The sequence below is a fragment of the Pseudomonas sp. Q11 genome (assembly GCF_024494355.1).
GTDB lineage: Bacteria > Pseudomonadota > Gammaproteobacteria > Pseudomonadales > Pseudomonadaceae > Aquipseudomonas > Aquipseudomonas hefeiensis.
The window spans coordinates 115,344-173,014 of the sequence record NZ_JAKNQY010000001.1; the positions used below are offsets into that span (position 1 = coordinate 115,344).

Below are 57,671 nucleotides of genomic sequence, written 5' to 3' on the forward strand. Positions count from 1 at the left end.
AGGTTCTGCCCGGCGAACGCGCCCACCAACGCGCGAACCTTGTTCGGGTTCTTGATATTGAACGCCGGGTGTTCCATCAAGCCCTTGACCCGCGCCAGACCGCCCGGCAACGGGCTGCCGGCCTGGACACTGAACCATTGATCCATGACCAGCGGGTTGCCCTTGAAGTTTTCCGCGAACACTTCCAGGGCCTTGGCCTTCTCGGCTTCGAATGGTGAATTGATCAGCACCGCCAGGGCCGTAAGCCGTTCGGTCATGTTGTCGGCGGAGTCGAACTGCTCCAGGGTGGCACTGAGCACCTCGGGCTTGTCGGTGAGCATCAGGTACGACAGCGCGATGTTCTGCAAGGCGCGCCGGGCGAAATGCTCGGCCTCGGCCATATACGACGTGCGCTTGGACAGGTCGCGGTTGGCTTCATAGCGCAGCCACAAGGCTTCGAACAGATTGTCCGCCAGTTTCTGACGGGCGAATTCCCGTGCGGCATGGATCGCCTCCACGTCGGCCACTTCACTGATTTCCGTCAGATAAGCCTCGCTTGGCAGCGAGAGCATTTCCGCGACCATGGCCTGATCCAGGGATTCGTCCGACAGCACGCTACGCAACGCGCTGACCAGACGCGGGTCCAGCATCAGGTTTTCGCCTTTCTGATGCTGGGCGATCAGTTCCTGCAGCACCTGCACCGACAACTGCTGACCGGCATCCCAGCGGTTGAAGCCGTCGCTGTCGTGCTGCATCAGGAACATCAAGTGGTCCCGATCGTACGGGAAGCTCAGCTTCACCGGCGCCGAGAAGCCACGCAACAACGAAGGCAACGGCTTTTCGGCGATGTCGACAAAGGTGAAGGTCTGCTCGGCTTCGGTCACCGAGATCACCCGGGACGTGCCGTTTGCCGCTGCTTCGCCGGCCAGGCGCAGAGGGATTTCGTTGCCCTTGCTGTCCAGCAAACCCAGCTCCACGGGAATCACGAATGGCAGTTTTTCCATCTTGTCCGGGGTCGGCGGGCAGCTCTGCCTGAAGGTCAGGCTATAGGTCCGGGCCGCGCCGTCGTAGGACTCGCTCACCGCCAACCGTGGCGTGCCGGCCTGGCTGTACCAGCGCTTGAACTGGCTCAGATCGACGCCATTGGCATCCTCCATGGCCTTGATGAAATCATCGCAGGTCACCGCCTGGCCGTCGTGGCGCTCGAAATACAGGTCACTGCCCTTGCGAAAGCCCTCGGCCCCCAACAAGGTGTGGATCATGCCGACCACTTCCGACCCCTTCTCGTACACGGTCAGGGTGTAGAAGTTGGAAATCTCGATGAAGCTGTCCGGGCGCACCGGGTGTGCCATGGGGCCAGCGTCTTCGGCAAACTGGTGAGTGCGCAGGTACGCCACGTCCTGGATGCGTTTGACCGTGGCCGAGTTCATGTCGGCCGAAAAGCCGGCGTCGCGGAACACCGTGAAACCTTCCTTGAGCGACAGCTGGAACCAGTCGCGGCAGGTCACGCGGTTGCCCGACCAGTTATGGAAATACTCGTGGGCAACGATCGCCTCGACCCGCTGGTGCGCGGCATCGGTGGCGGTATCGGCGCGGGCCAGCACGGCGCTGGAGTTGAAGATATTGAGGCCCTTGTTTTCCATGGCGCCCATGTTGAAGTCGTTGACCGCGACAATCATGAAGATGTCCAGGTCATACTCACGCCCATAGACCTCTTCATCCCAGCGCATCGATTTCTTCAGGCTGGTCATGGCGTGCTGGCACTTGTCGATGTTTTCCGGCTCGACATAGATGCGCAGCGCGACGGTGCGTTCGGTCATGGTGGTGAAAGTGTCTTCGACGCACCACAGGTCACCGGCCACCAGGGCAAACAGGTAGGCGGGTTTCTTGAACGGATCTTCCCAGGTCGCCCAGTGCCGGCCATCTTCGCCGGGGCCGCTGGCGATCGGGTTGCCGTTGGACAGCAACACCGGATAGCTGTGTTGCTCGGCCACCACCGTGGTGGTGAACGTGCTCATCACATCCGGGCGGTCGAGGTAATAGGTGATCTTGCGGAAACCTTCGGCCTCGCACTGGGTGCAGAACATGCTGCCGGACTTGTACAAGCCTTCCAGGGCGGTGTTGGTTTCCGGGTGGATCCTGACAGTGGTGTCAACCGTGAAGGCCGGGGCCTTGGGTTGCAGGGTCAGGTGGCTGGCGTCCAACTGATAGTCGAGCGGATTGAGGTCGGTGTCATCGAGCTTGATCGAGAGCAGTTCGAGCTGCTGGCCATCGAGCACCAGGGGCGGCAAGCCGGCACCGCGCTCGGGGTTACGGCGCATCACCAGTTGCGCATGGACCAGGCTGTGGTCCTCGAACAACTCGAAGGTCAGGTGCGTCTCGTCGATCAGGTACTCGGGCGCCTGATAGTCCTTCAGGTAAATCATCTTCGGTTGTTCGGTGCGCATGGGGCAAATCCTTCTACTGATGCACGGCGAGCTGATAAGCCGTGTATTTACGAATATTGATCACGCCAGTGTCGAAAATCAGGTATTGGCCCTTGATCCCCAGCAGCGTGCCTTCGGCAATCGGGTTCTTGTCCAGGTTGAAGCTGACGATCTTGGCCGGGTATTGCTCCACCGGATAACGGATCTCGACGGGCTCGACGTCCGCTATGGTCTGGATCGCCTGCAGGCCGAATCGTTCCTGCAAGCCTTGCAGACCCTCGGCGCAGCTTTCGAACAGCGAATCGCGGATTTGCGGCAGGTTCACCGCCACGGTGTCACCCTTGAGCAACGCGCGCCAGTTGGTCTTGTCCGCCACCTGGCTGCGGAACAGGTCTTCGACAAACCCCGATTGCTGGCGAGTGGCGACCCGCAGGATCGGCAGCGCCTGACTGGCGCCCTGGTCCAGCCAGCGGGTCGGCAGTTGCGTGGCGCGGGTGATGCCAACTTTCACGCCCGAGGAATTGGCCAGGTACACCACATGATCGGTCATGCAGAACTGTTCGCCCCAGGCCGGATCGCGACAGGTGCCCGCGTCGAAATGGCAGCGCTCGGGGCTCATGATGCACAGGTCGCATTGGGCCAGCTTGGTCATGCAGGGGTAGCAATAACCCTGGCTGAAGCTGGTCTTGGTCCTGCGCCCGCAATGGCGGCAGTGGATCGCACCGAGAAACTCCAGGCGCACCGTGCTGCCGATCAACGGATTGACCGGCACCTCGACATCGCCCAGGCGAAAGGCGTATTGAACGGTCGGCCCGTCAAGGCGTGCCGACATTTTGCTGATTGCACCGCGGCCAATCTCGATCAATGGATGGCATCCGACTTGAACAGGATATTCGGCACTTCTGTAGCTTTCGACTGGCACTCCTGCGGGCCCATGTAGCCGGTGCGTTCTTCTTCGGGCAGGTTCTGCATCTCCCAGGCGATCATCGCCTGCAGCGACAACTCGCGCTGTTCGGCGGTGAGCTTGTTGCCGTCGGCCCATTTACCGATTTCCACCGCCAGTTTCAGGCTCTGGTAGATGTCAGGGGTGATGTTTTTGATCATTTCGTTGAACGAGGACATGGGTTCTCCGCGCAATCGCGCATATTCAAGCATTACAGGCGCCAGTCAAAGGGCCATTTTACGACGAGCGAACAGCCCGCCCAACAAACCTGTGAAGCAACCGATGAGCAGCCCGCCGACGTGGGCCGCATTGGCGATTTCGCCGAAACCGATCAGCGAGATCAGCCCGGACAGGCACAGCACCAACCACACCAGCATCATCACCAGCACCCCACGGGGCAGGCGATAGGTCGGGTTCGGTGCCAGTAGCTGATAGATCCAGCAATGCCCCAGCAGGCCATACAGCACGCCGGACAACCCACCGAACAAGGTCGGGCCGCTGAAGAAATATTGGGCGAAGTTGGACACGAGACTGAATAGCAGCGTCAGCCCCAGCAGGTTGATGCCGCCCTGGCGCGCTTCGATCCGTCGCCCTAGCTCCCAATACCACATGCCATTCATGGCGATGTGCAGGAAGCCGAAGTGGATCAGCATCGGCGTCACCAGGCGCCACCACTGCCCCGCCGCCAGGCTGTCGGCCAGGGGCGTGAAATGGATATAGTCGCCGACAACGCGAAATTCCAGGAAAGTCAGCCAGCGTAGGGTTTCAAGATTCTCCCCCAGCAGAGTCACGGCGCCAACGATCAGGCTCAGCAGCAACACCAGGGCGGTGACCGGACTGCGGGTCAATTGCTGGACGAAACCAGGCCGTCGCGACGTGCTGCCGGTAGCTGGCAACTCCAGCTGTTGCTCGGGATCGCCGGCCGGGAAGCGTGCGTACAACGAGCGCACATCTTCGCTGATTTCATCCGGCACCCAGAGCACCTGCTCGCCCGCCTCCTCGCTGACCCGATGGGGCACCTGCATGCGTTGCAACAATTTGACGAAGCCGCTCAAATCCTCGGCCAAGGGTAAGCGCAGGACCGCCACGACGCTCATCGCACTTCCTCCGGCCGCTCGACATCGACCCAGACAAATTTGTGCGGGTCCAGTCGGGTCTCCTCGTCGAGACGATAGGCCACCAGTTTTCCGTAAAGCACCGCGCTGTAATCCAGGCAGGCCAGGTTCGAGCGGATCGGCGCGGGTTTGCCGCTGCGCCAGTAATGACCGACGAACAGCAGTGGCTCATGAGCGCCATAGCGCAGCAGGTTGTTTTTTTCATCCCGCGACAGCGGCGTACGGGCCACCGGATCAGGCAAGGCATCAGGCTGGAACACAATGTCACCGTAGGTCTGTGGATCGTCTTCCCAGAACTTGGTGCGAAAAAACGAACGGGTCAGGCCATCGCCGCCGGTGAGGGTCAGGCCATGGGGCAAGCGCATGTCGGTACCACGCAGCAGACGATCGAACACCGTGCAGGCAAAACTGCCCGGCTCCGCCGAGGCCTGGAGGAAATGCTCGTCGATACAACCGTTCGGGAACAAGCCCCGCAGTGGCTCGATCAGACCGTTGTCCCAGCAGGCGTGTACCACCCGGAAGCGCTGGGCGTCGACAAACAATGGCAGCTCGTAAAACCATTTGAGAAAGTCATGCCAGTCGCCCGGATGCTGCTCGAACTGGGTCAGGGTTTCGTTGAGCAGACGGGCATGGCGCGGGGTGTGTTCGCGCACGTAGCGCTGGCCGCTGCCCGGCAGTGCCGGCGTGCTCCAGCCCAGGGCGTTGAACTCGTGGTTGCCCATGATGCACAGCGCCTGGCCGGCCACCACCATGTCGTGGACGATGTGCAGGGCTTCGCGGATCCGTGGACCACGGTCGATGATGTCCCCCAGGAACACGGCCATGCGCGACGGGTGCCGCCAGACGCCGCCCTGCTTGTGGTAACCGAGGCGGTCCAGCAGACGTTCCAGGGTCAGGGCGCATCCGTGCACGTCGCCGATCAGGTCGTAACTGCGCGCAGGATCGAGCATCAGTCGCCTCCACCCCCCAACCGACTGCCCCAGCCAAGCTTGGTCCGGCAGACTTCATAGTAATTGTGATCCAACGGGTGGATCAGGCGCAGCTTCTGCGCTTTTTTACTGACGGTGATGGTGTCACCCGGCGCGCAGGTGAAATGGTTCTGGCCGTCACAGGACACTTGCGGGTAGATCTGCATATCCTTGGACACGACGATTTTCAGCTCACTGTTGCCATCGACCACAATGGGTCGCCCGGACAAGGTATGGGGGTACATGGGCACAATCACAATAGCGTCGAGCTTGGGATGCATGATCGGGCCACCGGCGGAAAGCGCATAGGCCGTGGAGCCGGTGGGTGTAGCGACGATCAGGCCGTCGGCCTTCTGGCTGCAGACGAACTGGCCGTCGATGTACAGCTCGAATTCGATCATGCGCGTGGATTTGCCGGGGTGCAGCACCACATCGTTGAGGGCGTCGCCCTGGCCGATGGCCTCGGCGTGACGGCGCACCTCGGCTTGCAACAGGAAACGGTTCTCCACCAGATAGTGGCCATCCAGCACTTCGGCCACCTTGGTTTCCAGCTCGTCGGGGCGGATATCGGTCAGGAACCCCAGGCTGCCCCGGTTGATGCCCAGCACCGGAATGTTGTGGCGCGCCAAGGCTCGGGCGGCCCCCAGCAGACTGCCATCGCCGCCGACCACGATCACCATGTCACAGACTTCGCCGAGCATCTTGCGCGACGAAGTCTGCAGACCATGACCGGGTAAGACTTCGGCGATGGTATCTTCGAGGATCACGTGCAGGTGCCGCTCCAGGAGGAAACGTTTGAGCCGGCGAACGGTGTCCAGCACCTGCGAACTGCCCAGGCGACCGATGATGCCGATATTGCGAAATTGCTCCATGGGGCTCCTGCGAGGGTCTGCGTCGGGCGAAAAACACGATTATGGGCGAAAGCCGCCCATAGACAAAATTCTTTAAGCCTTCGACGCAGGCTATGCTCGCAAAATGATCCTGTTCCCCGAATTGCTCGACTTGCCCCGCCGCCTGCGCCATCCCGAAGTGCGTGACCTGGCGTGGGTGATCCTTGCGCCGCCGATGCTGATCGACACGCCCTGGCCCCAACGCCATCCCCTGACCGGCAGCGACTGGGTGCAACAGCCCCATCAACTGGAGCACTGGCTACGACAACTGGACCGCGACAGCTATCCGTTACTGCATTGCCTGTCCCAGGGCAGAACCCGGCGCCTGGGCCTGTATTACGAAAGGTTGTGGCAGTTTGCAGTGCAACACGCGCCGGGTATTGAACTGATCGCCGCAAACCTGCCAATCCGCCACCAAGGCCAGACCTTGGGTGAGCTGGACCTGCTGCTGCGCGATAGCGAGGGCATCCATCATCTGGAACTGGCGATCAAGTTGTATCTCGGCCCCCAAAACGGTCATGGTCAGGACGCCGCACAATGGCTCGGCCCGGGCTGCCATGACCGGCTCGACCGAAAGCTGGCGCATTTGCGCGAACACCAGCTGCCGATCTCCGCTCGCCCGGAAAGCCGAGAGGCCCTGGCGGCCCTGGGCATTGAACCCTCGGGCATCGAGCTGTTTCGATCGGAACTCTGGCTGGGCGGTTATCTGCTTTACCCCTGGCCCGGCCATGCCGAACCCCCAACCGGCGCCCATCCCAGGCATTTACGCGGCAGCTGGCTGCATCAGCGGGACTGGCCGGCGTTCATAGCCCAACGCCCACCGGGACGCTGGCAACCCCTGCCCCGCGCCGGCTGGCTGGCCCCGGCCCATTACCCGGCGGACCAGGCCTGGAGCGCCGAGCAACTGGAAGTATGGCGAACGACGCTCGACCCCATGGCGCCCGCGCAGTTGATGGTGCGCCTGAGCGAAAATTCCGAGGGTGAGTGGGAAGAAGCCGAGCGGGTGTTCCTGGTGGCGGATCTTTGGCCGGATGTGCCGGGAAATGGGTGAGATGGACGGCGTCTGTCCGGGCCTCATCGCGAGCAGGCTCGCTCCCACAGTGACCGCGGCGTTTGCAATCTCAATGGCAACAATGCATCCATGTGGGAGCGAGCCTGCTCGCGATGAAGTCAACTCGGTCTAAATGGACAATCGCAACGCTAATGCCGCCAACGTCACCAACAACACCGGCACGGTCAGCACAATCCCGACCTTGAAGTAATATCCCCAGCCGATCCGAATGTTCTTGCGTGCCAGCACATGCAACCAGAGCAAGGTCGCCAGACTGCCTATCGGGGTGATTTTCGGCCCCAGGTCGCTGCCGATGACGTTGGCATAGATCATTGCTTCTTTCACCACCCCGGTGGCCTGGCTGGCATCGATGGACAAGGCGCCGATCAGCACCGTCGGCAAGTTGTTCATGATCGACGAGAGCAACGCCGTCAACAGCCCAGTGCCCATGGCCGCGCCCCACACGCCATATTCGGCGAAACCGTCGAGCCACTGGGCCAGGTAGCCGGTCAATCCCGCATTACGCAGGCCAAAGACCACCAGATACATGCCCAGGGAGAAGATCACGATCTGCCACGGCGCCTCCTTCATGACCCTGCGGGTCGAGATTTGGTGACCGCGAGCCGCGACAGCCAGCAATAACGCGGCGCAGACCGCCGAAATAGCGCTGATGGGAATGCCCAGGGGCTCAAGGGCGAAGCAGCCGATCAGCAGAATGGCCAGCACCGCCCAGCCAGCGAAAAAAGTGGCCCTGTCGTGGATTGCACTCGCCGGGTCATCCAGTTGATGCGGGTCATAGTCGCGCGGGATATCGCGGCGAAAGAACCACAGCAATATCGCCAGGCTGGCCGCGACGCTGACCAGGTTCACCGGCACCATGACCGCCGCGTAACGGTTGAAGCCAATACCGAAGAAGTCGGCCGAGACAATGTTCACCAGGTTCGACACCACCAGCGGCAGGCTCGCGCTATCGGCAATGAAGCCGGCGCCCATCACGAATGCCAGGGTTGCCGCCGGAGAAAAACGCAAGGCCAGCAACATCGAAATCACGATGGGCGTCAGGATCAACGCCGCGCCGTCATTGGCGAACAACGCCGACACCAGTGCGCCCAACAGCACCATGAATGCAAACAGCTTGCGCCCGCTGCCTCGGCCCCAGCGGGCTACATGCAGGGCCGCCCAGGCGAAGAACCCGGCCTCGTCCAGCAACAGGCTGATGATGATCAACGCGATAAACGTACCGGTGGCGTTCCAGATGATCTGCCACACCAGGACAATGTCACCGACCTGCACCACCCCGCTCAACAGCGCCAGCAACGCACCGAGCGTCGCGCTCCAGCCGACGCCCAGGCCCTTGGGTTGCCAGATCACCAGCGTAATGGTCAGCAGGAAAATCAACGACGCGAGGAGCATGCGCAACAGCCTTGGAAGGAGGATTGAAAAGCGAAAATCAGCAGCAACGCGCTAACGGACAATCAGCCATGGCGCTCACACTGAGGGGACCGACGCGATAAGGCTTATCTCACTGTGGAGAAGGTTTATCTCATTGTGGAGAAGGCTTATCCCACTGTGGGAGCAAGGCTTGCCCGCGATAGCCGCGCCACGGTTTAACAGCTGAACCGCGATATCGTTCATCATGGGCAAGCCTTGCTCCCACAGAAAATCATTTCGCCACAAAGGTGATTGGCTTGAAGCTGCGCAAAGATATCAAGCCTTCTTGTGCTGCTCGACCCACTTGCCGTAAGCATCGATGAATTTCTGCAAAAACGGCCTCACCGACTCAGACAGCTCGCCCTGCTCGTCAAACGCGCTCCCCGCGCCGGCCAGATAAGCCTCCGGCTGCTGCATGCAAGGCACATCGAGGAAGACCAGGGACTGGCGCAAATGATGATTGGCGCCAAAACCACCCATGGCGCCCGGCGACGCGCTGATCACCGCACCCGGTTTGCCGCTCAGGCAACTCTTTCCGTAAGGCCGCGAGCCGACGTCGATGGCATTTTTCATCGGTGCCGGAACCGAGCGGTTGTATTCAGGAGTGACAAACAGCAATGCGTCGGCCGCGCCAACCTGCTGACGGAAACTGCTGTAGGCTGGTGGGGGTGTATCGTCAATATCTTCGTTGTAGAGCGGCAGGTCGCCTATTTCGATGATTTCCAGCTTCAGGTTGGCCGGCGCCAGATCCGCCAGTGCCAGTGCAAGCTTGCGATTGATCGAAGCCTTGCGCAGGCTTCCCACTAAAACGGCCACGGTGTAGACATTATTCATTGGACACTTCTCGACTATGGGCTCAATGGAGCGTCTATTTATAGATGATCGGGCGGACAATTGGACCAGCGGAGAGCCGAAAACCTTTCCATTGGACTATTTTTTTCATGTAGGAAAACTTACCGCGCTTGACCAAGGTCTACAGAACCGCAAATCGAGTGATTTATTTCCAGAGGTTCTAAGCAATGGCAGCAGTACTTGTCGGACAATTTCATGCGCGGGACGCCGAAGGCCGCGTCTATTCAGTGCATGAATTCCAGGAATCGACCCCGTCACCCGACGGTAACGGCAAGGAGCCTGTCACCACGTATCGGTTGGCCATCGGTGATCGCGTCAAAAAACTCGAAGACGAAGACGAGTTTGAGTTGGTGCAGTCCGGCGTCGTTCTAAAGCGTGAACCTGAAACGCAAATCGCTTCATAACCAGTTGTTATGAGCAGAAGTCATGCCCGGACTTGGGTTAGGATTCAGCCACTCAATGGCTCACCCGCCCAACATGGACTGCTTGCATGCGTTTACGCCACATCGAAGTGATCCAGGCGCTGTTGCAAACCGGCCACCTCGGCACGGCGGCCGAATGGTTGCAATTGCCGGTGGCAGCGGTCGAGGCGACGTTGCGCGACGCCGAATTGCAGCTGGGTTTCATGCTGTTTGCCAGTGTGCGCGGGCGATTGCAGGCGACTCGAGAAGCCCTTGAGTTGCGCGACGGCATCACGCGGGTGTATGACACCCTCGAACCGGTGCAACGCCTGGCCAGCAGCCTGAAACACTATCAGGCGCCGCCCCTGCGCATCATTTGCACGCCACCGCTGGCCCAACAGTTACTGCCCCAGGGTATCGCCGCCCTGCGTCGACGCCATCCGGACGCCCCTTGCACGCTGCTCAGCCAACCGACCCGAGACATTATCCAGAGCCTTCTGCTGCGCGAAAGTGACTTGGGCCTGAGCTTGCACGACCCCGAACACCCAGACATCCAGTGCCAGATGATCGCCCAGGGCAAACTGCAATTGCTCGCGCCCCACGGCTGGCTGCAACCGCGGCAAAAATACATTTCGATTCAGGATCTGGCCGGCCAGTCGCTGGTAGGCCTGGATGGCCACGACCCGCTGAGCCCTGCGTTCGATCATAAACTGGCGGCGCTACGCCCGGCGCCGGTCATCCAGATCCGCGTACAGACCCATCAGATGATGCGCGCCATGGTCGAGGCCGGTGAAGGGCTTGCCATCGTCGACCCCTTCACCGCGTCAGGTGCCAAGGACGGCGGGCTGGACGTATGCCCGGTGTCGCCCGCCATTCCCATCGGCCTTTATGCCCTGAGCCTGAAGGGCACGACGCCTTGCCCCACCCTCCAGTCACTGCTGGAACTGATTACGGAACAAGCCGAGGCGCTGTTGGGCCACTGATCTCCATGCCCAGCGGATCGTCGAACAACCGGTACCAGAACAACGCCACCTCGGCGGTATGACGATCAATGCCCCGATAACGCAGGTGATCGATCCCGCCCAGCACGTAACCGCAACGCTCGTAGAGCCGGCAAGCCCCCAGGTTGTTGTTCTGGGTCTCGAGCATGATTCCCGGTAGTTTTTTCTTGCGGCTCCAGAAGTGAGCGACGTCTAGCAAAGCCTTGGCCACACCGTGGCGACGAGCCGGGGCATGCACGGCGAGTTCATCGATGTGGGCAAAACCGTTCCAGTTGGTACTCACCACCAGATGCCCTACCGGCTGATCGTCGAGATAAGCCATGAATATCTCGCTGTCCGGAGCGTCTCGGAAGTTGCTGAATTCCTCTGGATCGATGCCATAGCATTTGCGATAAGGCGCAATCGGCGTCACTGGCCATTGGCTCACCGATCGACCCACCTGCGCGGCCCCGTAGGCACTGACTTCGAAACTGAAATCGCTGCCCCATATGTAGGCCGCAAAGCCGTCATCGACGACACGCACCGACAAGCCGGGGTGCTTGGGATTGATAACCGGCTGCATACTGGGAAAAGTCCTCATTCCTTGAGACAACCAAAGGCGCACTGCCATCCATTGCCCTTGCCTCTCGAAACTTCATACATCAAGCGGGTATCCGTAGCCTGCCCGTCACTTCAGGTTAGAAGGTACTGGCAATTGTGGCGAGAAATGAATGAGGACTGCCCTTGTGGGAGCGAGCCTGCTCGCGATGGGATCTCTTTGGTCCAACAGACATACCGAGCTGCCTGCATCGCGAGCAGGCTCGCTCCCACAAAGGGTACGACCGTGGCGCAAGATCAGTTCGCTGCGGCCTGGGATTCGGCCAATTGCGACCACAGTGCCGGAGCACCGGCAGATTTGGCGATGGCTTCCAGACGTGTGGCATGTTCGGCCAGGTCGTTTTCGCTGGCTCGAATGATCCGGCTTGGCTTGCGGTCGGCGGGTAAGCGTCGAATTTCCGTGGCCTGGTTACCCGAACCTTCACCCGTGCCATTGCCATCGGAGGCGTTGCCAGCCAGCGACAGACTGGTCTGGCCGCCTGTCATGGTCAGGTAGACGTCGGCAAGAATCTCCGAGTCAAGCAAGGCGCCGTGCAATTCACGGCCGGAGTTGTCGACCCCATAACGCTTGCACAAGGCATCGAGGCTGTTGCGCTGCCCCGGGTGCCGCTCCCGGGCCATCATCAGGGTATCGAGGATGGAGCAGTGCTGAGTGATATCGGCCCGGTCGTGCTGCCCCATCAGGGCAAATTCGTTGTTGATGAAACCAACGTCGAACGCCGCGTTATGGATGATCAGCTGCGCACCCTGGATGAACTCGAAGAATTCGTCGGCTACTTCGGCGAAGCGCGGCTTGCCCACCAGGAACTCATTGGTGATGCCATGCACGCCGATGGCGCCTTCGTCACTTTCGCGGTCCGGTTGCAGGTAGACATGAAAATGACGCCCGGTCAGGCGCCGGCCGATCAGTTCGACACAGCCGATTTCGATAATCCGGTGACCATCGGTCACCGGCATGCCGGTGGTTTCGGTATCCAGTACAACAGATCTGTTGGCCATCAGTGTTCAGCTCTCAACGGGCATGCTTGCAAAAGCGGTGATGTTAACACGCTCCGATAGCGAGGGGACTTACCTGAAACCTGGCTTATGGGAGCAAAGCTGTGGGAGCAAAGCTTGCTCGCGATGAAGATAATGCGGTCTTTCAGGAAAACCAGAGCGCCTGTGTCGCGAGCAAGCTTTGCTCCCACACAAGCTCCCTCGCCTCATCCTGTTCAGGCCCCGACAACACTCCTATCAAGCCTGCTTGAAACCCCGCACCTCATCCACCCCACGGTTGGCCAACTGGTCGGCCCGTTCGTTACCGTGATGGCCGATGTGGCCGCGCACCCATTTCCAGGTGACGTTGTGGCGGTTGACCTGCTCGTCGAGCTGCTTCCAGAGATCGGCGTTCTTCACCGGTTCTTTCGCAGCAGTTTTCCAGCCGCGCTTCTTCCAGTTGGCCATCCACTCATTGATGCCTTTCATCACATACTGCGAGTCGGTCACCAGCAATACGTCGCAGGAGCGCTTAAGTTCTTCCAGCCCTCGAATGGCGCCCATCAGCTCCATGCGGTTGTTGGTGGTATTGGTTTCACCGCCCCAGAGCTCCTTCTCAACACCCTTGCACACCAGCAACGCCCCCCAGCCACCCGGGCCGGGGTTGCCCTTGCAGGCGCCGTCAGTGAAGAGTTCTACGCTATCGCTCATGCCAATCCATCCAGAAAAAAATGCAAAAGCCTGCCGGACGGGAACGACAATACCCGAAACCGAAATACCGGCCAGACCATCAGAAAAAGTTTACAGCTCGATGTGGCGACGATTGACCTTGGCCATCGGCAAGGGAATCAGCTTGCCCATCGGCTCGCGTCGCGCCTGACGCACCGGACGCAGCCCGACTGCGATCTTGCGCGCCACCAATAAATAGAAGCCGCCGCCGGACAGTTGCCAGTCACCGGCCTTGCGCTCCCAGCCCGCCAGACGGGCCTGCCACTTGGGCGACGCAAGCGGCGGACGATAGCATCCGAAGCGGCGTTTCTCCAGCGCGAAGCCCAGCAGGTTGAGCCAGTCGCCGACCCTTGACGCCGAGATGCAGCGAGCCTGGCGCAAAGCATCGTGAGCAAAAACGTGGCGCAAGCCCCAACTGCTCCAGGGATTGATGCCGATGATCAGCAGATGCCCGCCAGGGCGCACGCTGCTGGCGGCTTCGCGCAGCAACCCGTGAGGCGAGAGGCAGAAATCCAGGCCATGCTGCATCACGACCACGTCGGCGGCATGCTCGCTCAACGGCCAGGCCTGCTCCTCGCAGACAATCTCCACACCAGGCAATGGCGCGCCCAGGCGCACATTACGCTGGACCTGCGGCGCCGACGGCGGCGTTTGCGCCGACGGGCCGTAGTGCACCAGATAGCCACCAAAGAACCGGCCCAGCTCGTCTTCGAGCATGCGCCGTTCTTCTTCCAGCAAAAACTGCCCGATAGGGCCGGACAGCCACTCACGGGCCGCGCTGATCAATGCCAGCCAGTCAGGATCAGCCTGAGCGAACGCTTCATCGGTCATTGCATTCTCCAACGCGTCAGGAAGTTCTAAGATGCGCCTTTGTTTTCAGCTTGGCGAATTCCGCGATGATACAGATCAGTGCCCTGCCCGCGTTCACCGATAACTACATCTGGTTGTTACAGGACCATGCCACTCAACGCTGCGCCGTAGTGGACCCCGGCGACGCCACGCCGGTGCAGGCCTGGCTCGACGCCCATCCGGGCTGGGTCTTGAGCGACATCCTGATCACCCACCATCATCACGACCATGTTGGCGGCGTCCAGGCGCTGAAAAACGCGACACACGCCACCGTCTACGGCCCGGCCAGTGAAAACATCCCGGCGCGGGACGTGGCGCTCCAGGACAACGACCAGTTCAGCGTGCTCGGCTGGGACTTCGATGTATACGCGGTGCCCGGCCACACCCTGGGCCATATCGCCTTCTACCATCACGGCCTGTTGTTCTGTGGCGACACCCTGTTCGCCGCCGGTTGTGGTCGGCTCTTCGAAGGCACGCCTGAACAAATGCATCAGTCCCTCAGCCGCCTCGCCTCCCTGCCTGAGGATACGCTGGTCTATTGCACCCATGAATACACGCTCAGCAATCTGAGGTTCGCCGCTGCCGTGGAGCCGGGAAACCCGGACATTGCCGCCCGCCTGGAAAAAGTCAGCCAGCAACGCAAAGCAGGCGTCATGACCCTGCCCTCGACCCTGGCGCTCGAAAAGCTCACCAATCCATTTTTGCGCACGACTGAAACATCCGTTAAACAAAAAGCAGACGAACGGAACGGCCAGCGTAACGAGACGCCGAGTGAGGTTTTTGCGGCCTTGAGGGCGTGGAAAGATAAGTTCTAAGGCAACTGGCGATTGATACAAAAATTCTGAATGGTTGACCTGTCGGGATGCGCTTCCTAGAATCGGCCGACATTTTTGCCCGGAACTTACTTCCAGCCAATGTCGTCATCTATACGTAAGTCCGTCCAGTCAGACACATTGACCCGCTTGGCTCAAGCCATCGCAGTGGCTGTGTCCGCCACTCTGGCGGGCTGCCAGAGCACGAGCCAGGTGCCGCAGACCGATGTGGCTCATACACCGAATATCGCCGCGCGCGCCAAACAGAAGCCCATCTGGCTCACTGAAAAACCCGCGCCTCAAGTGCCCCAGGACGTCTGGGAGCGCATGCGTCAAGGCTTCCAGTTGCAGGAAACCGCTGGCGTCAACCCGCGTATCGAGCAACAGCGCCTGTGGTTCGCCAGCAATCCATCCTTCCTGGAAAACGCTGGCGAACGTGGCAGCCTCTACATTCATTACATCGTCGAGCGCCTTGAAGAACGCAACATGCCACTGGAGCTGGCGCTGCTGCCGGTGATCGAAAGCGCCTACAACCCCATGGCTTATTCCCGGGCCCATGCGGTGGGTCTGTGGCAGTTCATCCCGTCCACGGGGCGCTACTTTAACCTGCGCCAGACCCGCTTCTATGACGGGCGCCGTGACATCACCGCGTCCACCACGGCCGCGATGGACTACCTGACGCGCCTGCACGACATGTTCAACGGCGACTGGCTGTTGGCTTTGGCCGCTTACAACGCGGGCGAAGGTACGGTCAGCCGTGCCATCGAGCGCAACGAGAAACTCGGCCTGCCCACCGATTACTGGAACCTTTCTCTGCCCAGCGAAACCCAGGCCTATGTGCCGAAGTTGCTGGCATTGTCCCAGGTCGTGCTGTCTCCCGAGGCTTACGGGGTCAACCTCAACCCGATCGCCAACGAACCGTATTTCCAGGTCGTCGAGATCAACCAGCGCATGGACCTGTCCAAGGTCGCGGCGGTGGCCGACATCGACGAAGACGAGCTGTTCCAGCTCAACCCGGCCTTCAAGCAGCGCACCACCATCGACGGCCCGCAGCATCTGCTGGTTCCCACGTCCAAGGCACAATTGCTGACTGCCAGCCTGTCCACCATGCGTCCGGAAGAACTGATCAGCAAACGATCGCTCAAACCGGTTTTTGAAACAGCCGGAGGCAGTTCCGTCCAAGGCGCCAAGCGCACCTACCGGGTCAAACGCGGCGATACCCTGAGCCAGATCGCCAGGACACACAAGGTCCAGACCAAAGACTTGCAACGCTGGAACAAGTTGAGCGGCAACAAACTCAAGATTGGCCAGGCCCTGGTCATGCAGGACACCCGCAAGCGCACCAGCACTGTGGTCGCCGCCAACAGCAAGAGCAAGAAGAAGCAGACCCAATACAAGGTCAAGCGAGGCGACTCGCTGTACGTGGTCGCCAAGCGCTTCAACGTGGAAATGCAGCACCTCAAGCGCTGGAATCCACGGGTAGGCAAGGCACTGAAGCCTGGGCAGATGCTGACGGTTTACTCTCCGCACTAAGCCTGACTGAGGAGGGGGCTGCTTCGCAGCCCAACGGGAGCAAGCTCCCTCGCCACGGTTTCAGGTAATCCCTGAAGCTTTCGGCTCCCGCCTTTTTCCTGCTGATACAAGCTGTTACTGTACAGGCCATAAAGCCCAAGCCGCCTGGATCGGATCTCAGACTTGATACGTCCCCGCCTCCTGCTCCTGATCAGCCTGGCCTTGAGCTCCCCCGCCGGCGCAACCATCAGCGAAAGCCATGGTTATGCCCAGTTCGGCACGCTCAAGTACCCGGCCAGATTCACCCACTTCGACTGGGTCAACCCGCAAGCGCCCAAGGGCGGTACCTTGCGGGTCATGGCATTCGGCACCTTCGATACGCTCAATCCCTACACATTCAAGGGCAGCAGCCCGGTTTCGACAGCCAACTTCTTGCAGTACGGCATCAACGAGCTGAACGAACCGCTGATGGTTGGCACTGGTCAGTACGCGCCGTCCGGCGACGAGCCGACGTCGAGCTATGGCCTGATCGCCCGGTCGGTGGAATACAGCGAAGATCGCAGTTGGGTGGTGTTCAACCTCAGGCCCGAAGCCCGCTTTCACGATGGCGTGCCGATTACCGCCTATGACGTGGCGTTCTCCTATAGAACGTTGCTCAAGGAAGGCCATCCGCAGTACCGGACCAACCTTCAGGAAGTGCTGCGGGTCGACATCCTCAACCCGTTGAAAATCCGCTTTGTGTTCAAGCGCACGGGTAACCCGCTGCTGATCCTGCGCCTGGGTGAGTTGCCGGTGCTGCCCCAGCATTACTGGAAAGACCGCGATTTCAAGGCCACCACATTCGAACCGCCCTTGGGCAGCGGCCCTTACCGGATTACCAAAGTGCAGCCTGGTCGCCAGTTGGTGTTTGAGCGGGTCAAAAATTACTGGGGCAAGGACCTGCCAGTCAATCGCGGCAAATACAACTATGACCGGATGGAGGTGGAGTTCTATCGTGACAGTGAAGTGGCTTTCGAAGCCTTCAAGGCCGGGGAATTCGACATCTACATTGAACACCAGGCCAAAAACTGGGCCAACGGCTATCAGTTCCCGGCGGTCAACCGCGGCGATGTGATCAAGGCACAGATTGCCCACAAGATTCCGACCCAGACCCAGGGCCTGTTCATGAACACCCGGCGCAGCACGTTTGCCCAGGTCAAGGTTCGCGAAGCCTTGGGGATGATGTTCGACTTCGAGTGGACCAACCGCACGCTGTTCAGCGGTGCCTACAAGCGCACCCTCAGTTACTACCCCAACAGCGAGTTCTCCGCCAGCGGCCTGCCGGTGGGCCACGAATGGCTACTGCTCAAGCCGTATCGGGAACAACTGCCGCCCCAATTGCTCACCCAACCCTTCAGCCTGCCCCGGACCGATGGCCGGGGCATTCCCCGGGAAACCCTGCGCAAAGCCCTGGGGTTATTGAAGGAAGCCGGATGGACCATCCACGGCCAGCGCCTGCTCAACGCCGACAGCCAGCCCCTGCGCTTCGAGATCCTGCTGGTGAATCCAAATCTGGAGCGCATCCTGCAGCCCTACGTGGAAAACCTCGCCAGCATCGGCATCCAGGCCCGCCTGCGTACGGTGGATCGCGCGCAATACAAGCAGCGCCTGGACCAATTCGACTTCGACATGATCCTGCTGACCCTGGGCCAAACCCTAAGTCCGGGCCTTGAGCAATGGCAGTACTTCCATTCCAGCCAAGCGGGGGTCAAGGGCAGCAAGAACTACGCCGGCATCAACAACCCGGTGGTCGATCACCTGCTGGAAAAGCTATTGTCTGCCCGGACCCGCGACGAACAGGTCGCCGCCGGCAAAGCCCTGGACCGCGTGCTGCTGTGGCAGCACTACTGCATCCCTAACTGGTACCTCAATTATCATCGCCTGGCCTACCGTAACCGGTTTGCCTTTGTCACCACGCCGCCCTACACCCTGGGTTTGAGCGCATGGTGGCTGAAATCTTCGGAGAAAGATCAATGAAGCCTTTACGCGCCCTGCTCCTGCAGGCCAGCGGCCTGTTGTTCGCAGGACTGGCCTGTGCCGCGCCGCAGCACGCCTTGACCTTGTACAACGAGCCGCCGAAATACCCGGCCAACTTCAAGCATTTCGATTATGTGAACCCTGACGCCCCCAAGGGCGGAGTTTTTCGCCAGGGCGGGTTTGGTGGCTTCGACAGCCTCAACCCGTTTATCAGCAAGGGTGTCCCCGCCGATGACATCGGCCTGATCTACGACACCCTGGCCAAGCAAGGCCTGGACGAACCCTTTACCGAATATGGCTTGATCGCCGAAAAAATCGAGAAAGCCCCGGACAATGCCTGGGTGCGTTTCTACCTGCGGCCCGAAGCCCGCTTCAACGACGGCCATCCCGTACGCGCCGAAGACGTCGTGTTCAGCTTCCAGACCCTGACCCATGACGGCGCCCCGATGTTCCGCGGTTATTACAACGACGTCGCCGAAGTGATCGCCGAAGAGCCGCTCAAGGTACTGTTTAAGTTTAAGCACACGAATAACCGCGAACTGCCGCTGATCCTCGGCCAACTACCGGTATTGCCCAAGCATTGGTGGGCCGGGCGCGAATTCAACAAGGGCAACCTGGAGATCCCCCTCGGCAGCGGTCCCTATAGGGTCGCCGAAGTAAAGGCCGGGCGCTCGATCCGCTATGAACGCGTGAAGGATTACTGGGGCAAGGACCTGCCGGTCAACCGCGGTTTCTACAACTTCGATGTGCTGACCACCGATTACTATCGCGACAACACCGTAGCGGTCGAGGCACTGAAAGCCGGGCAGTTCGATTTCTGGCTGGAAATGGCCGCCAAGAACTGGGCCAACGCCTACAACATCCCGGCCGTGACCGAAGGCCGGTTGATCAAGGAACAGATCCCCAACGGCAACCCCACCGGCATGCAGGGCTTTGTCTACAACCTGCGTCGCCCGGTCTTCCAGGACGTGCGGGTGCGCAAAGCCTTGAGCCTGCTGCTGGACTTCGAATGGACCAACAAACAACTGTTCCACGGCGCCTACGCCCGCACGCGCAGTTATTTCGAAAACTCCGAGATGGCCGCCACCGGTCTGCCCGGTGAGGACGAACTGAAGATCCTCGAGCCCCTGCGCGGGAAGATTCCCGAGCAGGTTTTCACCCAGGCGTTCCAGCCTTCGGTATGCGACGGCAGCGGGATGATCCGTGACCAGCAGCGCAAGGCTTATCAATTGCTGCAGGAAGCCGGCTGGCGCATCGTCGACGACAAGATGGTCGATGCCCAGGGCAAACCCGTGGTATTGGAGTTCCTGCTGGCCCAGACCGAATTCGAGCGGGTGTTGCTGCCATTCAAGCGCAACCTCAGCGACCTGGGCATCGAACTGGTGATTCGCCGGGTCGACGTGTCCCAATACATCAATCGCGTGCGCTCGCGGGATTTCGACCTGATAGTGGGCAGCTTCCCGCAGTCCAGCTCGCCGGGTAACGAACAGCGTGAATTCTGGATGTCAGCCGCCGCCGATAATCCCGGCAGCCGCAACACCATGGGCCTGAAGGACCCTGCCGTCGACCAACTGGTGGAACAACTGATCAACGCCGATTCACGCAAGAGCCTGGTGGCCCACGCCCGGGCGCTGGACCGGGTGCTGCAATGGGGCTACTACGTGATTCCCAACTGGCACATCAAGACCTGGCGCGTAGCCTACTGGAACCACATCGGCCATCCGAAAATCACGCCGACCTACGACATCGGCACCACCACATGGTGGGTCAAGCCAGAGGTCAAGCCTTCCATTGAGGTAGAAAAACAGGTCATCGAGCAAAAAATCGTCACCCCGGCGAGTGTGGAGTAACCGATGCTGGCTTATATCTTTCGGCGTCTGTTGCTCATCATCCCGACCCTGTTTGGCATCCTGTTGATTAACTTCCTGATCATCCAGGCCGCGCCCGGCGGGCCGGTGGAGCAGATGATCGCCAAACTCGAAGGTTTCGAAGGCGCCACCAGCCGCATTGCCGGTGGCGGTGCCGAGGTGGCAGTGGCCGGTTCCACCTATCGCGGTGCCCAAGGTCTGGACCCGGCGCTGGTCAAGGAGATCGAGCGCATGTACGGCTTCGACAAGTCGGCGCCGGAACGCCTGTGGATCATGATCAAGAATTACGCTCGCCTGGATTTCGGTGACAGCTTTTTCCGAGACGCCAAGGTCATCGACCTGATCAAGGAAAAAATGCCGGTGTCCATCTCGCTAGGGCTGTGGAGTACGCTGATCATGTACCTGGTGTCGATCCCGCTGGGGATCGCCAAGGCGACGCGTCACGGCAGTCACTTCGACGTCTGGACCAGTTCGGCGATCATCGTCGGCTATGCGATCCCGGCGTTCCTGTTCGCCATCCTGCTGATCGTGGTATTTGCCGGCGGCAGCTATTTCAACTGGTTCCCGTTGCGCGGCCTGACGTCCAACGATTTCGATGAACTGAGCATGGGCGGCAAGATCCTCGACTACTTCTGGCACCTGGCCTTGCCCGTGACAGCCCTGGTGATCGGCAACTTTGCCACCATGACCCTGCTGACCAAGAACAGCTTCCTCGATGAAATCAACAAGCAATACGTGGTCACCGCCAAAGCCAAGGGCTTGACCCGCAACCGAGTGCTCTACGGTCATGTGTTCCGCAACGCCATGCTGCTGGTGATTGCCGGCTTCCCCTCGGCCTTCATCGGAATCTTCTTCACCGGTTCGTTGCTGGTAGAGGTGATTTTTTCCCTTGATGGCCTCGGACTGATGAGTTTCGAGGCGGCAATCAACCGTGACTACCCGGTGGTCTTTGGCACCCTGTTCATCTTCACCCTGCTGGGGCTGGTGGTGAAACTGATCGGTGACCTGACCTACACCTTTGTCGATCCACGCATCGACTTTGAAAGCCGGGAGCATTGAGATGAATCTGTCCCCCCTCAATCGCCGCCGTTTCGAACTGTTCAAGGCCAACAAGCGCGGCTGGTGGTCGCTGTGGCTGTTCCTGATCCTGTTCGGGCTCAGCCTGGGCGCCGAATTGATCGCCAATGACAAGCCGCTGGTGGTGCATTATGACGACGGCTGGTACTTCCCGGCCCTCAAGCGCTACCCGGAAACCACGTTCGGCGGTGAATTTCCGCTGGAAGCCAACTACAAAAGCCCGTACATCCGCGATCTGCTGGCCGCCAAGGACGCGTGGGTGCTGTGGGCACCGATCCCGTTCAGCTACCAGAGCATCAATTACGACCTGAAGGTCCCGGCCCCGGCACCGCCCTCCTCGGTCAACTGGCTGGGCACCGATGACCAGGGCCGCGATGTGCTGGCCCGAGTGATCTATGGCTTCCGGGTGTCGGTGCTGTTTGCCCTGACATTGACCCTGCTCAGCTCGATCATCGGCGTGATCGCCGGCGCCTTGCAGGGCTTTTATGGCGGTTGGGTCGACCTGGCCGGCCAGCGTTTCCTGGAGATCTGGTCGGGGCTACCGGTGCTTTACCTGCTGATCATCCTGGCCAGCTTCGTACAACCGAACTTCTGGTGGTTGCTGGGCATCATGCTGCTGTTCTCCTGGATGAGCCTGGTGGACGTGGTCCGCGCCGAATTCCTGCGCGGACGCAACCTGGAGTACGTGCGGGCCGCGCGGGCATTGGGCATGCAGAACGGCGCGATCATGTTCCGCCACATCCTGCCCAACGCCATGGTCTCGACCATGACGTTCATGCCGTTCATTCTCACCGGGGCCATCGGCACCCTCACAGCCCTGGATTTCCTCGGGTTTGGCTTGCCTCCAGGCGCCCCGTCCCTGGGCGAACTGGTGGCCCAGGGCAAATCCAACCTGCAGGCGCCCTGGCTCGGCATCAGCGCGTTCGCCGTGCTGGCGATCATGCTGAGCCTGCTGGTATTCATCGGCGAGTCCGCTCGCGACGCCTTCGACCCGAGGAAGTGAAATGAATCAGGACAATCTGATCGAAGTGCGCGACCTGGCGGTGGAGTTCATTGTCGGCGAACGTCGCCAGCGGGTCGTCGAAGGCGTCAGTTTTGACATCAAGCGTGGCGAAACCATGGCCCTGGTCGGCGAAAGCGGCTCAGGCAAGTCAGTGACCGCCCACTCGATCCTGCGGTTGCTGCCCTACCCGCTGGCCCACCATCCAAGCGGGACCATCCAGTACGCCGGCCAGGATTTGCTGGGTCTGAAAGAAAAAACTATCCGCCATATCCGAGGCAACCGGATCGCGATGATCTTTCAGGAGCCGATGACGTCCCTCAATCCGCTGCATTGCATCGAGAAGCAGATCAACGAAGTGCTGGGCATTCACAAGGGCCTGTCCGGTAAGGTCGCTACCCGTCGCACCCTCGAATTGCTGGAGCTGGTGGGCATCCCCGAGCCGCACAAGCGCCTCAAGGCCCTGCCCCACGAACTGTCCGGCGGCCAGCGCCAGCGGGTGATGATCGCCATGGCCTTGGCCAACGAGCCGGAATTGCTGATTGCCGACGAACCGACCACGGCACTGGACGTCACCGTCCAGCTGAAAATCCTCGAGTTGCTCAAGGAGTTGCAGGCGCGATTGGGCATGTCGCTGCTGCTGATCAGCCACGATTTGAACCTGGTGCGAAGAATTGCTCATCGCGTATGTGTCATGCAGCGTGGTTGCATCGTCGAACAGGCATCGTGCGAAGAGCTGTTCCGCGCGCCGCAGCATCCGTACACTCGGGAACTGCTGGCCGCCGAGCCCAGCGGCAACCCGGCGACCAACGTTGTCGGCCCGCCGCTGTTGCAGGTCGAGGACCTGAAAGTCTGGTTCCCGATCAAAAAAGGCCTGTTCAAACGCACGGTCGATTATATAAAGGCCGTGGACGGTATCCGCTTCAGCCTGCCCCAGGGCCAGACCCTGGGCATCGTTGGCGAAAGCGGCTCCGGCAAGTCCACTTTGGGGCTGGCGATCTTGCGACTGATTGGCAGCCAGGGGGGGATCCGGTTTGAAGACAAGCAGCTGGACTGCCTGTCGCAGCAACAGGTCCGGCCGCTGCGCCGGGAGATGCAAGTGGTGTTTCAAGACCCGTTCGGCAGCCTGAGCCCACGGATGTGTGTAAGCCAGATCGTCGGCGAAGGCCTGCGGATCCACAAGATCGGCACCGCAGCCGAGCAGGAACAAGCGATAATCGCGGCATTGAAGGAGGTAGGCCTGGATCCGGAAACCCGGAACCGCTACCCCCATGAATTTTCCGGAGGGCAGCGGCAGCGTATCGCCATTGCCCGGGCCCTGGTGCTCAAGCCGGCGTTGATTCTGCTGGACGAACCGACGTCGGCCCTGGACCGTACCGTGCAACGCCAGGTGGTGGAGCTGTTGCGGTCGCTGCAAACCAAGTACAACCTGACGTACCTGTTTATCAGCCATGACCTGGCTGTCGTCAAAGCGCTAAGCCACCAGTTGATGGTGGTCAAGCATGGCCAAGTGGTCGAACAAGGTGATGCCCGCAGCATATTCGCCGCGCCGCAACACCCCTATACACAGCAGTTGCTGGAGGCCGCTTTCCTGGCCCCAACAACTGCCGAATAACCTGAAAGAGGAGCAACACATGGGTTTTCTCGCCGGTAAGCGCGTACTGATCGTCGGTGTCGCCAGCAAGCTGTCCATCGCATCCGGCATCGCCGCCGCCATGCATCGCGAGGGCGCTGAGCTTGCCTTCACTTATCAGAACGACAAACTCAAGGGTCGCGTCGAAGAGTTCGCACAAGGCTGGGGTTCGAGCCCTGAGCTGTGCTTCCCGTGCGACGTGGCCAGCGATGAAGAAATCGCCAAGGTTTTCGAAGAACTGAGCAAGAAGTGGGACGGCCTGGACTGCATCGTGCACTCCGTGGGCTTTGCCCCGGGCGACCAACTGGACGGCGACTTCACCGAAGCCACCACCCGCGAAGGCTTCCGTATTGCCCACGACATCAGCGCCTACAGCTTCGTGGCCCTGGCCAAGGCCGGTCGCGAAATGATGAAAGGCCGCAACGGCAGCCTGCTGACCCTGTCGTACCTGGGCGCCGAGCGCACCATGCCGAACTACAACGTGATGGGCATGGCCAAGGCTTCCCTGGAAGCAGGCGTGCGTTACCTGGCCGGCTCCCTGGGCCCGGATGGCACCCGCGTCAACGCCGTATCGGCCGGTCCGATCCGCACCCTCGCCGCTTCCGGCATCAAGAACTTCCGCAAAATGCTCGCCGCCAACGAAGCACAGACGCCGCTGCGTCGCAACGTCACCATCGACGAAGTCGGCAACGCCGGTGCCTTCCTGTGCTCGGACCTGGCCTCGGGCATCAGCGGTGAAATCATGTACGTGGACGGCGGCTTCAACACCACCGCCATGGGTAACATCGAAGAGTAATCTTCACGGTGCGCCCTTGCAGAAGTGCAATCATGGTGCCCGGTTTCGACAAAAAGAAGCGCCGCCTGCCTGGTAAAGGGCAAGCGGCGTTTTTATTTCTACCTTCCGGGAGCGGCTAGCAGCACCAGGACAAAGGAAAGCGAAAACAACAGCGTCGCGACTACCCCAGAGACGGTGTCATAAGTGTAAATCACCGAGATTAACGCACCCATGAGTGACGTTAAAAAAATAGGAGTATTCGCAAGCACATACAACCCCATACGCACACTGAAGGATTGATGTTTCAGAAACGCTTGGGCAGCACTGCCTAATCCTGTCAGCGTCACTGACGTAATAATCAGCATGATTAACATGACAAGGTACATCGCAACAGATGGAATACCTTGGGTATCGTTAAGATTGCCAGGATTCTCCACTGCACCGTCCGCCGCAAAAAAGAATAACATTGCGTACGCCATCAATATGCCAACAACCGCTCCGCCCAATCCTTGCCCTTTGCGCCTCATATCTGATCACCTTGAAAAACTAATGGGTAGTTCGCCAGTTATTCGAATTTCATAATCCTGCGCTCGGGCAACCCTTCCTACTTCACGCAGGGCGGTCGTCGCCCTCTCGTCAAACGCTGCGCGATGGCTGCTGGCGTTCGCGTCATACCGATCTGAGTAGGCCTTGGCGGAACCCGTGAATTTGAGATTACCAGAGGTATAGCGAACCACTTCACCCTTAATCTGAAGCGTAATGTTTCCAAGATAAATTCTTGCGACGCTCGAGTCTTGAGCCGTCGAGTAAGGGACCTTCAGATTAATGGTCGTTACCCCCACTCCTGCGGTATTGATAATCGCCATCAAATCGGGAATTTTGTTCGGTGTAGGGCTGATACCGACTCTGTCGAGCCGAACTCTGGCGGGCTTGCCCTTTCCAAGTAGCCAGTGACCAAAGGCCTTGAAAGGAGTAAAAACACCGCCGGAGAACTCCTGCTCAATTGCCAGCCCTTTTATGTCATTTATTTTGGCTCCCTCTTTTATCCCGAGGTTCCAAGCATCCGCAGTGTTGAGTTTCGGATTTTTCAGCATTAATAGATCAGCACCATGTGCAACCTTTAAATCACCAATAATAAAACCGTCAAGTCCGTAACGAACAGGTCGATTGTTACGCATTTCTTGTAAGTGGCGTTGTAGCATTTGAGACCAGTGACCTCGTTCATAAGCCACGCTACGTTCCTGAATCATTTTTGCAACCATTGCCATGGAGAAAGGAGCTGGAGCGCCCCCTCTTCCACGCGAGGTACCATATTCATCAGGATAAACAAATGTCGGGGGCAACTCGATATTCATAAGTACCAGCCAAGTTTAGTAACCCATAACGCTGCAGTCATGAGCCGCATCACATGATGCGAAGTCTCATTCTGCATATATCCCGCGCCCCTCATGCGGTACATATATATAGCGTTACGCTGGTTCACCTATGTCATTGTTTGCAAGACCTATACCTCTAAAAAATAGCCATGTTCAATGAGTACAAGCGATTCTATTGTCGCAGCGCCTGTTTCTGCGCATACATCGCCGCGTCGGCGTCAGCCAGCAGGTTGTCGATCGACCGATGGCGCTGGGCGTTGTACTCGATCTGGCCCACGCTGAAACGAATTTCATAGCCACGCTGCGACATCGCATTGCGCTCCTCAAGGATTTCCTTGAGCCGCGCCATGATCGCCGAGGTCTCGACATGAGAAGAACCGGTGAGCAACGCCACGAACTCATCGCCGCCCAAGCGACCGATCACATCACTTTCGCGAAAGGCGATGCGTAACACGTCGGCAAACGTTTTTAATGCCGTATCGCCCTCGGCGTGTCCAAAGCGGTCGTTGATGAGCTTGAAATCGTTGAGGTCGAAGAACAACAGCGTCGCCGGACGAGAGAGGCGCTCGCATACGCTCAACGCATGCTGGGCCAGCGTGTTGAAACCACGTCGATTGGACAGCAATGTCAGTTCGTCCATGCTCGCCATCTGCACGGCAATCATTTCCTGCTCAGCCATGCTGGCAAGGTCGCGTAGCAGTTCGCGTTCTTCGTCATTGAGCTTGCGCGGCCTGGTATCGAGCAAGCACAAGGTTCCAAGCTTGCTGCCGTCGTCCAGTCCCAGCGGATGCCCGGCGTAGAAACGAATGCCGGGTTCATCGGTGACGAACGGATTGTCGCGAAACCGCTCGTCCTGTTGCGCGTCGCAGACCTCCATGATCTGATCCTGCAAAATGGCGTGCCCACAAAATGAAACGTCGCGCCCAGACTCACTGGCGTCCAGGCCCGCGTTGGATTTGAACCACTGACGATTGGCATCCACCAGCGACACCAGCGCAATGGGCACATCGAACAAACGCCGGGCAAGGCGAGTCAGGCGATCGAACCGCTCCTCGGGGGCAGTGTCGAGCAGTTTGAGCGAGTGCAGATTCTTGAGGCGGACGGCTTCGTTATCCGGTTTCCCTGGCGCAGGCATCGGGAACTCCATTAGGGGGGCTTGTTGAAGTCTAGCCCAGGCCCGCTCCCCTTCAAACCGAACGAGCAATTCAAACAGGCATTTATCGACGGGGCCTAATACACTGCGACACAGGTACAAGACGAGGACACTCACCGATGAAGCCCGCCACCCACGATGCCGCCCCGCGTTTCTGGCGTGATGCAGCGCTGCCCTTCATCGAAGCCCGGGGCATCGCCGACGGGCGCAAGGTCTGCTATTCGCGTCATTCCCATGACCATTTTTCCATCGGGGCGATCACCGCCGGGCGTAGCACCTACCTTCATGAGCAATCGAACTTCCAGGTAGAGAGCGGTACCGTCGTGTTGATGAACCCCGGCGATGTCCATGCGTGCAACCCGATCAATGATCAGCCATGGTCGTATGTGATGCTGTACGTCGACACCCAGTGGCTAACGGACTTGCAGCGCCGAATCGGCTTTGACGAGACGCTGGATTTTCAGGGTTTCGCCACCACCCACAGCCGCGACATCCAACTGTTTGCCGCATTACAGGGTTTGTATGAACAACTGGTGGATGAGCGGATCGACATCGCCCGCAAACATGCCGAAGCCGAAGCGTTTTTCATCGACCTGCAACACCGGCTCAACCCGGCCGGGCGCCCGGACCGCGGCAGCCATCCGGGGCTGATGCGGGCGGCGCAGTTCATCCATGACCATTGCAGCGAAGCCTTGAAACTCGAAGACATCTGCGCCGCCGCACAACTTTCGCCGTCGTACCTGAGCCGGGCCTTCAAGCGCCATTACGGCATGACGCCCCATGCTTTCCTGGTCAATCGTCGCATCCAGTTCGCCCGTCGACAGTTGCGCGAAGGCAAGCTGATCGCCGACGTGGCACTGGACAGCGGGTTTGCCGACCAGGCGCATTTCCAGCGCGCCTTCAAACAACACCTGGCAGCCACGCCGGGCCAATATCGCGGCTGATACCTGACCCTGCTTTTGCGAGGATGGGTCAAGGCAACAACAAATACACCGCACTGACCACCAGCAACACCGCCATCGTCCGATTGAACAGGCGCATGGTCGCCGGGTTGCCCAGCCAAGTCCGTAGAAAACTGCCGGCATAGGCCCAGCAACCCACCGAGAGGTAACAGATCACCAGGTAGATTGCCGCAAACTGCCACACCAACCGCGCCTCACCATCGGCCACGAACGCGCCCATCCCTGCCACACAAGCCAGCCACGCCTTGGGGTTGAGCCACTGCATCAACGCACCGTAGAACATCGATGGTGCCCGCCCCTCGTCTCCGTCGCCGAGGTGCCCGTTGTCCATCGCCAGTTTCCAGGCCATGAACAACAAGAAACCCACGCCCCCCAATTGCACCACTCGCGTAAGGCCGGGCCAGCGTTGCAGCACTTCGTGCAACCCCAGGCCCATCAGCACCAGCAGCAATACAAACCCCAGGGTGGCGCCGGCCACGTGACGCAAGGTGGCACGAAACCCGAATCGCGCCCCGGAACTGAGGGCGACTATATTGACCGGCCCGGGGGTGATGGAGGCGACCAGTGCAAACGCCGCCATGGAAATAATCAGACTCATTGCATACCTTCTTCATGTCTGTGAGGTGGCGTTCAAGGTAAATTGCACGCCACTGGCGGTATTGAACAAAACTGCCCAATGACGGCCACTCCCCGCCACCGCGTGAAGAGATGCTGTTTCGGGTACTTTTTTACGCAAACTTTACGCAGCGTCCGGTCAACGAAATCGATACTGGGCGGCTCATTCTTTCAGGCGTGTTTTATGTCCCTTGCGGCTGTGCGGTTTATCGGATTCATCCTCGGCATTTTTCTGATCACCCTGGCCGCAAGCATGGCAATCCCGCTTATCACGCTGATGGTGTACGAGCGTAACGATGACCTCTCGGCGTTCTTGTGGTCGAGCCTGATCACGTTTGTCTGCGGCGTCTTGCTGGTAGCTCGCGGCCGGCCAGAGCACATACATCTGCGTCCGCGGGACATGTATCTGCTGACCACTGCCAGTTGGGTCGTTGTCTGCACCTTCGCCGCCCTGCCGATGGTGTTTATCCAACACATCAGCTACACCGACGCATTTTTCGAGACAATGTCCGGCATCACCACCACCGGTTCGACCGTGCTCAGCGGCCTGGACACCGCCTCCCCGGGCTTGCTGATCTGGCGCTCGATGCTGCAGTGGCTCGGAGGAATCGGCTTCATCGGCATGGCGGTGGCCATCCTGCCGTTGTTGCGGGTCGGCGGCATGCGACTGTTCCAGACCGAATCGTCGGACTGGTCGGAGAAAGTCACGCCGCGCTCCCATGTCGCGGCGACCTACATCCTGTGGCTCTACTTAGGGTTGAGCGCCCTGGCCGCCCTGGCCTTGTGGTTGGCGGGCATGACACCTTTCGAGGCGATCAACCATGCGATGTCCCTGATTTCCACCGGCGGCTTCTCCACTTCTGATTCGTCCCTGGCGCACTGGCCTCAACCGGCTATCCACTGGATCTCGGTGATTATCATGATCGCCGGCGCACTGCCCTTCACCTTGTATGTCGCCACGTTGCGCGGGAACAAACGTGCTTTATTCAGGGATCATCAGGTCCGGGGATTCCTCGGCTTCCTGGTCATTACCTGGCTTGTGGTAGGGACCTGGCTGAGTTTGAACAGCGATTACGCCTGGCTGGACGCGGTGCGCATCGTGGCAGTCAACGTGACATCGGTAGTCACCACCACCGGTGTGGCGTTGGGTGACTACACGCTGTGGGGCAGTTTTGCCCTGCTGCTGTTCTTTTACCTGACGTTTGTCGGCGGTTGTTCGGGATCCACCTCCGGCGGGCTGAAGATCTTTCGTTTTCAGGTGGCCGGCGCCTTGCTGATGGGCAGTTTGAAACAACTGATCCATCCGCGCGCGGTGATCCAGAAAAAATACAACAAGCACCCCATCGACGAAGAGATTGTCCGTTCGCTGCTGACGTTTTCTTTCTTCTTCACCATTACCATCGGCGGCATCGCCCTTGGACTGGCGCTGATCGGCCTGGACTGGACCACCGCCCTGACCGGTGCAGCCACGGCCGTGTGCAACGTGGGGCCGGGGCTGGGCTCGATCATCGGACCGGCCGGCAACTTCTCCACCTTGCCGGATGCGGCCAAATGGCTGCTGACCATTGGCATGTTGCTGGGTCGACTGGAGATTCTGACCGTCCTGGTGCTGTTTACCCCGGTCTTCTGGAAGTACTGAGGTGGTGGAAAATTCATTGTCGATTTTCCGGTGGAGCCGTCCCGGACCTGGTTCTATGCTCCACCCATGAACCTACACGACTCGCTGCTCCCACCCCATGCCGAGATGGTCCGCGCCATGCTCGAACGAGACACCGCCTATGAGGGGGTGTTCTTCACTGCGGTCAAGACCACCGGCATCTTCTGTCGCCCCAGTTGCACGGCACGCAAGCCGAAGCCGGAGAACGTTGAATTTTTCGCCCACGCTGACGAAGCCATGTCGGCCGGCTACCGGGCCTGTTTGCGTTGCAAGCCGCTGGATGCGGCAGCCATCGCGCCTGCCTGGATCCAGGCGCTGCTCAAGGCCGTGGACGCCGAGCCCGACCTGCGCTGGACCGATGCCTTATTGCTGGAACAAGGCATTGAACCACTGAAGCTGCGGCGCTGGTTCAAGCAGCACTTCGGCATGACCTTCCATGCATACCTGCGCACTCGACGGCTGGGCATCGCGCTGGGGGGGATCAAAGAAGGGATGTCCATCGACAATGCGGCATTCGATTCGGGCTACGAGTCCCTGAGCGGATTTCGTGACGCCTTCGTGAAGTCATTCCACATCACCCCGGGCCGCGCCGCGCACAGCGAACCCCTGCTGTTCACCCGCCTGACAACCCCACTGGGGCCGATGCTGGCCATGGCCGAAGCGCGCGGCCTGGTGTTGCTGGAGTTCCTCGACCGTCCGGCCCTGACCCGGGAAATCGAAGAATTGCAACAGCGCTACGGCTACACCGTTGCACCGGGGGGCAATCCCCACTTGCAACAGATCGAAACCGAACTGGCCGACTACTTCGCCGGGAAACTCACCTTGTTCAGCGTGCCGCTGCACATGCCCGGCAGCACCTTCGCCGTCCGGGTCTGGTCTGAGCTGGAAAAAATCCCTTATGGCGAAACCCGTAGCTACGGCAGCGTCGCCACCGCCCTTGGCAGCCCTGGCGCCAGCCGCGCGGTCGGGCTGGCCAACGGCCAGAATCGCCTGGCCATCGTCATCCCCTGCCACCGGGTAATCGGTGCAGACGGTTCTTTGACCGGCTATGGTGGCGGGCAGCCACGCAAGGCATTTCTATTGCGCCTGGAACAAGCTGCGGTGCAGGTTTCCCTGTCACTGGCATTTTGATCAGCCCGCCGAGTGAACAACTGATGCCTGTCCCGTACCACGATGCGAGCACCTTTCTGGCAGGCCTCGACGAAGACTGGCGCGATCATGTCGAGACGATCGGCCCTTGCCTGCTGCAACCCAAACCGTCCCGCGACCCGTATGAAGCCCTGGTGCGGGCGATTGCCTATCAACAACTGCATGCCAAAGCCGGCGATGCGATTCTCGGTCGCTTTCTGGCGCTGTTTCCCGGCGCGATTTTCCCCAGGCCGGAGCAGATCCTGGCGACTGACGTCCAACAGATGCGCGATTGCGGATTTTCCACCAGCAAGATCGCGACCATACAGGGCATCGCCCAAGCGACGCTGGACGGGGTGGTGCCGGGTTATGCCATGGCGCTGGCCATGGATGATGAAGCCTTGATCGAGCGCTTGATCGCCCTGCGCGGTGTCGGGCGCTGGACCGTGGAAATGCTGCTGATCTACAGCCTGGAGCGACCTGACATCCTGCCCGCCGATGACTTTGGAGTTCGCGAGGGTTATCGGAGGCTCAAGGGTTTGGACGTCCAACCGACGCGCAAACAGATGGTCGGGATTGGACAGGCGTGGAGCCCGCATCGGACGGTTGCGGCGTGGTATTTGTGGCGGGTGCCCGGTCGCTAAACCGCGTCATCGTTCATCGCGAGCAGGCTCGCTCCCACAGGGGATTTCCTGTGTAGACATTATTTGTGTTCACTGAAGATCAAATGTGGGAGCGAGCCTGCTCGCGATGGCTTCCGGATGGCCGGCCTGAATTCAACTGAAAAAAAACGCCGACCGTCTAGGCTGTACTGAGCCATTTCCCAATTGCCAACCGGAGGTTCTCATGCAGCTCGAAGGATCCTGCCATTGCGGCGCAGTGTCGTTCAGCCTGGCCTGCGCCCATCCTTACCCTTATCAGCGCTGCTACTGCTCGATCTGTCGCAAGACCCAGGGCGGGGGCGGCTTTGCGATAAACCTGGGGGGCGACGCCCAGAGCCTGAAGGTGCGCGGTCGCAAGCACATATCGATCTATCATGCGCGGCTCAAAAATGACGGGGATAAACGCGCCCACCGCAGCAGCGCCGAACGCCACTTCTGTTCCCTTTGCGGTTCGGGATTGTGGCTGTTCAGCCCCGAGTGGCCGGAGCTGATCCACCCCTTCGCCTCTGCCATCGACACGCCGCTGCCAGTACCGCCAGAGCACACCCATCTGATGCTGGGTTCCAAGGCGCCGTGGGTGGAGGTCGAGGCGCATGCGGACGATCAGCAGTTCGAGGTCTACCCCCAGGAGTCCATTGCCCAGTGGCATGAACGCCTGGGTTTGAGCCGTTAGGTCGCTTCACAGTCTTTGACAATTTTGCGACAAAGCTGTCAAAGATTGCCCGTCGGCAGTCACCTAGCATGGGCGCATCCAACCTCCATCAGGGTGCTCCCATGTTGCGTTCGTTATCTCTGCCACTGACTTCATGCTGCGTGCTTCTACTCTCCAACTCATTGCACGCTGAAGACTGGCGTTACAGCGTGCGGGCCGGTGCCGCCAGCATGCCGCGTTACAGCGGCAGTGAGGAGCGCGTTGTGGCGCCGTTGTTGGGGGCAAAAATCATCAGCCCTTATGGCGTATTCCTTGATACCAGCAAAGGTTTGGGCTGGGCATTTGACGAAGACGACTTCGGTTTACGTGTGTACATCGGCGCCAGTGATGGGCGCAAGGATCGCAAGAGCGGATTCAAAGGTTCGGATGAGCTCAACGGCATGGGCTCAATCAAGTCCAGACCGGTGCTGGGGGTGGATGGTACCTATCAAATGGGACCGATCGTCCTTGAGGCCAGCTTCGAACATGCGCTGGAAGAAGATGACGACAACCGTGATACCGGCTCGGCCTGGAACCGACTGAAACTGAGCATCAGCGCACCGCTGTACGAGGGTGACCATGGCAAGCTCATGGGCAGCCTCAACAGTCAATTCGGCGACAGCGACTATGTCCGTACCTGGTATGGCGTCAGCGCCGCCCAGGCTTCGCGCAGTCAGTTCCGGGCCCATGACACGCATGGCGGGCTGGTGAGTCGCGGAGCGGATCTGACCTGGTCATTGCCGTTCAACGACCAGTGGAGTGTATCGACGGTGTTGGCCATGCAGTACCTGGCCGGCGATGCAGCCGACAGCCCGATTGTGAAGCGGCGGATGCAAGCGTCGTTGGTTGGCCAGGTGGTTTACACCTTCTAAACAGAGCGCTCCCTCGCGAACGCGCCCGATCTAGTCGAGGTGCGCCCAGGACATGCGAAACGACGCTCCGCCCCAGGGCGAGTCCGTCACTTCCACGTGCCCGCGGTGAGATTGCGACACCCGTCGCACCAGTGCCAGGCCCAGGCCAAAACCGCCGGTGCGACGGTCGCGACTGGCATCCAGGCGCGAGAACGGCTCGAAGATTTTCTCCCGGCCGTCCAGTGGCACACCCGGCCCGTCGTCATTGACCCGCACCTCATAATGATCACCCGCGCGTGTCAATGACACGTGCACCCGCTCATCGGCATAGCGAATGGCATTGCGCAGCAAATTGATCACCGCACGAGCCATGAAGCGTGGCTCGATACGGACCACCTCGACCGGACACTCGGCAATCAACAGCTGCACCCCGGCCGCCTCCGCCTCCAGCGCCACACTGCCCACCACGCTGTCGAGCCAATCGCGAGCCTGAATATCCTCCCGGACAATCACCGTGGCGCCCTGTTCAAGGCTGGCGTAAGTCAGCAACTCGGAAACCATCTCCTCCAGCTCGCCGAGATCGGCGTACATGTCGGCAATCAACTCGCGGTTCTGGCTCGGATCGGACTGTTGCTTGAGTTGATCCAGTTCAAACGATAAGCGTGCAATAGGCGTGCGCAGCTCATGGGATACCGCGTTGGTGAGCTCGCGTTGATTGGCGATCAGGCCCTCGATGCGCGCTACCATCAAATTGAAATGGTCGGCCAGGTCACGAATGTTCGACCGCTTGGACAACTGAATACGCACCGACAGATCGTTGCCGCCAAAGCGCTCGGCCGCCAGGCGCAGTTTTTCCAGGTCTCGCCAATGGGGTCGCACCCAAAAAAACAGCACGAAACCAATCATGATCGCGATCATCAGGTAGGCCACGGCGATATAGAACGGCATCAGGCTCGGTTCAGCCGGCAGCTGGATACTCAATAGCTGCGAACCGTCATCAATGCGCGAAATGAACTGCGTGTACTGGTCACGCATCACCAAAAGCCCCTGGGCCAACTCGGCGTTCTCCTGGGCGCTCAGGGACAGTTGATCGCGCTCGACCAAGACCAGGCCCAAGCCGTAATGAGGCCGCACGCCTTCCAATTGTCGCTCCCGGGCCGAACTGTCCAGGCCACGCAGTTGCTCGACCAGCGACCAGGCCTGACCACGCACTGCCTCTTGGTTGTAACGCCGCATCTCACCGTCGAGAAGCGCATCGAAGGTGCGATCAACCGTTTGCAGTGCCAGCACCAAGCCAATCGTCATGACCAGGAACAGTTCCAGGAATAACCGCAGCATCTAGAGTTCCCACCCAAACGGATTGAACAGGTAACCCTTGCCCCAGACGGTTTTGATCCGCATCGGCTCCCGGGGATTGTCGTTGAGCTTGGCCCGCAGCTTGCTGACATAGACATCGACGCCACGATTGAGACCATCGAAGGCAATGCCACGCATGCGGTTGAGAATGTCATCGCGGGACAGGATCTTGCCTGCCGCGCTTGCCAGCAGCCACAGCAGCTCGAACTCCATAGTCGTCAGTTCAACCAGGTCACCGGCCAGTCGCACCTCCCGGCTGCTGCGGTCGATCGACAATCGCCCGAACTCAAGGGCGCCGCGCACGGTGATATCCGGCAGTTGGCGACGCTGCAGCGCCCGCAGGCGAGCCAGGAGTACCGCAGGCTTGATGGGTTTGATCACATAGTCGTCGGCACCGGACTCCAGACCGAGGATATGGTCCACGTCATCTTCCTTGGCCGTCAGGATCACGATCGGGGTAGCGGCAACGTTGCGGATCTCGCGGCACACCTGCAACCCACTCTGTCCCGGCAGCATCAGGTCGAGTACCACCACTTTGGGTTCGAATGCCAGAAACGCCGCCAGCGCCTGGTCGCCCCGATGCTCGATACGCACCTCGAAGCCGTGTTGGCAGAGAAAGTGCGCGATCAATCCGGCGAGCCTTTCGTCATCCTCCACCAGCAACACTTTGCCCGAACCCAGGTTATCCATAACAACCGCCTGCCAGACCATGATTGAAGTGGCCGCATTATGGCGCCAACCGACCACGGGACGGGTAATGCCGACAGCAAAAACCGGCCTCAAGGGCCGGTTTTCAAAGAAGTTTCATGTTTTTAAGAGTTTTTAACAATTCAGGCCGACATCGGCACACCGCTGTGAAAACGAAACTCCACGTCCGCTGATTCGATCAGTTCACGTTCGGCATCACGAACCTTGTCGATCACCTGAGCGACGTCCTTGGTGTCGCCATACTGGTAGGCCAGTTTCAGGTAGCCCTGAAAATGCCGGGCCTCGCTTTTGAGCAAGCCGAAATAGAATTTGCCCAGTTCTTCGTCCAGGTGCGGCACCAGGGCCTCGAAGCGCTCGCAACTGCGGGCCTCGATGAAAGCGCCGACCACCAAAGTGTCCACCAGTTTGACCGGTTCGTGGCTGCGGACCACTTTGCGCAGCCCCGAGGCGTAACGCCCGGCAGAAAGCTGGCGCAAGCCGACCTTGCGTTTCTTCATCAGGCGCATGACCTGTTCGTGATGCACCAGTTCTTCCCGGGCCAGACGTGACATCAGATTGATCAGGTCTACGTGGGAGTGGTACTTGGCGATCAGGCTCAGGGCGGTGCTGGCCGCCTTGAATTCGCAGTTCTTGTGGTCGATCAGTAGCGTTTCCTGATCGGCCAGCGCCGCCTGGACCCAGGCATCAGGAGTGCGGCAACCAAGGAATTCATGAATTTCGGGAAGGATCATGGGGCTCACGGAAAAAGAGAGTCGAGCGAAGGGCGCCGATTATACCGGCCTGCCTCCAGACCACCAGCCACCGCCGTTGATATGCATCAAGTCGACGACTGCCATACAACAACTATAGTTGAGCAACGCCATGCCTTTTTATTGCTGGAGACGTCGATCATGCAAGCCATTCGCAGCATTCTGGTGGTCATCGACCCCGAACATTCGGAAAGCCTGGCGCTCAAGCGCGCCAAACTGATCGCCGGTGTGACCCAGGCTCACTTGCACCTGCTGGTGTGCGACAAAAAGCATGACCATGCCGGCATGCTCAGCGTGCTGAAGGCCGCGCTGCTGGCGGACGGCTACAGCGTCACCACCGAACAGGCCTGGAACGAAAGCCTGTACGAAACCATTATTGACGTACAGCAGGCCGAAGGTTGCGGCCTGGTGATCAAGCAGCACTTCCCCGACAGCCCGCTGAAAAAAGCCCTGCTGACGCCCGCGGACTGGAAACTGCTGCGCCATTGCCCGACGCCGGTGCTGCTGGTGAAAACCGCCGGATCCTGGAAAGACAAAGTGATCCTGGCCGCCGTCGACGTGGGCAATGCCGACGGCGAGCACCGCCACCTGCACGCCACCATCATCGATCACGGCTACGACATCGCCAGCCTGGCCAAAGCGCACCTGCATGTGATCACCGCCCATCCCACGCCGATGCTTTCGTCCGCCGATCCGACGTTCCAGCTCAAGGAAACCATCGAGGCCAAATACCGCGAACAATGCCGGGCGTTCCAGGCTGAGTTCGACATCGACGACCAACACCTGCACATCGAAGAAGGTCCAGCGGACGTCCTGATTCCATACATGGCGCGCAAGCTGCAGGCGGCAGTGACCGTGATCGGCACCGTGGCGCGTTCCGGGCTGTCTGGGGTTCTGATCGGCAACACCGCCGAAGCGGTGCTCGATACGCTTGAAAGCGACGTGCTGGTGCTCAAACCGCAGGAGGTTGAGGATCAGTTGGTGGAGTTGGCGGTCAAGGACTGAAAGTCCAGAGCTGTCAGGGTAGTCATCGCGAGCAGGCTCGCTCCCACATAGAACTCAGGGTGCTCACAAGTCCCCTGTGGGAGCGAGCCTGCTCGCGATACTTCTAAATCTCAACCGCCGATCGCATCCTTCAGGAAGCCCGGCGCGATGTAGCGCTGGTAATGGGCTTCGGACAGCAGGAAGAATTCCCGATCAATGGCGTCGCGCAGGTCCGGCAGGTCCCAGTCGCGAAATTCGGGCATCAGCACCATGCCGTAGGCTTCCAGGTTGTTGATCACCCGCGCGCCACGGGCGATCAACTGATAGGCCCAACAGTATTCCGACTGGTGCGGCACGAAACGGATCTTGCGTGTTTCCAGTTGCTGGCGCAGCAGCGCAGGATCAAAAACCTCCAGCTTGGCCACCATCACCTGGACCAGCAACTGCTCAAGCCGCATCCACACCGCGCGTTTCTCGTCCTCGTTATAGCCGTTCCAATGAATCACTTCATGGTGGAACCGCTTGCAGCCACGGCACACCAGGTCACCATAGACAGTGGAGCAAAGGCCGACGCAGGGGGTCTTGATGAGCTGGTTGGGCATAAGGAAAAACACACGCAAAAGCAGGACAGGCCGGCATGTTAGCCCTTTGTCTAAGATTGATCACCCCTCAAACTTCAGGGCCTAACTTACGTTTATTTTTTTTTTGCCGTAGAATCAGCCAGCCTTTTAAGGCGCCAATGTCCGTTAGAAGCTGTTTTCAAAGCGTCACGAGCACAGTCGTTCCTTCAGAGCGGTGTTGGCCGAGGGTCTTTCCAGCGGGGAAAGCCCAACGCCAACCCTCATCAGCTCCCCGTTCTGCAGGCGTAAAACTTTGAAAGCAGCTTCTGTGAGGAACTCCCGGAAACTCTGGCGTGGTGGCTCAAAAAGCCTCCGACGCGCATGAGTACCGTGGGTTTCTGGATGAGCGTCCCGGACACCCATTTGGGACCACTGATGAGGGTAATAACTGTGCTTGAAGCCTACCGCAAACATATCGAAGAGCGTGCAGCACTGGGTATCGTTCCCCAGCCGCTTAACGCCGAACAAACCGCAGGCCTGATCGAGCTGCTGAAGAATCCTCCGGCTGGCGAAGAAGCTTTCCTCGTTGACCTGATCACCAATCGCGTTCCGCCTGGAGTCGACGAAGCCGCCTACGTGAAGGCCGGTTTCCTGTCCGCCCTGGCCAAAGGCGAAGCCCAATCCCCTCTGCTGGACAAGAAGCGCGCCGTTGAACTGCTCGGCACCATGCAGGGCGGCTACAACATCGTCACCCTGGTGGACCTGCTGGACGATGCCGAACTGGCACCCGTCGCCGCCAAAGAACTCAAGCACACCCTGCTGATGTTCGACGCCTTCCACGACGTGGCTGAGAAAGCCCGCAATGGCAACGTTCACGCCAAGGGCGTGCTGCAATCCTGGGCCGACGGCGAGTGGTTCAAGAACCGCCCGGTGCTGGCCGACAAGATCAGCCTGCGGGTGTTCAAGGTTACCGGCGAAACCAACACCGACGACCTCTCCCCGGCTCCTGACGCCTGGTCCCGCCCGGACATCCCACTGCACGCCCTGACCATGCTGAAAATGGCCCGTGACGGTATCGTGCCGGATGAACAAGGCAAGACCGGCCCGATGAAGCAGATCGAAGAGATGCGCGGCCAGGGTTTCCCGATCGCCTACGTCGGTGACGTGGTCGGTACCGGTTCGTCGCGTAAATCGGCCACCAACTCGGTGCTGTGGTTCTTCGGTGACGACGTGCCTTACGTGCCGAACAAGCGCGCCGGTGGTTTCTGCTTCGGCAGCAAGATCGCCCCGATTTTCTACAACACCATGGAAGACGCCGGCGCCCTGCCGATCGAATTCGATGTGTCCAACATGCACATGGGCGACGTGATCGACCTGTACCCGCATGCGGGCAAAGTCTGCAAGCACGGCACCGATGAAGTCCTGACCACCTTCGAAATGAAGACCCCGGTCCTGTTGGACGAAGTGCGTGCCGGCGGCCGTATCCCGCTGATCATCGGCCGCGGCCTGACCGAGAAGGCACGTACCGAGCTGGGCCTGCCCGCTTCGGACCTGTTCAAGAAGCCGGAAGCCCCGGCCGAAAGCACCAAGGGTTTCACCCTGGCGCAGAAAATGGTCGGCAAGGCCTGCGGCGTGACCGGCGTTCGTCCGGGCACCTACTGCGAGCCGAAGATGACCACCGTCGGCTCCCAGGACACCACTGGCCCGATGACCCGTGATGAATTGAAAGACCTGGCGTGCCTGGGCTTCTCGACCGATCTGGTGATGCAGTCCTTCTGCCACACCGCGGCCTATCCAAAGCCGATCGACGTGACCACCCACCACACCCTGCCTGACTTCATCATGACCCGTGGCGGCGTGTCCCTGCGTCCGGGCGACGGCATCATCCACAGCTGGCTGAACCGCATGCTGCTGCCGGACACCGTCGGTACCGGTGGCGACTCCCACACCCGTTTCCCGATCGGTATCTCGTTCCCGGCCGGTTCCGGCCTGGTGGCGTTCGCCGCCGCCACTGGCGTCATGCCGCTGGACATGCCGGAATCGATCCTGGTTCGCTTCAAGGGCAAGCTGCAACCAGGCGTCACCCTGCGTGACCTGGTACATGCCATCCCTTACTACGCGATCCAGAAAGGCCTGTTGACCGTCGAGAAGAAAGGCAAGAAGAACGCCTTCTCCGGCCGCATCCTGGAAATCGAAGGCCTGGAAACCCTGACCGTCGAGCAAGCGTTCGAACTATCCGACGCCTCGGCCGAACGTTCCGCTGCCGGCTGCACCATCAAGCTGTCCAAGGAATCGATTGCTGAATACCTGCAATCGAACATCACCCTGCTGCGCTGGATGATCGGCGAAGGCTACGGCGATGCCCGTACCCTGGAGCGTCGTGCCCAGGCGATGGAAGCCTGGCTGGCCAACCCGGAACTGCTGGAAGCCGACAAGGACGCCGAGTACGCCGAAGTCATCGAGATCGACCTGGCCGACGTCAAGGAGCCTGTGCTCTGCGCGCCGAACGACCCGGACGATGCCCGCCTGCTCTCCAGCGTCGCTGGGCAGAAAATCGATGAAGTGTTCATCGGTTCGTGCATGACCAACATCGGCCACTTCCGCGCTGCTGGTAAGTTGCTGGAACAGGTCAAGGGCCAGCTGCCAACCCGTCTGTGGCTCTCGCCGCCGACCAAGATGGACGCTCACCAGCTCACCGAAGAAGGCTACTACGGCATCTACGGCAAGGCCGGTGCTCGGATGGAAATGCCAGGCTGCTCGCTGTGCATGGGTAACCAGGCACGCGTGGAACCGAACTCCACCGTGGTGTCGACTTCGACCCGTAACTTCCCGAACCGTCTGGGCGACGGCGCGAATGTCTACCTGGCTTCGGCCGAACTGGCATCCGTGGCGTCCATCCTGGGTCGCCTGCCGACCGTCGAGGAGTACATGGAATACGCCGGCAAGATCGACAGCATGGCAGCGGACGTGTACCGCTACCTGAGCTTCGACCAGATCGCCGAGTTCCGTGAAGCGGCTGCCAATGCCAACATCCCGGTCGTTCAAGCCTAAGGCTTTAACGCTCGACTAAAAACGCCGCCCTTCTTGCGAGGGGCGGCGTTTTTTTATGCCTGTGATTTCGAGGCAAACTGAACCGACGCCATCGCGAGCAGGCTCGCTCCCACAGGGGATCTGTGTCTGACGCTGTTTCTGTGAACGCTCGAAAACTGTGGGAGCGGGCTTGCTCGCGAAGACGGCAGCACGTCCAACATCAATGCAAGCTGACCCACCGCTTTCGCGAGCAAGCCTGCTCCCACCGGGAATCCGGTCAGGATGTCAGGGAATAGACCAGCGCGGTAATTGCCACGCCCCCTACCAGCGTCACGAACACATTGGACGCCTGGCCACGGTAGCGGGCCATGGCCGGGACCTTTTGGATGGCGTACATCGGCATCAGGAACAGGATCGCTGCGATCACCGGGCCACCCAGGGTTTCAATCATGCCCAGGATGCTCGGGTTAAGGGTGGCGACGATCCAGCACACCACCAGCATGAACGCCGCAGTCAGGCGGTCAAGGGTCTTGGGCGCCGGACGGCGCCCGCTCTTGACGATCAGCCCCTTGAGGCCTTCGCTGGCGCCAATGTAGTGCCCCAGGAAGGATTTGGAGATCGCCACGAACGCAATCAACGGCGCGGCAAAAGCGATGGTCGGATTGCTGAAGTGGTTGGCCAGGTACGACAGGATCGACAGATTCTGCGCCTTGGCCTCGGCCAGTTGCGACGAGGAAAGCGTCAAAACACAACTGAACACAAAGAACAGCACCATCACCACCATCAGCACATGGGCGCGCGACAGGATCTGCGAACTGCGCACCTCGGCGTTGTCGCCATGGCGACGTTTCTGATCCACCGCAAACGCCGAGATGATCGGCGAGTGGTTGAACGAGAACACCATCACCGGTATCGCCAGCCACAAAGTATGCAGCAGCGCTGCTGGCTCAGGCAGCGTGGACGCCGTACTCAGGATGCCACCGTTCCAGTGTGGGATCAGAAACACCGCCAGGAACAGCAACGCTACGATAAACGGATAGACCATCAGGCTCATGGCCTTGACGATCGCCTGCTCTCCGCATCGCACCACTGCCAGCAACCCCAGGATCAACACCAGCGACAGCATCACCCGGGGTGGCGGCTGGATATGCAGTTGATGCTCCAGGAAGCTGCCCACCGTATTGGTCAGCGCCACGCTGTAGATCAGCAGGATCGGGAAAATCGCAAAGAAGTACAGCAACGTGATCAGCGCACCGGCCTTGATGCCGAAATGCTCTTCCACCACTTCAGTGATGTCCGCGCCGTCACGACCGGATAAGACGAAACGGGTCAGGCCCCGATGGGCGTAAAACGTCATGGGAAACGCCAGCAACGCCAGGATCAACAGCGGCCAGAAACCGCCAAGGCCGGCGTTGATGGGCAAAAACAAAGTACCTGCACCGATGGCGGTGCCAAACAGACCCAGCATCCAGGTGGTGTCATGGCGGCCCCACTGGCTGAGCATAGTTGGGGCTGTCGTTTCAAAGCGTTCTTCGACGCTAGTGGCCTGATCATTCATCCGGTCGGATCTCCGCATTCCGGTCACATGCACCCGGCCGGGACGAGTCGGAAAACCCCGACAGGCAGCGCCCTGGCCGAAACAGGGGCGCGATTGTCCGGGATTAACGAGCAGAAGCAAAGACTTAGCTGAGGAGCGGTAATACGGACCAGATCATTCCAATAGAAGCTGCTGACGCATGACCTGTGGGAGCGGGCTTGCTCGCGAAGGCGGTGAGTCAGCACCACGTTAGCTCAATGACCCGCCGCATTCGCGAGCAAGCCCGCTCCCACGAGGACGCTCAACCCGAAATAAATATAAATTACCGAAGGTCTCTGTCTTGAGCTCTACAATCAGGTTGAATACCTGAACATCACCAAAGCGCCCACAGGAGCACAGCATGACCGCAACCGTTCTTGTACTGGTTGAAACCGTCAACGAATACCTGCCGATTCTTGAGCAGCAGGGCTATCACTTGGAGTTGGCGCCAACGCCTGCCGAGCGCAAGACGGCGATTTACGAACATGGAGAACGGTTCAGCGCGGTACTGACCCGCGGTCCCCTGGGTTTGACGGCCGAGGAAATGGCCGCCCTGCCCAACCTGAAAATCATCTGCGTGATCGGCGCCGGCTACGAGCAGGTGGACCTGCAGGCCGCCCATCAGCGCGGCATCGTCGTGACCAATGGCGCCGGGGTCAACGCGTCGTCGGTTGCCGACCATGCCATGGCGCTGTTGCTGGCGTTGGTGCGCGATATCCCCCATTGCGATGCCGCCCTGCGACGGGGCGAATGGCCGAGGGCCGCTCGCCCTTCCCTGGCCGGCAAGCGGCTGGGCGTGCTGGGCCTTGGCGCGGTGGGCATGGCGATCGCCAAACGGGCCGCCCTGGGCTTTGACATGAGCGTCAGCTACCACAATCGCCGGGTACGCAATGACGTGCCCTACACCTTCTGCGCCACCCCTACGGAACTGGCACGGGTCTCGGACTTCCTGATCCTCGCCACACCAGGCGGACTGGATACCCGCCAGTTGATCAACAAGCAGACCCTCGATGCCCTCGGGCCAAAAGGATTTCTGGTGAACGTCGCCAGGGCCAGCGTAGTTGCCACCGCCGATCTGATCAGCGCCCTGGAGCATCGGCGGATTGCCGGCGCGGCCCTGGATGTGTTCGATGACGAGCCCGAGGTGCCGCAGGCGCTGAAAAACCTGCCCAACGTCGTCCTTACGCCCCACGTGGCTGGCCTGTCGCCGGAAGCGACCCGCGCGATGGTAGAGCTGGTGGGCCAGAACCTGACCGCGTTCTTTTCCGGCAAACCGGTGCTGACGCCGGTGCGGTTGCCCCACGAGCAGCGTTAGAGAACCCCCAGCAGCGTCCACAGGCGCCTGGATTCGGCATCGGCACTGATCAGTTCGCCCAGCAGCTCGCTCAAAGGCTTGTTGCCCCACTCCACGCCACGCCGGATCAGATAAGGCACCGGGCTGTGGGGCTCGGTGCGGGCCAGGTAGCCGGCGATGACCAGTAACTGGCGATAGGCTTCTTCGCGGCTGGCCGGTTCCTGAAAAGCCAGGGTCGCAGCGGCGCTCGCCTGCGCCGGGGCGGTCTGCGGCGCCACCGCGGGTGCCGGCACGACGGTGGGTTGCTGTGGGTTCATCGCAATGAACTCCTCTATCAATGTCAGCAAGGCCTGCATTATGTCCTGCAAGGCGGTATAGCCTGGGGCCAGATTGCCCAGGTAGGCATCACTCCAGGCTTCGAGGCGTTGCAGGTGCTGAAGGCTCAGCATCAGGCTGCCCTGGCGATGCAGCCAGAACGACAATGGGGTGGTGCGAATCAGTTCGCTGAGTTTTTTCTGATCGTTGCGCGCCGCTTCCGCCGAGGCCTTGGCGTTTTTAGTATCGTTGACCAGCACCTGCTGGCGTTGCAGACGTTGCCAGTCGGCCAGGCAAAAACCGTCGAAGTCCTGATCCCGGCCATCGAACAATGGCACCCGCGTCAGTAACACTTCGCTGTAACGACGGGCCAGCCACTCCAGCGGAATCACCCGCCACGACTGATCACCGTCATCAGCCTGGGGGTACAACTGCTCGGGGTAGCGCTCACACAACCCCGCCACCAACGCCAGGCTACCCGGCAACCCTTCCAGCCCCGTCAGGTGTAACCAGGCCTCCCCCAGCCAGGCACTGATCATCAAATCCTTGCTGCGCTCAAGCAGCAGCGCAGTGGCGAGTTTTTCCAGTTCCGGCCATTGGGCGCGCTTGATCGAGGATTGCCACACACCGGTGGGCAGGCTGGTGTCGTCCTCACGGCGCAACTCGCGTAACTGGTCGAACTCCGGCTCATAGCGCAGATCCTGGCCGCACGGCGATTCAGCGCTGATCGGCTCAAGCAACCGGGTAATCAATTCGGGCAACGGGGATATCGGCAAACTCACAAACCCTCCTCGCGGGTTGCGATGGCGGGGCTCGATGAGGTCGCCATGAAAGGTGAACGGGGTGCCTGGGTTGGCAGCGGCGGGATCGACAGCGGCAGCTTCGAGCCCTGGCTCATCAGCGACAAACGCAGGAACATCAGGGTCTGCTGCGCCGTGGTCGCCTGGGTCTGAGCCGTCACGGGCAGTTGCAGAGTCAGCGGGAAGTCAGTGTAGTCGGCATTCGGCTGGCGCTGGCTCGAGACCAATGAACGCATCAGGCGCAACAACGACCACGGCCCCTGGTACTCCCAGCCGGCTTCCAGGTCGCGTACCACTAGATCGGGTTGTAACGGGTCGTTGGCCGGACGCTGGTAACCGTTGCGGGCCCAGCGCAAGGTCAAACTCACGGGTTGCCCGACCGTCCAGCGCAGGTTCTGCCCGGTTTCACCAGGGTAACTGACCTGTTGGTTGCCGGCGTTCAGCCCCCAGGCGATCACCTGGTCAGCACCGCGTTCCTGCTCGCGGTCGGTTCGCCAGCGCACGTCCATTTCCACACCGAGCAGGCCGCTCTTGTCGCGCACGAACAGCGGCCCGAGCCAGGCTCCGGCCTGTTTCAAACGGTTGAGAAAATCCTCGGCCGCCGTCCGTTGCGACGTCTGGCTCAACGCCAGCCCGGCCTGCGCCTGGGGCAGTCGCGTCTCGATCAGTTCCAGAAGGCGTTGGACCCGCGCCGGGTCGGCATCGCTGGCCCGCACATCCTGGGAAAACGGAAAGCGCCCGGCCAGGTATTGATTGAAGTAATTGGCCAGATCGTTCCAGGCGGTCGCCGCCTGGTTCTGTTGCAGGTACAGGCAACGTTGCAAGGCGCTCTGTTGCAGCGTGACGGTGCGCAGGGCCAGGTCGCCCCGTCCGCCGGGCAGGCTGGAGGTTTGCAGAATCTGCCCGCAGGAGGTGGTGTCCATTTCGATGAAGTCGCGGCTTACCAGTTGCTCCAGTTGGGCAGCCGCACTGGCCGGATTCTGGTTTTTGTATTTGAGCAGTTCGTCATTAAGTGCCATGAACCGGGCTACCTGATCGTGCTCCAGGGCCGATAGGTTGTCCTGTTGGACAATCAGCCATTCCAGCGCGGGCATGCGGTGCTCGGCGATCTGTAGCATGGCGCCGAACTGCTGGTTCAGGCTCAGCTTCAAGTCCTGAGGATCAGTGGCGCCGTACAACTGCAAACCGAAGTTCTTCGAACCGTCCCAGCGCTGGATATCGGTGCGTTGAGTAAACAGTGGCTGGGCGTCGATTTCGTTCAGGCCACTCTTGATCTGCGCCAACGCGCGGCGATTGAGCAGGCGCTGAAAACGAATCGCCAGATCGCTGCGTTTCACGTCCATGAAGGCTTTTTGCAGGGCAACGGCCTGGGAGGTCTGCACATTGAAACTCATGCCCGGTAGCGGTTGCTCGCTTTCATCCAGACTCAGCCACATGGCCCGCGCCGCCGCGCTTTCAGCGGCCTCCATCAGCGCCCCACGGTAATCCGGCGGGATGCGCGGCAATTCTTCATTGGCGTAGCTCTGGTAGCTGGCGAAGTAGTTCAGGGCAACGCTGAAATCGTCGCTGTCACCCCGACCCATCGAGTCGGCGTTACTGTCCGACGGCGCCTTCTGCATGGCCAACGCCACGAAATCACGCTTGAACAGCGCTTGCACCGCACTGTCCAGTGCCGTGACATGCTCCTGCAGCACCAGCAAACCGCTGCCTTGTTGGACCAACAGATTGTCCCGGGAACCGGTCTGGACGATCCACTGGTCGCGAAAGCTCTGCTGCAATTTTGCCGCCTGACTCTCCAGGTCCTGCTCAAGATCCGGCCCCAGCAGCGTGCTGTGGCCCACCTTGTCCATCAACTGGGTGTAACCGGGCACCAGGTCCTGCCCCTTGCCTCGGCCCCACGCCGAGTTGGTCAGGTTGACGAGCCGCTGCAGGTCGTCGATCAAAGCCATCAGCTCTTCGAGTTCACTCAAGGAATTGCCACCGCCCGCCTCAAGCTGTTGCAGATGCAGCTTCAGGTAACCGGCCTGGCGCACGAAGTTGTCCGCCAGAAAGTAATGATCCAGCCAGCGCTGCATCAGGCCCATGAAGTTATCGGCAATCACCGGGCGCGCGGCATTCAGGTCCAGGCCTTTCAAATCGGTATTCTGGGCATCGAACAGCACCCGATTGTAGAAACGTGCCCGACTCAAGGTCCCGGTATTGAGGTTCAGCGACAGGGCGTTGTTGCTCAGTTGCACCAGCTCGTCCAGTGGCGCCTTGGGGTTGTTCACCGCCTGGCTGAACATTTGGTTGTGCTGTTCCAGGCGCACCGCGCGCTCAACCAGGTCCTTGGCCTTTACGTAACTTTGCCATTGCGCCGGGTCTTCGCTTTCCACGTTGCCGCGCCGCTCGGTATTGCGGATGCCCTTGAGCTGTTCGAGGTCCGAGGCCAGCAGGTCACGCAGCGGCAATATCCAATGATGGCGGGCGGTCATGCGCAACCCGTTGTCCAGCTGTGCGTCCACGGAAGAGAACCAGGAAGTCGGAAACACCACCGAGACGAAACGCCAGCGCGGGGCTTTTTCCAGCACGGTCCAGTAGTTCTGCACGTTGTGACGGGTCGGTTCCAGTTGCGGCTTGTCGGGGTCGACCACGACATGGTTTTTGTGCGCGCTGAGGACCAACCGCGACAGCCCCTCGGCTTGCCCGACAGAATCGTGCCAGACCCAGACCATGCTCCCCAGCCAGACCACGCCGACCACCAGCGCCACCCCACCGGCCAGCCGATGCCAGCGCTGGCGCAAGCGCAGCAGGCGTGGCACCGGCTGGGCCAGGCCCCGCTCGGCTACCAGCCGGCGCGACCACAGTTGCCGGGCGAACACCGTTTGGCGCACAACGTTGTCACTGGCGGATAAGCCATCGCCGGTGACGGCCGGCGCCTGGCTGGCGGTGAAATACACGCCGCGAAAGTGCGGCGCCTCGCCCTGAGCGTTGCCCTGGAAAACCGGTTCCAGCAGCAGCTGCAAGGCCCGCCGCATCCCCTCGAAACGCTCCGGCAACCCATACAAATCACTGCTCAGTTGCCCCGACAGCGCGCCGATTTCGATGATCGACTGGGACAACGCAGCGTTGACCTGGTCCAGCGCCTGATCGCTCCATTGTGATTGCCATGCTGCATCGGGCGCGTATGGCGACGACCAGCCCAGCGTCGCTTCCCGGGCCTGGGCGGGCAACGCACTCACCAGTTCCTGAAACCCTGGCAGCTCCTCCATCCCGGTGATCACCACATACACCGGCAAACTCAGACCGAACCGTTGCAAAAGGTCGATGAAACAGCGCCGAACCTTGAGACTCAGCTCGGTCGTCTGTTCGATGTCATCGAGCTTGCCGAACGGGACGGTCCAGATCACCGCATCCAACGGCCGTCTGCTGCGCAGGCGCACAATCAACCCCAACAGGCGCCACCAGTTGCCCCGTTGCATGTTCATGCCCTCATCGGGCAAAAACAGTGCCTGGGGCACCACCAGCACCGCGCCTTCGGCATCCGACCACCAGCGCCCGAACCACGCCGCCTTGTCTGTCGGCTGCAAACGCCACTGGGCGCACAACTGCGCACCGTCGGCCTCGTTGCCCAGCATCAACAACCAGGGCATCTGGTAGCGGTCCCGAGTGCCCTGTTCCTGCTCCATGTGGCGCACCGCGCCATAGAAGCTGCGGATGGCCGCGCCGCCCTGGGTGCGCAGCCACCAGATCGCGGCCGCAATCAGCAGCACCGCGACAAGGGCGAGCAACACCAGGGCGACGATGCTCAAGAGGCTCATGAGTCCTGCTCCTGAACCACCGACTCGTTCAGTTGCAGCACCGATTCGAGCTCCGACTGGATGTCACGCCAGAACACCTGCCCCAACCCGGTCAGCAACAACACCATCGCCAGGATCACCAGTCCCAGGCGCAAGCCGTTCGGTAACGACTGCTGGGCCGGAACACGTATCGGTGTCGCCGCCGCAGACATCGCCAGGCGCTGGCTGACATCGACATAATCCGGCTCGTGCTGCCAGGCGAACGTGAACAGCGCCACCCGCCATTTTTCGTGCTGGACCTGACCGGGCTCGCCACGCAATCGGCCCCGAAAACCGAGAATCAGACAATGCAGATATACGTTGGCCAGGTCCCGGGTGCCGGGCATCTGCTCATCCAGCAGTTTCTTGATGGCAGCCGGCAACCGTTCGCCGGCCTGGCGGCTGGAGTACATGCGCGATTCGAGGGGATGTTGCTGCCAGGCCAGTTGTCCCGGCCACGGGGTGAACAGCAAGGTCTCGTCCACCAGCGCCACGAAAGCGTAGACCAGTGCCTTGACCTGCTCGGTCGCCGCATCGCCTACGGTGGCGAAGGCCACCCGCCACAACCGCTGGGCACTACGACCGGAAAGCTCCACCACCCGGCTGACCAATACCGCAGGATCGCTGTCCTTGGGCAAGTCCTGCCACTCCTGGGACCACTTCAGCCAGGCCTGACGAAACGCACTGCTCAGCGGTGCCTCATGCAGACTCCGAACCGCCCCGCCACTTCCGTCAGGCATACGACTCCCCTTTACGATCAGGCACTTTCACCGGTCTGCGCCACAAACAACACCACCTGCCATGGACTGCTGGCCTGGTGCGAGGCCGGCGCTACGATGTGCAACGGCAATTGCCCATCAAACCATTGCCCACCGGCGGCCACCACGAACAACCGGGTGTCGTCACCCACGCTGTAGGCCACCTGTTCGTTGCGGCTCATGGCCTGATGGGGCAGACCGCTCATGCGTTGGCGACTCAACAGCGGGATGTGCGGCGCGGACGCGATGATTGCCCCGCGCAGCCATTCGGCCGCGGCCTGCTCACTGACGCCGTTGGGCATGCGCAGACCGATCACCAGACGCTGACTCGGCTGGTCGTCGGGCAACTGGATCGAGAACACCGGGTCATTGCGTTCGAAGGCCAGGCTGCGATAGCCGGCACGGACCCGCTCCAGGGTGTTTTCCAGCCAGTCCAGCAGCGGTTCATAGCCGCGCTGCAGTTCAAGAAAATCCAGCGGCGCGAAGGCCGGGACGCCCGCCAGCAGATCGAGCGCCGACCAGCTACCGGCCAGGCCCAACAGCAGACCATGCAACGCCTGGGGTGTCGCCACCCGGGTGTTCAGGGCGCCTTCGACCTCCGGCAATCGCGTCCACAACGCAGTCAATTGGCGGCGAATTTCCATTGCATCGTCCTGGTTGCCGGCCGCCTCGGCCTGACGCAGTCGCCCGGCCAGGAACAGGCATTTCTCCCGTGCCCTGGCACACAACCCGGCCACTCGCCGGCCGAGGATCGATTCTGGCAACAGGACCGGCGTCGGCGGCGTGTAGGGCACCCGCAGGAAGCCACCGCCCTCCTTGCGGATGCGCAACAGTGGCAGGCAGATCGAGTCGGCCTTGCTCAGTTGTGTGCACAGCCGAGGGTTCGGCCGCCACACCGTAATGGACTCGGGGAATTCACCGCTGGTGAGATCCGGCAAGGCGTCACCCACTACCGATTGCAGGCGTCCCTTAAGTGGCAGCAATTGCCCGGCGCGCCAGAGCGGACTGATGGCCAGGTACACGGTCACCGTCGCGTCGTCGGTCTTGTTCACCGCCTCGGTGACGTCCAGCTCGAGGGTCGGCCCGACACCGGCCTGCAAATTGACCGGTAACCCGTCCGGCAAGGTGCCCTGCAGTTGCAACAGCCGGACCTGTCCGGCACTGAGGGCTGAAGGGTCGACTTCCAACTGGCTGACACCCCAGAACCATGGGTTGCAGGCGCCAGCAAAGTGCGCGGCCAGGGCCTCGGCGCGCAGCCCTTGCAATTGGAAATGCTGGGGCAGCAACTGCATGCCCTCATGCCAGCACACCGCGTCAGGTAACAGACTCATACGACTCCCTTCGACATCCCAATGTCACCGCCCGAAGGCGGCTCGCGGTCACTCAAGGCTGACTGGCAAGCTGGCCATCATTCACGAGGGTCATCTCACGACTTTCGAACTTCAGCCAGGCCTTGCGCTGATCGTCCAGCCGAAGCCGATGGGCTCCGGGAGTGTTATAGCTGGCGAAGACCAAAAGTCCAGCGGCGCGCCGGCCCTCCAGCGGGAAGGGTTGGCGGTCGATGAATTGCCCAGGCACCAGCTCCAGCCCCCATACCGACATGAGTTGACGATAGTCGCGCTGGAATTGTTCGCGCTCGGCGAACCACTGGCGGGCGGTAATACCCGACAGCTGCTTGAGCAGGTCCGGGTCGTTCACGGCGATGAAATCCACAGCAATCGGCGTGTTGTCGTTGGCACGCGGCGCGACGTCCAGGGTCAGGCTGTCGAGGTCGACACTGGGGGCAAACAAAGAACAACCGGTAAGCGCGACGCCCAAAAATAATCCGGAAAAAAGAACACGCAAAATGAATCTTCCTTTTCTCAGCGGTCAAAAATTGTTTTTGCTTGCTTTTTTATAGACCTGTTCTAGCGTCTTGGGTAGTTCGACCCACACAGTCGAATGCACCAGGTTCGTCAAGGGAATGACAGGTCTACTGCCCTCCATTTACAACCTGCTGATCAGCAAGGGAATGCGATGAGCGGGCCCCCCGATGCATTGCTCCCCTACATGCATCGGAGTCGGCCGCCATGGCAGAAAGTACCCAGCACAAGCTCGACAGAGTCCGCCCCCCCCGCGTCCAGATCACCTATGACGTGGAAATCGGCAATGCCATCGAAAAGAAAGAATTGCCACTGGTGGTCGGCATTCTGGCCGACCTCTCGGGCAAACCACTGGACCCGCTGCCCAAGCTCAACGAGCGGCGCTTCACGGAAATCGATCGCGACAACTTCAACGAAGTCCTCGCCTCCATCTCGCCTCGCGCCACCCTTCAGGTGAACAACACGCTTAGCGGTGACGACAGCAAGCTCAACATCGAACTCAACTTCCGCCACATCGACGACTTCGACCCGGTCAAGGTCGTGGAGCAGGTCACGCCCCTGCGCCGGCTGTTCGAAGCCCGCCAGCGTCTGCGGGACCTGTTGACCAAGCTTGATGGCAACGACGACCTGGACAAGCTGCTGCGCGACGTGATCGCCAACACCGAAGGCCTGCAAGAGATCAAGTCAGCCCGCCCTCAGGATGCGCAAGACCTGTCGACTGAAGCCGCCAACGATGACCCAGCCCCGGCCGAACCACAGGCCTGATCGCGCTCGTCACTCAAGGGAGATAAAGCCATGCCTGCTTCATCCAGCGCTCAAACCAGCGAGAGCACGACCCAGACCCTGTCCCTGTTGGACAAGATCATCGCCGAAGGCCGCATGGCCCACGACGACAGCCAGCAGGACTACGCCCGCGACATGCTGGCCGAATTCGCTACCCAGGTCCTCGACGAAGGCATGGCCATCGACAAGGACACCGTGGCCATGATCAACGACCGCATCAGCCAGATCGATCAGTTGATCAGCGCCCAGCTCAACGAAGTGTTGCACCACCCCGAGCTGCAAAAACTCGAAGCCTCCTGGCGCGGCCTGCACCTGCTGGTGCAGAACACCGAAACCAGCACGCGGCTTAAATTGCGCCTGCTCAACGTGACCCAGAAAGAACTGCAGAACGATCTGGAAAAAGCCGTCGAGTTCGACCAGAGCGCGCTGTTCAAGAAAATCTATGAAGAAGAATACGGCACCTTCGGCGGGCACCCGTTCAGCCTGTTGGTGGGCGACTACACGTTTGGTCGCCATCCCCAGGACATCGGCCTGCTGGAAAAACTGTCGAACGTCGCCGCCGCCGCGCACGCGCCATTCATTGCCGCCGCCAGCCCGCGGTTGTTCGACATGACCAGCTTCACCGAACTGGCCGTGCCCCGTGACCTGTCGAAGATCTTCGAGAGCCAGGAGCTGATCAAGTGGCGCTCGTTCCGCGAAAGCGAAGACTCGCGCTACGTCTCCCTGGTATTACCGCACTTTTTGCTGCGCCTGCCCTACGGCCCGGACACGCTGCCGGTGGAGGGCATCAACTACGTCGAGGACGTCAACGGCACCGACCACAGCAAATACCTGTGGGGCAACGCCGCCTGGACACTGTCACAACGCATCACCGAAGCCTTCGCCAAATATGGCTGGTGCGCGGCAATTCGCGGGGCCGAAGGCGGTGGCGCGGTAGAAGGCCTGCCGGCCCATACCTTCCGCACCAGCTCCGGGGACCTGTCGCTCAAATGCCCGACCGAGGTGGCGATCACCGACCGTCGCGAAAAAGAACTCAACGACCTGGGCTTCATTTCCCTGTGCCACAAGAAAAACAGTGACGTGGCAGTGTTCTTCGGCGGCCAGACCACCAATAAGGCCAAGGTCTACAACACCAACGAGGCCAACGCCAACGCGCGAATCTCGGCGATGTTGCCGTACGTGCTCGCGGCCTCGCGTTTCGCCCATTACCTGAAGGTCATCATGCGCGACAAAGTCGGCAGCTTCATGACCCGCGACAACGTGCAGACCTACCTCAATAACTGGATCGCCGATTACGTGCTGATCAACGACAACGCGCCCCAAGAGATCAAGGCGCAGTACCCGTTGCGCGAAGCGCGGGTGGACGTCACGGAAGTGGCGGGCAAGCCAGGGGCCTACAAGGCCACGGTGTTCCTGCGCCCACACTTTCAGCTTGAGGAACTGACCGCCTCGATCCGCCTGGTGGCGACCCTGCCGCCGCCGGTAGCTGCCTGACTGCTATGTGGCTATGTGGCTATGTGGCTATGTGGCGAGGGAGCTTGCTCCCGCTGGGGCGCGAAGCGGCCCTGTTTTTTGGGACTGCTGCGCAGTCCAGCGGGAGCAAGCTCCCTCGCCACAGGTTCGGCTTTCGTCTTTAACGGATCGGTATTGGGCACCGCCCATCTCGTCATATTCAGGAGTTCCAAACAATGGATGCGATCATTCTCGACCTCGGCGGCGACATCAAGGGCGACAGCCTGCTTGAGGGTTTCACCGACAAAATCGAAGTCATGTCCTACAGCCACAACGTGGCGATGCAAGTCACCAACGACGTCAGCAACTCGGAACGCACTTCCGGCCGGCCCCACATCGGCGAATTCACCCTGACCAAATTCGTCGACAGTTCCACCCCCACCCTCAACGAATATTGCTGCGCCGGCAAACCCATCCCCGAAGCCATCATCACCATCGGCCGCAACGCCGCCGAAGGCAGCGGCAAGCTCATGCCCTTCATCATCTACACCCTGACCAACGTCGTGCTGTCCAACGTCAGCGTCAGTGGCGGTACCGGTGGCAAGCCGGTGGAAACCCTGTCGCTGAACTTTACCAAGATCAAATGGGAGCTCACCGCGCAGAAAGACGACGGCACCAAGGAAGGCACGGCGGGCACGACGTGGGACCTGGCGGCCAACAAGATGACCAAGTAAAGAAGCCGCGCCCATGGCTGGCTTCGGGCTTCGCCCTCCCCTGTTCGAGCGCCTGGCCAGCCCGGCGCACGACCCTGAGCGGGCGTTCGACCGGCAGGCGCTGCAGGACTCGGTGCATGCCGAACTGCTGCGCCTGTTCAACACCCGCCGCGGCCCGAAAGCGCTGACCGAACCGCCGAGCATCCTGGATTACGGCATCGCTGACTGGACCGCGCTACAGCAGCAACGCAGTGATGACCGTCGCCAATTGACCCGCGAGATCCGCCAGGCCATCTACCACTTCGAACCGCGCCTGCGATTGGGCGAGGTCCAGGTCAACCCTGTGCCGGGTCATCCCCAGCAACTGAACATACGGCTATTGGGCGAGTTGCGCGACGACCAGCATTCATGGCCCGTGGCATTTGTCATCGAGCCCGCCGGTGACGGCCTTGAGGTACGACATGAGCGACTCGATTGACCCGCAACTGCTGGACTATTATCAGCGTGAGCTGACCTGGCTGCGGCATGCCGGGAGCCTGTTCGCCGAACGTTACCCCAAGGTCGCCAGGCGCCTGGAACTGTCTCCCGGCGAATGCCCGGACCCGCATGTCGAGCGACTGCTGGAGGGCTTCGCGCTGCTGGCCGCCCGCTTGCAGCGAAGACTGGACGACGACTACGCCGAGTTCAGCGATGCCTTGCTCGAACAGCTTTACCCCCTGGCCCTGCGCCCTTTGCCGTCCTGCGCCATCGTGCAGTTCGAGCCCGACCCAAGCAAAGGCAACCTCAACGAAGGCTACCCCCTGCCCCGGGACACCCCCTTGTTCGTCACCACCGATAAGGGGCAGAGCATTCATTTTCGCACCACCGCCGCCGTGCGCCTGTGGCCGATCGAAGTCAGTGAAGCGTTGCTGCTGGGCAGCGATGAGGCACAAGCGCTGACCGGGGTGGTCCAGGCGCGTTCGGCCTTACGCCTGAACCTGCGCTGCCTGGGGGAAAGCCAATGGTCGACGCTGGGGATCGACGCCCTGCGGGTGCATCTGGCTGCCTCACCGATGATCAACGCCTGGCTGTATGACCTGCTCGGCGCCCATGCCATTAAGGTACTGGCCGGCCCACCGGGCAGCGTGCCGGAACCGCTGACCGGCCTGCCAGAAATCGTCGGCTTCGCCAGTGACCAAGCCTTGCTGCCGGACGAAGACGGTGTGCATCCCGGCATGCGTCTGCTGGCGGAATACTTTGCCTTCCCCGACAAATTCGGCTTTTTCGATCTGCCACTGGCCGGAGCCACCAGCGACAGCCAATCCTTGTACCTGTACATCGTGTTCGACCGTGCCCCCGTCAGCCGCCTGCCGCTCCAGGCCAGCGACATCGCCCTGGGCTGCGCGCCGGTGATCAACCTGTTCCCCAGGACGTCCGAGCCGCTGCGCCCCGACGGCACCCGCAGCGAGTACCGCCTGGTGGCCGACAGTCATCGGGAAAACAGCGTCGAGATCCACAGCGTCCGCGGCATGCGCGCGACGTCGAGCCAGGGCGTGCGCAAAGTCCCGGCCTATTACGGCAGCCAGCACGGCAACGACCAGGCCTGTTACTGGCATGCGCGGCGAGTCAGCGGCATGAGCCCCAATCGCCTGGGCACCGACTTGATGGTCAGCTTGGTGGACACTCAGTTCGACCCGCTGGCTGACACGCGGGACTATAGCCTCACCGCGGAGTTGCTGTGCACCAACCGCCACCTGGCCCAAAGCCTGCCATCCGGCACCGCCCTGGGTTTTGAGCGTCCCGGACCGGTGGCCTGGGCCCGCCTGCGCAACTCGCCCAGTCCGCAAAGCATGCCGCGCCTGGACGGCGAATCGCGCTGGAGGCTGGTGTCGCAATTGACCCTCAACCACCTGTCGCTGGTGGAAGGTCCCCAGGCGTTGGACGCGCTGCGTGAAATGCTCGAATTGCACAATCTGCGGGACGAAGCCAGCGCCCGTCGACAAATCGCCGGGGTGCTCGAATTGGGTTGTGACCGGGTCATCGCCCATGTCGGCGAAGACGCCTGGCGCGGGTGGCGCAACGGGTTGCAAGTGCGCCTGCAACTGGACCCGCAACACTTCGTCGGCAGCAGTGCCGTGTTGTTCTCCGGGGTGCTCGCACAATTCTTTTCCCTTTATGCCACCGCTAATCGCTTCGTGCGCACGGTGCTGGTTCAATCGGACAGGGAGGTGAAAACATGGCAACCCCAAGCCGGCAAACCCCTGACGCTCTGAACCTGAGCCAACGCTTGCGGCGCGATCCGCAGCGCTTCGAATGGCTTCAGGCGTTACTGGTGCTGGAGCGTGAACAACCCCAGGCCGAAACCCTGGGCAGCGGCACCGCGCCCCACGCAGAAGCCTTGCGCCTGCGCGGACCGCTGACACCGCTGTTCGCCGCCAGTGAAGTCGAAAGCCTGAAGCAGGAGCCCGGCACGGCGCCAATCCTGAGTACGCCGATCTTTGGCCTCGGCGGCCCCGACGGTCCCCTGCCCTACGCCTATCAGGAATGGCTGCAACAACGGACCCGGGCGCGCGATCATGCGCCGGCGGAGTTTCTCGATCTGTTCCAGCATCGCCTGCTCAGTTTGCTCTACAAAGTAATGCGCAAACACCGCATCGCCCTGGGTTTTACTGCTCCGACAGCGTCCGCCGTGCAGGCGCAACTGCGAGCATTGACCGGCCTGCTGCCCAAGGCTTTGCAAGAACGCCAGGCCGCGCCCGATGCTGCCGTGCTGGCGTGTACCGCGCTGTACGCCGATGGCCGGCGCTCCCTGGCCGGGTTCGCGGCAATCGTGCGCGAACAGTTCGGGCTGCCGGTGGAACTGACCGCCTACGAAGGTGGCTGGCGGAAAATCCCGCCGGCTAGCCGCAGCCGCTTACACCCCGGTGGCAGTAACTTGC

The 57,671-nt window shown here is 60.6% G+C and carries 52 protein-coding genes (2 of these 52 cut by a window edge); 26 read left to right on the top strand and 26 right to left on the bottom strand.

Annotation, left to right across the window (positions count from 1 at the left end; translation table 11 throughout):
• The 6 genes in view from pepN to MA884_RS00495 are tightly spaced (at most 45 nt apart) and all read right to left on the bottom strand, a layout consistent with a single transcriptional unit that may run on beyond the window.
• Positions 1-2,426, bottom strand: the 5' portion of a protein-coding gene (pepN, locus tag MA884_RS00470; RefSeq protein ID WP_256228413.1) for an aminopeptidase N. Its footprint begins 232 nt before the window's first position; the window shows 2,426 of its 2,658 coding nt (coding positions 1-2,426); its start codon is at positions 2,424-2,426; its stop codon lies off the left edge, out of view.
• A gap of 13 nt (positions 2,427-2,439) precedes the next feature.
• Positions 2,440-3,270 (bottom strand): DUF2797 domain-containing protein, encoded by an 831-nt coding sequence (locus MA884_RS00475; RefSeq protein WP_256228414.1) that lies wholly within the window; start codon positions 3,268-3,270, stop codon positions 2,440-2,442.
• A complete protein-coding gene (locus MA884_RS00480; protein WP_256228415.1) occupies positions 3,267-3,527 on the bottom strand; it encodes a YeaC family protein in 261 nt (86 codons plus the stop codon). The genes MA884_RS00475 and MA884_RS00480 overlap by 4 nt, the downstream gene beginning before the upstream one ends.
• 45 nt (positions 3,528-3,572) lie before the next feature.
• Entirely contained in the window at positions 3,573-4,445 is an 873-nt protein-coding gene (locus tag MA884_RS00485; RefSeq protein WP_256228419.1) for a rhomboid family intramembrane serine protease, read from the bottom strand.
• Entirely contained in the window at positions 4,442-5,416 is a 975-nt protein-coding gene (locus MA884_RS00490; RefSeq protein WP_256228753.1) for a metallophosphoesterase, read from the bottom strand. Before MA884_RS00490 ends, MA884_RS00485 begins: the two co-directional genes overlap by 4 nt.
• Complete coding sequence (locus MA884_RS00495) at positions 5,413-6,303, bottom strand: NAD(+) kinase (RefSeq protein ID WP_003202709.1); 891 nt, start codon at positions 6,301-6,303, stop codon at positions 5,413-5,415. Before MA884_RS00495 ends, MA884_RS00490 begins: the two co-directional genes overlap by 4 nt.
• A gap of 103 nt (positions 6,304-6,406) precedes the next feature.
• Here MA884_RS00495 and MA884_RS00500 point away from each other — a divergent pair, with 103 nt between their 5' ends.
• Complete coding sequence (locus MA884_RS00500) at positions 6,407-7,372, top strand: DUF1853 family protein (RefSeq protein WP_256228420.1); 966 nt, start codon at positions 6,407-6,409, stop codon at positions 7,370-7,372.
• A 129-nt stretch (positions 7,373-7,501) separates the two neighbouring features.
• On the opposite strand, the gene MA884_RS00505 is transcribed toward MA884_RS00500, so the two are convergent.
• Positions 7,502-8,785, bottom strand: coding sequence for an arsenic transporter (locus MA884_RS00505; protein ID WP_256228421.1), 1,284 nt, complete (start codon positions 8,783-8,785; stop codon positions 7,502-7,504).
• A 294-nt stretch (positions 8,786-9,079) separates the two neighbouring features.
• Positions 9,080-9,637: an NADPH-dependent FMN reductase gene (locus MA884_RS00510; protein WP_256228425.1), complete on the bottom strand. Its 558-nt coding sequence runs from the start codon at positions 9,635-9,637 to the stop codon at positions 9,080-9,082.
• Between the two features lie 185 nt (positions 9,638-9,822).
• Between MA884_RS00510 and MA884_RS00515 the strand changes: the two genes are divergently transcribed.
• Both MA884_RS00515 and MA884_RS00520 read left to right on the top strand, forming a co-directional pair.
• Complete coding sequence (locus MA884_RS00515; RefSeq protein WP_256228426.1) at positions 9,823-10,059, top strand: hypothetical protein; 237 nt, start codon at positions 9,823-9,825, stop codon at positions 10,057-10,059.
• 86 nt (positions 10,060-10,145) lie between these two features.
• Complete coding sequence (locus MA884_RS00520; protein WP_256228427.1) at positions 10,146-11,039, top strand: LysR substrate-binding domain-containing protein; 894 nt, start codon at positions 10,146-10,148, stop codon at positions 11,037-11,039.
• Here the strand turns inward: MA884_RS00520 and MA884_RS00525 are convergent.
• From MA884_RS00525 to MA884_RS00540, 4 genes are all read right to left on the bottom strand, one after another.
• A complete protein-coding gene (locus MA884_RS00525; protein ID WP_256228428.1) occupies positions 11,005-11,619 on the bottom strand; it encodes a GNAT family N-acetyltransferase in 615 nt (204 codons plus the stop codon). The two genes, MA884_RS00520 and MA884_RS00525, sit on opposite strands and share 35 nt — an antisense overlap.
• Before the next feature lie 272 nt (positions 11,620-11,891).
• Entirely contained in the window at positions 11,892-12,653 is a 762-nt protein-coding gene (gene dnaQ, locus MA884_RS00530) for a DNA polymerase III subunit epsilon (RefSeq protein WP_256228429.1), read from the bottom strand.
• 234 nt (positions 12,654-12,887) lie between these two features.
• A complete protein-coding gene (gene rnhA / locus MA884_RS00535) occupies positions 12,888-13,340 on the bottom strand; it encodes a ribonuclease HI (RefSeq protein ID WP_256228430.1) in 453 nt (150 codons plus the stop codon).
• 90 nt (positions 13,341-13,430) lie between these two features.
• Positions 13,431-14,189: a class I SAM-dependent methyltransferase gene (locus MA884_RS00540; RefSeq protein ID WP_256228431.1), complete on the bottom strand. Its 759-nt coding sequence runs from the start codon at positions 14,187-14,189 to the stop codon at positions 13,431-13,433.
• Between the two features lie 65 nt (positions 14,190-14,254).
• Between MA884_RS00540 and gloB the strand changes: the two genes are divergently transcribed.
• From gloB to fabI, 8 genes are all read left to right on the top strand, one after another.
• Positions 14,255-15,022 (top strand): hydroxyacylglutathione hydrolase, encoded by a 768-nt coding sequence (gloB, locus tag MA884_RS00545; protein ID WP_256228432.1) that lies wholly within the window; start codon positions 14,255-14,257, stop codon positions 15,020-15,022.
• A gap of 99 nt (positions 15,023-15,121) precedes the next feature.
• Positions 15,122-16,552 (top strand): transglycosylase SLT domain-containing protein, encoded by a 1,431-nt coding sequence (locus tag MA884_RS00550; protein WP_256228433.1) that lies wholly within the window; start codon positions 15,122-15,124, stop codon positions 16,550-16,552.
• Between the two features lie 162 nt (positions 16,553-16,714).
• Positions 16,715-18,547, top strand: coding sequence for an extracellular solute-binding protein (locus tag MA884_RS00555; protein WP_256228434.1), 1,833 nt, complete (start codon positions 16,715-16,717; stop codon positions 18,545-18,547).
• Positions 18,544-20,397, top strand: a complete 1,854-nt coding sequence (locus tag MA884_RS00560) for an extracellular solute-binding protein (protein WP_256228435.1) — start codon at positions 18,544-18,546, stop codon at positions 20,395-20,397. The genes MA884_RS00555 and MA884_RS00560 overlap by 4 nt, the downstream gene beginning before the upstream one ends.
• Before the next feature lie 3 nt (positions 20,398-20,400).
• Positions 20,401-21,474 carry a microcin C ABC transporter permease YejB gene (locus MA884_RS00565; RefSeq protein WP_256228437.1) on the top strand — a complete coding sequence of 358 codons (1,074 nt, stop codon included), beginning with the start codon at positions 20,401-20,403 and terminating at the stop codon, positions 21,472-21,474.
• Position 21,475: 1 nt separating this feature from the next.
• Positions 21,476-22,495 (top strand): ABC transporter permease, encoded by a 1,020-nt coding sequence (locus MA884_RS00570; protein ID WP_256228438.1) that lies wholly within the window; start codon positions 21,476-21,478, stop codon positions 22,493-22,495.
• A gap of 1 nt (position 22,496) precedes the next feature.
• Positions 22,497-24,107 carry an ABC transporter ATP-binding protein gene (locus MA884_RS00575; RefSeq protein ID WP_256228439.1) on the top strand — a complete coding sequence of 537 codons (1,611 nt, stop codon included), beginning with the start codon at positions 22,497-22,499 and terminating at the stop codon, positions 24,105-24,107.
• A 19-nt stretch (positions 24,108-24,126) separates the two neighbouring features.
• Entirely contained in the window at positions 24,127-24,921 is a 795-nt protein-coding gene (fabI, locus tag MA884_RS00580; RefSeq protein ID WP_256228441.1) for an enoyl-ACP reductase FabI, read from the top strand.
• A gap of 98 nt (positions 24,922-25,019) precedes the next feature.
• On the opposite strand, the gene MA884_RS00585 is transcribed toward fabI, so the two are convergent.
• From MA884_RS00585 to MA884_RS00595, 3 genes are all read right to left on the bottom strand, one after another.
• Positions 25,020-25,427 (bottom strand): hypothetical protein, encoded by a 408-nt coding sequence (locus MA884_RS00585; RefSeq protein WP_256228442.1) that lies wholly within the window; start codon positions 25,425-25,427, stop codon positions 25,020-25,022.
• A 6-nt stretch (positions 25,428-25,433) separates the two neighbouring features.
• The gene (locus MA884_RS00590; protein ID WP_256228443.1) at positions 25,434-26,255 is read right to left on the bottom strand and encodes a lipid II-degrading bacteriocin; all 822 of its coding nucleotides are present in this window, start codon (positions 26,253-26,255) and stop codon (positions 25,434-25,436) included.
• Between the two features lie 193 nt (positions 26,256-26,448).
• Positions 26,449-27,411 (bottom strand): diguanylate cyclase, encoded by a 963-nt coding sequence (locus MA884_RS00595; protein ID WP_256228444.1) that lies wholly within the window; start codon positions 27,409-27,411, stop codon positions 26,449-26,451.
• 137 nt (positions 27,412-27,548) lie between these two features.
• On the opposite strand from MA884_RS00595, the gene MA884_RS00600 reads away from it, so the two are divergent.
• Positions 27,549-28,373: an AraC family transcriptional regulator gene (locus MA884_RS00600; RefSeq protein ID WP_256228445.1), complete on the top strand. Its 825-nt coding sequence runs from the start codon at positions 27,549-27,551 to the stop codon at positions 28,371-28,373.
• A gap of 28 nt (positions 28,374-28,401) precedes the next feature.
• Here the strand turns inward: MA884_RS00600 and MA884_RS00605 are convergent, their stop codons facing one another.
• Positions 28,402-28,989 (bottom strand): LysE family translocator, encoded by a 588-nt coding sequence (locus MA884_RS00605; protein WP_256228447.1) that lies wholly within the window; start codon positions 28,987-28,989, stop codon positions 28,402-28,404.
• Positions 28,990-29,190: 201 nt separating this feature from the next.
• On the opposite strand from MA884_RS00605, the gene MA884_RS00610 reads away from it, so the two are divergent.
• From MA884_RS00610 to MA884_RS00630, 5 genes are all read left to right on the top strand, one after another.
• Positions 29,191-30,645: a TrkH family potassium uptake protein gene (locus MA884_RS00610; protein ID WP_256228448.1), complete on the top strand. Its 1,455-nt coding sequence runs from the start codon at positions 29,191-29,193 to the stop codon at positions 30,643-30,645.
• Positions 30,646-30,711: 66 nt separating this feature from the next.
• Complete coding sequence (locus MA884_RS00615; protein ID WP_256228449.1) at positions 30,712-31,794, top strand: bifunctional transcriptional activator/DNA repair enzyme AdaA; 1,083 nt, start codon at positions 30,712-30,714, stop codon at positions 31,792-31,794.
• A 23-nt stretch (positions 31,795-31,817) separates the two neighbouring features.
• Positions 31,818-32,435 carry a DNA-3-methyladenine glycosylase gene (locus MA884_RS00620; protein WP_256228450.1) on the top strand — a complete coding sequence of 206 codons (618 nt, stop codon included), beginning with the start codon at positions 31,818-31,820 and terminating at the stop codon, positions 32,433-32,435.
• 202 nt (positions 32,436-32,637) lie between these two features.
• Positions 32,638-33,126: a GFA family protein gene (locus tag MA884_RS00625; protein ID WP_256228451.1), complete on the top strand. Its 489-nt coding sequence runs from the start codon at positions 32,638-32,640 to the stop codon at positions 33,124-33,126.
• A 101-nt stretch (positions 33,127-33,227) separates the two neighbouring features.
• Positions 33,228-34,016, top strand: coding sequence for a MipA/OmpV family protein (locus tag MA884_RS00630; protein WP_256228452.1), 789 nt, complete (start codon positions 33,228-33,230; stop codon positions 34,014-34,016).
• 30 nt (positions 34,017-34,046) lie between these two features.
• On the opposite strand, the gene MA884_RS00635 is transcribed toward MA884_RS00630, so the two are convergent.
• The 3 genes from MA884_RS00635 to MA884_RS00645 all read right to left on the bottom strand — a co-directional run bounded on the left by MA884_RS00635 (position 34,047) and on the right by MA884_RS00645 (position 36,790).
• Positions 34,047-35,333 carry an ATP-binding protein gene (locus tag MA884_RS00635; RefSeq protein WP_256228453.1) on the bottom strand — a complete coding sequence of 429 codons (1,287 nt, stop codon included), beginning with the start codon at positions 35,331-35,333 and terminating at the stop codon, positions 34,047-34,049.
• Positions 35,334-36,041, bottom strand: a complete 708-nt coding sequence (locus MA884_RS00640) for a winged helix-turn-helix domain-containing protein (protein WP_256228454.1) — start codon at positions 36,039-36,041, stop codon at positions 35,334-35,336.
• Between the two features lie 140 nt (positions 36,042-36,181).
• Entirely contained in the window at positions 36,182-36,790 is a 609-nt protein-coding gene (locus tag MA884_RS00645) for a tRNA-(ms[2]io[6]A)-hydroxylase (protein ID WP_256228456.1), read from the bottom strand.
• 159 nt (positions 36,791-36,949) lie between these two features.
• Between MA884_RS00645 and MA884_RS00650 the strand changes: the two genes are divergently transcribed.
• The gene (locus tag MA884_RS00650) at positions 36,950-37,813 is read left to right on the top strand and encodes a universal stress protein (protein WP_256228457.1); all 864 of its coding nucleotides are present in this window, start codon (positions 36,950-36,952) and stop codon (positions 37,811-37,813) included.
• Between the two features lie 110 nt (positions 37,814-37,923).
• On the opposite strand, the gene MA884_RS00655 is transcribed toward MA884_RS00650, so the two are convergent.
• The gene (locus MA884_RS00655) at positions 37,924-38,394 is read right to left on the bottom strand and encodes a DUF1289 domain-containing protein (protein WP_047225747.1); all 471 of its coding nucleotides are present in this window, start codon (positions 38,392-38,394) and stop codon (positions 37,924-37,926) included.
• 408 nt (positions 38,395-38,802) lie between these two features.
• Here MA884_RS00655 and acnB point away from each other — a divergent pair, with 408 nt between their 5' ends.
• Entirely contained in the window at positions 38,803-41,403 is a 2,601-nt protein-coding gene (gene acnB, locus MA884_RS00660) for a bifunctional aconitate hydratase 2/2-methylisocitrate dehydratase (protein ID WP_256228754.1), read from the top strand.
• A gap of 256 nt (positions 41,404-41,659) precedes the next feature.
• Here the strand turns inward: acnB and MA884_RS00665 are convergent, their stop codons facing one another.
• The gene (locus MA884_RS00665; RefSeq protein ID WP_256228458.1) at positions 41,660-42,940 is read right to left on the bottom strand and encodes a serine/threonine transporter; all 1,281 of its coding nucleotides are present in this window, start codon (positions 42,938-42,940) and stop codon (positions 41,660-41,662) included.
• A gap of 379 nt (positions 42,941-43,319) precedes the next feature.
• Between MA884_RS00665 and MA884_RS00670 the strand changes: the two genes are divergently transcribed.
• The gene (locus MA884_RS00670) at positions 43,320-44,273 is read left to right on the top strand and encodes a 2-hydroxyacid dehydrogenase (protein WP_256228459.1); all 954 of its coding nucleotides are present in this window, start codon (positions 43,320-43,322) and stop codon (positions 44,271-44,273) included.
• Here the strand turns inward: MA884_RS00670 and tssA are convergent.
• The 5 genes from tssA to MA884_RS00695 are packed head-to-tail and all read right to left on the bottom strand — an operon-like array spanning position 44,270 to position 51,788.
• A complete protein-coding gene (gene tssA / locus MA884_RS00675) occupies positions 44,270-45,349 on the bottom strand; it encodes a type VI secretion system protein TssA (RefSeq protein ID WP_256228460.1) in 1,080 nt (359 codons plus the stop codon). The two genes, MA884_RS00670 and tssA, sit on opposite strands and share 4 nt — an antisense overlap.
• Positions 45,346-49,167 (bottom strand): type VI secretion protein IcmF/TssM N-terminal domain-containing protein, encoded by a 3,822-nt coding sequence (locus tag MA884_RS00680; protein WP_256228461.1) that lies wholly within the window; start codon positions 49,165-49,167, stop codon positions 45,346-45,348. The genes tssA and MA884_RS00680 overlap by 4 nt, the downstream gene beginning before the upstream one ends.
• Positions 49,164-49,925: a DotU family type IV/VI secretion system protein gene (locus tag MA884_RS00685; protein WP_256228462.1), complete on the bottom strand. Its 762-nt coding sequence runs from the start codon at positions 49,923-49,925 to the stop codon at positions 49,164-49,166. The genes MA884_RS00680 and MA884_RS00685 overlap by 4 nt, the downstream gene beginning before the upstream one ends.
• Before the next feature lie 17 nt (positions 49,926-49,942).
• A complete protein-coding gene (gene tssK, locus MA884_RS00690) occupies positions 49,943-51,274 on the bottom strand; it encodes a type VI secretion system baseplate subunit TssK (protein ID WP_256228463.1) in 1,332 nt (443 codons plus the stop codon).
• A 52-nt stretch (positions 51,275-51,326) separates the two neighbouring features.
• The gene (locus MA884_RS00695; RefSeq protein ID WP_256228464.1) at positions 51,327-51,788 is read right to left on the bottom strand and encodes a type VI secretion protein; all 462 of its coding nucleotides are present in this window, start codon (positions 51,786-51,788) and stop codon (positions 51,327-51,329) included.
• Positions 51,789-52,012: 224 nt separating this feature from the next.
• On the opposite strand from MA884_RS00695, the gene tssB reads away from it, so the two are divergent.
• The 6 genes from tssB to tssG form a co-directional block, all read left to right on the top strand.
• Positions 52,013-52,570, top strand: coding sequence for a type VI secretion system contractile sheath small subunit (tssB, locus tag MA884_RS00700; RefSeq protein WP_256228465.1), 558 nt, complete (start codon positions 52,013-52,015; stop codon positions 52,568-52,570).
• Between the two features lie 30 nt (positions 52,571-52,600).
• Positions 52,601-54,082, top strand: a complete 1,482-nt coding sequence (tssC, locus tag MA884_RS00705) for a type VI secretion system contractile sheath large subunit (protein ID WP_256228466.1) — start codon at positions 52,601-52,603, stop codon at positions 54,080-54,082.
• 194 nt (positions 54,083-54,276) lie between these two features.
• Positions 54,277-54,774, top strand: coding sequence for an Hcp family type VI secretion system effector (locus tag MA884_RS00710; protein WP_256228467.1), 498 nt, complete (start codon positions 54,277-54,279; stop codon positions 54,772-54,774).
• A 13-nt stretch (positions 54,775-54,787) separates the two neighbouring features.
• The gene (gene tssE / locus MA884_RS00715; protein ID WP_256228468.1) at positions 54,788-55,231 is read left to right on the top strand and encodes a type VI secretion system baseplate subunit TssE; all 444 of its coding nucleotides are present in this window, start codon (positions 54,788-54,790) and stop codon (positions 55,229-55,231) included.
• A complete protein-coding gene (gene tssF, locus MA884_RS00720; protein ID WP_256228469.1) occupies positions 55,215-57,005 on the top strand; it encodes a type VI secretion system baseplate subunit TssF in 1,791 nt (596 codons plus the stop codon). The genes tssE and tssF overlap by 17 nt, the downstream gene beginning before the upstream one ends.
• Positions 56,969-57,671 carry the 5' portion of a type VI secretion system baseplate subunit TssG gene (gene tssG, locus MA884_RS00725; protein ID WP_256228470.1) on the top strand. 323 nt of this gene lie beyond the right edge of the window, so only the first 703 of its 1,026 coding nucleotides appear in the window; the start codon lies at positions 56,969-56,971; the stop codon falls past the right edge of the window. Before tssF ends, tssG begins: the two co-directional genes overlap by 37 nt.

Coding starts and splice junctions, on each gene's coding strand:
- MA884_RS00480 (WP_256228415.1), bottom strand. CDS start 3,527: ATGTCCTCGTTCAACGAAATGATCAAAAACATCACCCCTGACATCTAC.
- MA884_RS00485 (WP_256228419.1), bottom strand. CDS start 4,445: ATGAGCGTCGTGGCGGTCCTGCGCTTACCCTTGGCCGAGGATTTGAGC.
- MA884_RS00495 (WP_003202709.1), bottom strand. CDS start 6,303: ATGGAGCAATTTCGCAATATCGGCATCATCGGTCGCCTGGGCAGTTCG.
- MA884_RS00500 (WP_256228420.1), top strand. CDS start 6,407: ATGATCCTGTTCCCCGAATTGCTCGACTTGCCCCGCCGCCTGCGCCAT.
- MA884_RS00505 (WP_256228421.1), bottom strand. CDS start 8,785: ATGCTCCTCGCGTCGTTGATTTTCCTGCTGACCATTACGCTGGTGATC.
- MA884_RS00510 (WP_256228425.1), bottom strand. CDS start 9,637: ATGAATAATGTCTACACCGTGGCCGTTTTAGTGGGAAGCCTGCGCAAG.
- MA884_RS00515 (WP_256228426.1), top strand. CDS start 9,823: ATGGCAGCAGTACTTGTCGGACAATTTCATGCGCGGGACGCCGAAGGC.
- MA884_RS00520 (WP_256228427.1), top strand. CDS start 10,146: ATGCGTTTACGCCACATCGAAGTGATCCAGGCGCTGTTGCAAACCGGC.
- MA884_RS00525 (WP_256228428.1), bottom strand. CDS start 11,619: ATGCAGCCGGTTATCAATCCCAAGCACCCCGGCTTGTCGGTGCGTGTC.
- dnaQ (WP_256228429.1), bottom strand. CDS start 12,653: ATGGCCAACAGATCTGTTGTACTGGATACCGAAACCACCGGCATGCCG.
- rnhA (WP_256228430.1), bottom strand. CDS start 13,340: ATGAGCGATAGCGTAGAACTCTTCACTGACGGCGCCTGCAAGGGCAAC.
- MA884_RS00540 (WP_256228431.1), bottom strand. CDS start 14,189: ATGACCGATGAAGCGTTCGCTCAGGCTGATCCTGACTGGCTGGCATTG.
- gloB (WP_256228432.1), top strand. CDS start 14,255: ATGATACAGATCAGTGCCCTGCCCGCGTTCACCGATAACTACATCTGG.
- MA884_RS00550 (WP_256228433.1), top strand. CDS start 15,122: ATGTCGTCATCTATACGTAAGTCCGTCCAGTCAGACACATTGACCCGC.
- MA884_RS00560 (WP_256228435.1), top strand. CDS start 18,544: ATGAAGCCTTTACGCGCCCTGCTCCTGCAGGCCAGCGGCCTGTTGTTC.
- MA884_RS00565 (WP_256228437.1), top strand. CDS start 20,401: ATGCTGGCTTATATCTTTCGGCGTCTGTTGCTCATCATCCCGACCCTG.
- MA884_RS00570 (WP_256228438.1), top strand. CDS start 21,476: ATGAATCTGTCCCCCCTCAATCGCCGCCGTTTCGAACTGTTCAAGGCC.
- MA884_RS00575 (WP_256228439.1), top strand. CDS start 22,497: ATGAATCAGGACAATCTGATCGAAGTGCGCGACCTGGCGGTGGAGTTC.
- fabI (WP_256228441.1), top strand. CDS start 24,127: ATGGGTTTTCTCGCCGGTAAGCGCGTACTGATCGTCGGTGTCGCCAGC.
- MA884_RS00585 (WP_256228442.1), bottom strand. CDS start 25,427: ATGAGGCGCAAAGGGCAAGGATTGGGCGGAGCGGTTGTTGGCATATTG.
- MA884_RS00590 (WP_256228443.1), bottom strand. CDS start 26,255: ATGAATATCGAGTTGCCCCCGACATTTGTTTATCCTGATGAATATGGT.
- MA884_RS00595 (WP_256228444.1), bottom strand. CDS start 27,411: ATGCCTGCGCCAGGGAAACCGGATAACGAAGCCGTCCGCCTCAAGAAT.
- MA884_RS00600 (WP_256228445.1), top strand. CDS start 27,549: ATGAAGCCCGCCACCCACGATGCCGCCCCGCGTTTCTGGCGTGATGCA.
- MA884_RS00605 (WP_256228447.1), bottom strand. CDS start 28,989: ATGAGTCTGATTATTTCCATGGCGGCGTTTGCACTGGTCGCCTCCATC.
- MA884_RS00610 (WP_256228448.1), top strand. CDS start 29,191: ATGTCCCTTGCGGCTGTGCGGTTTATCGGATTCATCCTCGGCATTTTT.
- MA884_RS00615 (WP_256228449.1), top strand. CDS start 30,712: ATGAACCTACACGACTCGCTGCTCCCACCCCATGCCGAGATGGTCCGC.
- MA884_RS00620 (WP_256228450.1), top strand. CDS start 31,818: ATGCCTGTCCCGTACCACGATGCGAGCACCTTTCTGGCAGGCCTCGAC.
- MA884_RS00625 (WP_256228451.1), top strand. CDS start 32,638: ATGCAGCTCGAAGGATCCTGCCATTGCGGCGCAGTGTCGTTCAGCCTG.
- MA884_RS00630 (WP_256228452.1), top strand. CDS start 33,228: ATGTTGCGTTCGTTATCTCTGCCACTGACTTCATGCTGCGTGCTTCTA.
- MA884_RS00635 (WP_256228453.1), bottom strand. CDS start 35,333: ATGCTGCGGTTATTCCTGGAACTGTTCCTGGTCATGACGATTGGCTTG.
- MA884_RS00640 (WP_256228454.1), bottom strand. CDS start 36,041: ATGGATAACCTGGGTTCGGGCAAAGTGTTGCTGGTGGAGGATGACGAA.
- MA884_RS00645 (WP_256228456.1), bottom strand. CDS start 36,790: ATGATCCTTCCCGAAATTCATGAATTCCTTGGTTGCCGCACTCCTGAT.
- MA884_RS00650 (WP_256228457.1), top strand. CDS start 36,950: ATGCAAGCCATTCGCAGCATTCTGGTGGTCATCGACCCCGAACATTCG.
- MA884_RS00655 (WP_047225747.1), bottom strand. CDS start 38,394: ATGCCCAACCAGCTCATCAAGACCCCCTGCGTCGGCCTTTGCTCCACT.
- MA884_RS00665 (WP_256228458.1), bottom strand. CDS start 42,940: ATGAATGATCAGGCCACTAGCGTCGAAGAACGCTTTGAAACGACAGCC.
- MA884_RS00670 (WP_256228459.1), top strand. CDS start 43,320: ATGACCGCAACCGTTCTTGTACTGGTTGAAACCGTCAACGAATACCTG.
- MA884_RS00680 (WP_256228461.1), bottom strand. CDS start 49,167: ATGAGCCTCTTGAGCATCGTCGCCCTGGTGTTGCTCGCCCTTGTCGCG.
- MA884_RS00685 (WP_256228462.1), bottom strand. CDS start 49,925: ATGCCTGACGGAAGTGGCGGGGCGGTTCGGAGTCTGCATGAGGCACCG.
- tssK (WP_256228463.1), bottom strand. CDS start 51,274: ATGAGTCTGTTACCTGACGCGGTGTGCTGGCATGAGGGCATGCAGTTG.
- tssB (WP_256228465.1), top strand. CDS start 52,013: ATGGCAGAAAGTACCCAGCACAAGCTCGACAGAGTCCGCCCCCCCCGC.
- tssC (WP_256228466.1), top strand. CDS start 52,601: ATGCCTGCTTCATCCAGCGCTCAAACCAGCGAGAGCACGACCCAGACC.
- MA884_RS00710 (WP_256228467.1), top strand. CDS start 54,277: ATGGATGCGATCATTCTCGACCTCGGCGGCGACATCAAGGGCGACAGC.
- tssE (WP_256228468.1), top strand. CDS start 54,788: ATGGCTGGCTTCGGGCTTCGCCCTCCCCTGTTCGAGCGCCTGGCCAGC.
- tssF (WP_256228469.1), top strand. CDS start 55,215: ATGAGCGACTCGATTGACCCGCAACTGCTGGACTATTATCAGCGTGAG.